Below are 55,077 nucleotides of genomic sequence, written 5' to 3' on the forward strand. Positions count from 1 at the left end.
GGGCGGCAGCGGCGGCACGCCCGGAAGCCGTGCGTCTGGGCGGCCGCCGCCGTGGGGAAGAAGCGGACGTTCTTCCGCTTGGGGGTGACGGCGGGGCAGCTCGGCCGGCAGTAGATGCCGGTCGTCTCGACGGCGAAGAAGACCTCGCCGTCGAAACGGGCGTCGCGGCTGCTGACCGCCTCGTACCTGGTCTCCTCGTCCATCACACCGTCCAGTGTGCGCCCCGCCGGGTGCCGTCACTCGCGGATTTCGGACGTGGACCAGGGCGGTCCGGCTACCGGACCCGGCCGCGCTTGGCGTCCATCGCGGCCCGGCCCTCGGCCCCCTTCCGCTTCCAGTCGCGCCGGATCTCGGCCCGGACGCGGGCGTCGGTCTTGGCGACGATGCGCTGGTTCTCGCGCTGGAGCTTGCGGTAGCTGTCGAAGCGGCGTTCGGGCAGCGTGCCGTCCTCGATGGCCTCCCGCACGGCGCAACCGGGTTCAGCCTCGTGGGCGCAGTCGTGGAACCGGCAGTCCCGGGCCAGCTCCTCGATCTCCGAGAAGACCTGGCCGACACCGGTCCCCGCGTCCCAGAGGCCGACCCCGCGCAGTCCGGGGGTGTCGATGAGGACCCCGCCGGAGGGCAGCACGAGCAGGTTGCGGGTGGTGGTGGTGTGCCGGCCCTTGCCGTCCACGTCACGGGCGGCCTGGACCTCCATCACGTCCTGGCCGAGCAGCGTGTTGGCGAGGGTGGACTTGCCGGCGCCGGACACCCCGAGCAGCACGCTCGTACCGCCGGAGACGATCGCCGAGAACACGTCGACGCCCTCGCCGGTGGCGGAGCTGACCGGGAGTACCTGCACACCGGGCGCGACGCGCTCGATGTCCTGGACGAGGTGGGCGAGGGTGGCCGGGTCCGGGACCAGGTCGGCCTTGGTGAGGACGACCACCGGTTCGGCGCTCCGCTCGCCCGCCCCGGCGGCGTCGCCGAGCAGCGCGTCGCCGGCGGAGCTGGACATCGCGAGGGCCAGGAACCGCTCGACGCGGCCCAGGTCCAGTTCCACGGCCAGCGAGACGCAGATGACGATGTGATCGACGTTGGTGGCGAGCACCTGGCCCTCGGAGCGCTTGGACGAGGTGGAGCGTACGAAGGCGGTGCGCCGCGGCAGCAGCGTACGGACGAACCGCGGGTCGCCGTCGGCGTCGACGGCCGCCCAGTCGCCGGTGCAGACGATCCGCATCGGGTCGCGCGGCACGACGAAGGCGGTGTCCGCCCAGATGGTGCCCTCGGGCGTGACGATGTCGCAGCGCCCGCGGTCCACCCGCACCACGCGCCCGGGCACCAGTCCCTGGGCGGCGTAGGGGGCGAACTCGGCGGCCCAGTCGTCGTCCCAGCCGTATGCGGCGAGCGGGTGCGAAGCGGTGGAGAGAGAGGAGGAGAAGGAGGAGAACGGGAGAGACAAGGGAAACCCTTCACAGGGTGGCCCGGCGGTGCGCGCGAGGGCGCGAAGGGGTCAGCCGGTGGCCACGGAGGTGACAGAGAGGAACTTCGACTCGTGGGCAGCGCCCACCACAACGACCGTCGTCAATGTCCTCACCTCCGCATGCGTCCAGGTCCGGTACCGGCGGCAGATCCGCCGTCCGTCTCGTCGTAGACCATATCCCCCGGCGGTCCGGCCGCTCAACGGATTATCTCGCGCGGGCCCGGTTGTGACAGTCATCCCCCGATCGGGTGATACGCATGGAGTTCGACCGGTCGCGGACGGTTAGGGTGCCGCACATGACCTCCCCCCAGACAGCCACCGGCACGTTCACCCAGGCCCAGTTGGGCTCCCTCATCCTGATCGGCTGGAGCGGCGAGTACCGGCAGAGCGGGCGCGACGCCGCCTTCCTGCTCGCCTACTCGCTGGGCGACGGATCGGACGGCCCGGCGGCCGGCGAGCACGCCATGCGGCTCGCCTTGCAGCGCAGCGGACTCACCGTCGGCGGTGACGCGGTGCGGGCCGACGAGACGCCGGGGCTCCCCGTGAAGCTCCTCGTCCAGGCCGGCCAGGCCGTGCTGACGCTGCCCCACCTCACCGCGCAGTACCCGGTGCCGCCCGAGTGGCTGGCGGCGGCGACCGAACAGAGCGAGGTGCACGTGATGTTCGCGACCCGCCCGTGGCCGCAGGGCGCGCCCGGCCTCCCGGTCGGCGAGGCGGAGCTGCGCGCGTTCGCCGGTGACCCGGACGTCATCGCGACCTCCGCGCACTGCGTGCTCCCTGTGCGCAGCCTCGGCTGACCCGGCGCCACGGAAGAGGCCCACCACCCGGCGAGGGTGGTGGGCCTCCGTCAGTCCTACGCGCCCACGCCGCACAGGACGGACGGCGCGGGCGCGGTACGCGATCAGTTGTTGGCGACGCCGTTCCCGGAGAGGACCGGGATGTCGTCCACCAGGTGGGACAGGGGCTCGTCGCCCTTGGCCTGGGTGGAGTTGTCGGCGCACTGCTGGTTCTGCGGCGAGGACAGGACGTTGATGTCCTGGGCCGTGACCGGCACGAGCAGGCCGACCAGCGAGCCCGCGTTCACCTTGACCGGGGCACCCACGCACAGGTCGTTCAGCGAGCCCTGGATGAGCTGCGCCTGCGGGCTGCCGTCACCCCGGGTCGTGCTGTTCCCGTACGCGCTGGCGGCGCCGTTGCCGTTGACCGAGGTGGTGCCCCCGTCGTTGCCGATCGCCATGGCCGAGGGGGCGGCGGCGGCCGACAGGCCGACCAGGGACACGGCCACTGCCGCGCCGGCCATCATCTTCTTCATCACGCTTCACCTTTCGGAGCGTTCCGCTCTGGAACGTACTGATCAACCCCGCGCGGACGCTTCGGTTCCGCTGATCCACCCAAATGGGTTCGATCCCGCATGAGTTCGACGCCCCGGCGTCAACCCCGGGTGCCCGCCTCGCCCGAGGTGCGCGCCGGGGGCACGAGTCCGCCCGCCCGGGCCGGGCGGAGGTCCGGGGCCGGTTCGGCCCGGGCGGCCCGCCACTCGGCGAGGAGGCGGTCGTAGATCGGGGTGGCGCTGTCGGGATGCCGGCTGTGGTGCTGGTCCATGGGGTGGCCCTACCCGTTGCGGCGGGGAACGGCCGCCCGCACTACGGCAAGCGGCCCAGCGAGCCGCCCTTTCGGGCGACCGCCGGGCCGCGTGTGCTGCGCCGCCGGTCCGGTCAGTTGTTGCCGGCGCCGTTGCCCGAGAGGATCGGGATGTCGTCCAGGATGTGCGACAGGGCCTCGTCACCCTTGGCCTGGGTGGAGTTCTCGGTGCACTGCTGGTTCTGCGGCGAGGACAGGACGTTGATGTCCTGGAGCGTGATCGGCACGACGCCGATCAGCGAACCGAGGTTGGCCTTGGCCGGCAGGGCGATGCAGGGCTTGTTGAGCGAGCCCTGGATGAGCGCGAACTGCGGGCTCCAGTCACCGTGGGTGGCGGAGTTGCCGTACGCCTGCATGGCACCGTTGCCGTTGACGGTGGTGGTGCCCTGGTCGTTGCCGATGGCCATGGCCGACGGGGCGACCGCGGCGGAGACGCCGACGATCGATGCGGCGACGGCCGCGGAGGCCATCATCTTCTTGATCATGAAACTGCCCTTCTGGTTTTCTCTGGTTGCCCGCCGGTGCCGAGCGCACTGATCAACTCGGCGCGGCGGGAATGGTTGTGGCACATCACCCGAAAGGTGCGGGTCAGTTCGAGAGCGGTAGGCCACCGAGGAGCGGGGCCGCGCCCTGGACCGCGCCGGTGGCCTGGCCGGCCACCTTGCCGACGGTGCCATCCTCGTGCAGGCGTTCGGCGGCGCCGCTGACGGTGCCGACCACCGGGTCGACCGCCTGCGGGGCGGCCGCCACGACCTGGTTGACGCCGCCGTCGAGGCTGAAGCTGGGGGCCGTGGTCGTGGGGACGGCGAAGGCGGGGGCGGCCGTGCCGAGTGCGACCACGGAACCGGCGACGAGTGCGGCGGACTTCGCGTACTTCACTTTCGGGTTCCCTTCTCAGCGGCGGCCGTTCCGGTCGCGTCCCCGCGCCGCACGGGCCTTCCCTGGCCGTGTCCTCCGCCGCTCTTTTCCTGGCTAACGAACCGGACACGGCGGGGAAACTGGGCGGCCCGGTATTTCTCGCGGCTGCGGCGCGCGAAAGAATGCGGGCGCGGGCGGGTCCCGGGCACGGGAAAAGCCCCGGCCCGCAGGGAGCGCGGGGCGGGGCTTTTCGAGCCGAGTGAATTCGGCGAGCCTGGATCAGTCGTTGATGCAGGCGTTACCGAAGGCCGGGTTCAGCAGGCCGACGACGTTGATGGTGTTGCCGCAGACGTTGACCGGGATGTGCACCGGAACCTGGATGGTGTTGCCGGAGACGACACCCGGGGAGTTGACGGCCGCACCCTCGGCGCCCGAGTCGGCGAAGGCCGGGGCGGCGGCACCCATGGCCATGAGCGTACCGGCGGCGACGGCGACGATCTTCGTGTACTTCACGTGAAACCCTTTCTTGTGCGGAGTCCGGAGCGGCCACGGCTTTCGTGCCGCACGAGCGCGGACCTGATCGCTCGTAACTCCGCCGCTTTCATTCGTAACGATTTCGGGCGGTAGGCGACACTGCTCAGCGAGGAGATTGCTCCAATACCGCCCGAATGATGCAGTTCCGGTCAGCCGCCCGCGCTCCCGCCCGCATGGTGCAGCGGCGCGGCAGCGGGCCCGGACCGCTCGGAGGAGGAACGCCGACGGCCCGGGCCCGGGAGGGAGCCGGATCAGCGGTTGCCGGCGCCGTTGCCCGAGAGGACCGGGATCCCGTCCAGGATGTGCGACAGCGGCTCGTCACCCTTGGCCTGGGTGGAGTTCTCGGTGCACTGCTGGTTCTGCGGGCTGGACAGGACGTTGACGTCCTGGACCGTAATCGGGACGAGGCCGATGAGCGAACCGAGGTTCGCCTTGACCGGCAGGCCGACGCAGGGCTTGTTCAGCGAGCCCTGGACCAGGTCGAACTGCGGGCTGCCGTCGCCGCGCGTCTCGGCGTTGCCGAACACCTGCGAGGCGCCGTTGCCGTTGACCGAGGTCGTGCCACCGTCGTTGCCGATGGCCATCGCCTGCGCGGCGCCGAGCCCGAGGATGGAGGCGGCGACGGCACCCGTAGCCAGGACCTTCTTGATCACGATGAACCCTTCTCGTACTGGATGCCCCGTAGCCGGAGCGCCCTGAACAACTGCCGGGCCGACGTTTGGTTATCGCCATTCACTCGAATGCCCGGAAGACACGGACGTCCGTACGAAAGCGATCGAGTCATACTGTCGGAAATCGAGAGAGGAAACGTTCACTCGCCGCCTCGCTGTGCGCTCACAGGAAATTCACCGGATTCACGTTTCCCGCGCACGCGGACGTCGTTATGGGTGTCGTCAAGCCGCTCTGCCCGGAGGGCCCTCCCGTACACAGTCGGGTCCGACGGCTGCTGCACCGCCTGATGAACGAAATGCGGGTCGTGCGCCCGCGAGAAATGTCCCAAGGAAGGGCACCAATGCGAAAAGCCTTGAGTAAGAGCATGCTCGTCATGGCGGCGGCGTCAGGCATCCTGACCGCCTCCGGCGGCTATGCCTTCGCCGATGCGTCGGCCGACGGCGCCGCCGTCGGCTCGCCCGGCGTCGCCTCGGGCAACGCCGTGCAGATCCCGGTGCACGTCCCCGTCAACCTCTGCGGCAACACGGTCAACGTGATCGGCGCGCTGAACCCCGCCTTCGGCAACGAGTGCGAGAACGAGGGCGGCGACGCGGAGGCCGGTGACACCCAGGGCGCGAGCGCCGAAGGCGTGGCCGCCGGCTCCCCCGGCGTGCTCTCGGGCAACCTGATCCAGGCGCCGGTCGACGTCCCGGTGAACGTCTGCGGCAACACGGTCAACGTGATCGGCCTGCTCAACCCGGCCGCCGGCAACGAGTGCGAGAACGGCGACGACGAGGGCAACCCGCCCACCGAGGAGCCGCCGACGGAGAACCCGCCGCACAAGCCGCCGCACCACCACAAGCCCCCGCACCACAAGCCGCCGACGGGTCACCACGACCACGACTGCGACTGCGGCCACGAGCACAACCCGCCGAAGCCGCACCACCCGCCGAAGCCCCCGAAGCCCCCGGTGCACCACCACGACGACGACTGCCCGCCGAGCCACCACCACAACCCGCCGGCCCCGCCCACGCACAACCCGCCCACGCACAACCCGCCGACCCACACCGGTTGGCACCACACGCCTCCGAAGCACCACAAGCCGCCGCAGATGGCGCACACCGGTGCCAACGAGAACCTGGGCATCGCCGGTGGCGCCAGCGCCGCGCTGGTGCTCGGCGGCGGCCTGCTGATGCGCCGCGCCCGCGCCGCGAAGAAGTGAGCTGACGCTTCCCCGAGCACGAAGAGGTCCGGCCCGACAGCCCTGAGCTGTCCGGCCGGACCTTTTGTGTTCGGCGCCCCCTGCGGCGTACGGGGGTCAGATCGGTGAACCGCCCGTGCGCGGCTGCCACGGGCGTCGCCTCAGGGTCCGAGTGCCGACAGGGCATCCGACGTCAGGCATCTGACGTCGGCGTCCACACGGGTGTGGAGGCGGCGCAGAGAGTGGCCGGCCGGGGCGGCGGAAGTTCCGTCAGCAGTGAGGCCGGCAGCGTGGAGGACGCGCGGCACACCCGCGTCCCTTCCCCGCTCTTCCTCCCCGGCGGCCAGCGCCTCGTTCATCGCGGACTCGAACTCCGGTTTCCCCCAGGCCGATTCGGACGATCATTGCGGACGACGGAAACGGCACGGGTATCGGAACCTCGTACCTCAGTTCTGCACTCGCAAGGTAACCCTTCGGCCGGGCACCGGCGGTGACGGTGTCATTCGGCGAACGTCTCCCTCACCGGGCCCCTGCCACCACTCCCCGGCAAGGGAATTGGCATGAAGGTGACACGAGGTGCGCCACACCCCGGACGGAAGGGACAACCGGCCGCCGGTGAGAGTCGCGGAAGGCGTGGCAGCAACCTGACATCCCACGGGATTTCCGGGTGCGCCCTCCCTACACTCGCGCAGAAGGCTCTCCCCCCACCGGCAATCCGCAGAAGGATTCCCCTGTTCGGAGGGCCCATACGAGAAGATTGGCAGTCTGGCGCACATGACCACTGAAGTCACCGACGAGCCCCGCCGCACGGCGGTGCTGTCCACTCCGCCGCCGTCCCGGTGGATCCGCTGGACGGCCCACGCCGTCCCCCTGATCGCCCTGCCGTCCTCGCTGTGGCGTCTGGCCATGACTGTTGGGGTGCCGGTCGGTTACAGCGACGCGGTCCTGCGCGACGACTACGGTCTGCCCGGCAGCGGCTATCTCGTCCTGCCCCTGATCACGCTCTTGCAGGAGCTGGCGGCGCTGCTCACGCTCGGTCTGGTCAGCGACTGGGGCCTGGTCGCTCCGCGTTGGCTGCCGTTCATCGGAGGCCGGTCCGTCCGTACCTGGGCGGCCGTCGTACCCGCCGCTACCGGTGCGGTGCTCATGACGGTGGTGACCATCAGTCAGTACCTGGTGTGGGACGAGGTCGACAGCGGCAGCCTCGACGCCACCCATCGCGCCCTGATGGGCTGGTGCTACGCGCCGCTGCTGCTCTGGGGCCCGCTGCTCGGTGTCGTCACCGTCTCGTACTACCTGCGGCGAAAGCGCCGGCGATGAACACGGCGGTGCTCGTCCTCCTGGCCGCGCTCTCCCCCACGGTGCTGCTCACCGGGCTCGCCTCCGGTGCCCGGCGGCTGCCGGGCACCGAGACCGGCAGGGCCGCGCCGCCCTCACCGTCCGGTCGGGAAGCTGCCAGTCGCCACGACCGGAAACGCGGTGCGGTCCCGGCCACGGGGCCGCTGCTCCAGGAAGGCCGGGCGGTGGCTACCGGCCGGCCGGGCCACCGGGGCCGGGCGCCGATGCCGGCGGGAGCAGGCCCAGTTCCGCGGCCCGGACACCGGCCTGGAAGCGGGAGCCGGCACCGAGCAGCGCCATGATCTCCGCGACATGGCGCCGGTAGGTGCGGACCGAGACGTTCAGTTCGCGGGCGGCGACCTCGTCGGTGACCCCGGCCCTCAGGGCACCCAGGATCTGCCGTGCGAGCGCGGCCCGGTCGCCGTCGCCGAAGACGATGCGCTCGTTGGCCGGCACGGCGTAGCTCCAGACGCCGGCGAAGAGGGTGTGCAGGGTGTGCAACACCTCGGGGGCCCGGATCAGCGAGGCCCGGCGGCCCACGGCCGACTCGGCCACCACGAGTCCGGCGACTCCGTCGACGAGCAGGGCCTGCAAGGGAGGCACGCGCGCCACCCGGATCGCCACCGGCCGCTCGCGGCCGAGCTGTTCCCGTACGAAGTCCTCGTCCAGCAGCGCGGGACTGGCGAGCAGCCGCACGGCGACCGATTCGTCCGCGCTGTAGATCAGTTGCCGCTCCGACCTGAGCGGCCGCGCGGGCTGTTCGCCGGAGAGCGGCGTGCGGGCGTGCATGATGTCGATGCTGTGGACCGCCCCGCCGATCAGCTCCTCGGCCGCGTCGAGCACGGCCCCGTACCCGCCTTCCACCGCGGTGATCCTGCGTTCGCGCAAGCTGCGGTCCACCGTGGACTCGATGAGTTCCCTGACCTCGAGCAGGGCGTGCTCCAGCTCGTCCTCTGGCCTTCCCGACACGTACCCCACCGTCCCCGTTGACTTGACTCCTCGCGCCGTCCCGGCCACGACCGCGCCGGGGACAACGCTCGGTCTACTCCGGGAGCAGACCCAGCTCGACGGCGCGGGCTCCCGCCTGGAAGCGGGAACTGGCGTTCAGTCCGCGCATGATCTCCGCGACATGACGCCGATAGGTGCGCAGCGAGACGTTCAGGTCGCGCGCCGCCGTGTCGTCGGTGTGACCGGCTCTCAGGCGCTCCAGGATGCTGCGGGTCAGCGCGCTGCGCAGCCGCGGGCTGAGGCCGAGGTGGTCGACGAGCCTCCGGCCGCGCGCCCAGGCTCCGGCGAACAGCAGTTCCAGGGCGCGCACAGCCGCGACGTCGTGGACGACCGTGGCCTGCTGCCCGCCGCCACGGGCGGCTCCCCGTACCAGCGCGGCGACGCCGTCGACCACGACGATCTCGCGCAACTCGCTCTCGGAGACCCTGGCTTCGAGGGGCCGGCCGGGGGGCACACACAGCCCTGCGAAGGAGGCGTCGGCGACCTCGGCGGATCCGAGCAGCCGGACGGCGGCCACCGGCGGCTGTGCGGTGAGCAGTCGCAGAACGGAATCCGTGAACTCGCCGGGGCCGGCGAGCGCGACGCCGACCGAGTACCGGGCACCCCCGACGATCCGTTCCAGGGCCTCGCCGAGCGCGGCGATGCCGGTGGGCGGCGCGGCCGGCTCGGCGGGACGGCGCCGGTACAGGGACACCGTGGACTCGATCAGCTCGCGAGCCTGGAGCAGCGCCTCCCCCAGGTGGGCGGCATGGCCTTCAGCCATCGCACGCTCGGATGTGCCCGGTGGCTCGATCTGCACGCCCGTCACATGCGCCCCCTCGGCTGCCGGCGAGCCGCCTCCCCCACGCGGGCCGCCCTCATCACGTTCGGAATGATTCGCCGTGTACGCGAAATATCGCTCACCAAAAACAGTTCAATCGAAAACTCTTCTTCATACACAGGCTCAAGAAAGCTTCTTCAGACACTAGTTCGCTGGCTTGGAAGCAGTCAACAAGAGGCCGCCCGTCGGCCCGGGGCTCGCGGAGCGTCGGGCTCCATCCCATGTGCGGTCAGGGCGCGCGGTCGCGGGCCCGCCCTGCGAGGCGGATCCGACATGGCTGGACAGCGCGGAACTGGCGCGGGCACACCCATTCACATCAGCCAGAGCAGCGGCCCCATAAGCGTCTTGCCGTTCCGCAGTACGTCGTTTACCGGCCACTCGATTTCAGGTGGGGGCTAGGGCGAGTTCCCTCGTCAGAAAGCCCTGTCCCGGATGCGGCAGCACCGAGCACGGTCCGCCCGCCGTCCCCCTGCCGCATCAGCGTCTCCCACACCCCCGGCCTCGCGATGCTCGCCGGCGCGCCGAGAGCCGAGACGAGCCGTCCGGGCCGGACCGGTACCTTCCGGTACGTGCCCGTCGGGAGGGACGCGGCCCGGAGGCCCGGCAGCCCGCTGCGTCAGACCGTCACGCGTTCGAAGACCGCCGCGAGGCCCTGGCCGCCGCCGATGCACATGGTCTCCAGGCCGTAGCGGGCCTCGCGGCGGTGCAGCTCGCGGGTGAGCGTGGCGAGGATGCGGGCACCGGTCGCCCCGACGGGGTGGCCGAGCGAGACGCCGGAGCCGTTCACGTTGATCCGCTCCTCGTGGTCCTTCTCGCCGAGGCCCATCTCCCGTGTGCAGGCCAGGACCTGCGCGGCGAACGCCTCGTTCAGCTCGATCAGGTCGAGGTCGGCGAGGGTGAGCCCGGCGCGGCCGAGCGCGGCCCGCGTCGCGGGGACGGGCCCGAGGCCCATGGTCGCGGCGGGCACCCCGGCGCGGGCGAAGGAGACCAGCCGGACGAGCGGGGTGAGGCCGAGGCGTTCGGCGGTGGCGGCGCTCGTCACCAGGCAGGCGGCCGCCGCGTCGTTCTGGCCGCTGGCGTTGCCTGCGGTGACGGTGGCGTCCGGGTCGGACTTCAGCATGACGGGGCGGAGCGCGGCGAGCTGCTCGGCGGTGGTGTCGGGGCGGGGGTGCTCGTCGGCGCAGACCACCGTCTCGCCCTTCCTGGTCCTGACGGTGACGGGGACCGTCTCCTTCTCGTACCGGCCCTCGGCGGCGGCCAGCCCCGCCCGTCGCTGGGAGCGCAGGGCCAGCGCGTCCTGGTCCTCGCGGCTGATCCCGTAAGCGCGGCGCAGGTTCTCGGCCGTCTCGATCATGCCGCCGGGGACCGGGTGGTGGACGCCGCCCGCGGTGACCCGGCCCCGGGCGAGCGCGTCGTGAAGCTGGAGGCCGGGGCCCTTGATGCCCCAGCGCCCGTCGTGCGTGTAGTACGGGGCGCCGCTCATCACGTCGACGCCGCCCGCGATGACGACCTCGCTGAACCCGGCCCGGATCTGCATCGCCGCGTCCAGGACCGCCTGGAGCCCGGAACCGCAGCGGCGGTCGGTCTGGAGGCCGGTCACCGACTGCGGGAGCCCGGCGTCCAGGGCGGCGACCCGGCCGATCGCGGGGGCCTCCGCCGACGGGTACGCGTGACCGAGGACCACCTCGTCCACCCGGTCGGGGTCGATGCCGGTCCGGGCGACGACCTCGGCGATCACGCGGGCCGCGAGGGCGGCCGGTTTCTCCCCGGCGAACACTCCGCCGAAGCGGCCGATGGGGGTGCGCAGGGGTTCGCAGATCACGACATCGAGGGCGTCGGGCACGGCGGGGCCTTTCCGGGAGACGGAGTGCGAGGGTCTGGCACGACCCTCGCACCCGGCGGCGTGACCGGTCCAATACCCAGTTCCCCCGGAACCGAGACGCCCGGCGTCTCAATCGGCCGCCCCCAGGGCCTGTCCGACCCTGATCCGCCGGACAGGCCCTGACCGTCTCAGGCGCGGGCCTGCGTGGCGAGCATCAGGCGTAGGGCACGGGTCACGGCGTTGTCCGTGCCGAAGTCCACGCCTGCGGGCACCTCCACCAGGTCGCCGTGGGCGAGGACCAGGACGCCGCAGGAGCCGGGACGGCGTCAGCCTGCTCGCCTTCCTCGGCGCGGGCCGCACGGGCCGAGTCAGCCGCCGGGGGTGGGCAGCGCCCGCTCCGCCACGTCCAGCACCGCGCGCAGGGCGGCCGACGGATTGTCCGTCCGCCAGGCCAGCGCCGGCTGCCTTCGGATCGGCGGGCCGGCCAGCGGGCGGTAGACCAGACCGCTGAGCCGGATGTGCTGGACGGAGGTGACGGTCAGCGTCACCCCGACGCCCGCCGCGACCAGCGCCAGGATGGTGTACGAGTCCGGCGCCTCCTGCACCACGCGCGGGGTGAACCCGGCCGCCTCGCACGCCTCGGTCATCGCGTCCCGCACGGTGGATCCGGTGTTGGCGGGGAACGCGACGAACGGCTCCCCGGCCAGCGCGTCCAGCGGGATCTCCGGGCGCCCGGCGAGCGGGTGGTCGAGGGGCAGCGCGCACACCAGCTCCTCCTCGTCGATCACCCGGCAGCTCACACCCGGCCGCGTCACCGGGAGCCGGACGAAGCCCAGGTCGAGCGAGCCGTCCGCGACCCGGGCGAGGGCCACGTCGGCGTAGGTCTGGCCGGTCATGACCAGCTCGATGCCCGGGTGGGCGGCCCGCACCGCCCGGGTCAGCAGCGGCAGCGTCTCGTGGCTGGACGCGCCGGCGAAACCGATGCGGACCCTGCCGTAGGCGCCCTGTCCGGCCGCCCTCGCGGCCCGTACCGCCGTGTCCAGGTCGTCCAGCACGGTCCGCACCGGCTGGAGGAAGGACTCCCCCGCGCTGGTGAGCCGCACCGAGCGGGTGTTGCGTTCGAAGAGCTGGACGCCGAGTTCCTTCTCCAGGCGGCGGATCTGCTGGCTCAGCGGCGGCTGCGCCATCCGGAGCCGCTTGGCGGCGCGGCCGAAGTGCAGTTCCTCCGCCACGGCGAGGAACGCGGCGAGGTGGCGCAGCTCCATGCCGTCCCCTCCCCCGGGTCCGCCCGCATCATTGATTGCTCCGGCGTCTCGGTCCGAGCCTAATTCGGTATTGGACGGCGATCAAAGCCGCTGAAAGCGTCGGCAGCGCGGGCACCCGGCCCGCCCCAGTGAGAGGACCGTGACCCGTATGCGTATCAGGATCGTCGGCGCCGGAGCCATGGGCCGTGGCATCGCCCAGTGGGCGGCCTCGGCCGGACACACCGTCGAGCTGTGCGACGTACGCGCCGAGGCGGTGGCGGACGCCGTCGCCTTCGTACGCTCCATGCTGGACCGCGCCGTGGCCAAGGGGCGGATGGCGGCGGCGGACGCGGAGTCGGCGGTGGCACGGCTGGTGCCGCTGGACGACCCGTGGGCGCCGGGCCCCGGTGTGGACCTGGTGATTGAGGCCGTGCGCGAGGACCTGGCGACGAAGACCGAGGTGTTCGGCCGGCTGGAACAGGCGCTGCCCGCCTCCGCCGTGTTCGCCACCAACACCTCCTCGCTGTCGGTGACCCGGATCGCCGCCGCGCTGAAGGACCCGACGCGCCTGGCCGGGCTGCACTTCTTCAACCCGGTGCCGCTGATGCGGATCGTGGAGGTGGTGCCCGGCGCGGCGACCCGGCCGGAGATCCCGCCGCTGCTCACCTCGCTCGTGGAGGGCTGCGGCCACCGCGCGGTGACGGTCGCGGACACCCCGGGCTTCCTGATCAACCACGCCGGGCGCGGCCTGGTGACGGAGGCGCTCGCGCTCCTTGAGGAGGGCGTCGCCGAGCCCGCGGACATCGACCGGATCGCGCGCGACGTGCTGGGGCTGCGGATGGGCCCGTTCGAGCTGATGGACCTCACCGGGCTCGATGTGACGGCCGCCGTCATCGACTCCATCTGGGAGGGCTTCCGTCACGAGGACCGGCTCCGCCCCTCCTTCCTCACCCCGAACCGGGTGGCGGCCGGGCTGCACGGCCGCAAGACCGGCCGCGGCTGGTACGCGTACGGCCCCGAGGCCACCGGACCCGCGCCGGAGCCGCCGGTCGCCGGGAACGCGGACCGCCCGGTGCACGTCGTCGCGCCGGACCCCGCGCGGGAGGCCGAAGCGGCCGCGCTCCGCGAGGCGCTGGCCTCGGCGGGCGCCGCCGTGGAGAGCGGAGACCGGCCGTCGGACGCGGCGGTCGTCCTGGTCCCGGTCTGGGGCACCCCGGTCGCCCCGGCGGTCGCCGCGCACGGGCTGCCCGCCGGGCGCACGTTCGGCGTCGACCCGCTGCCGGCGGCGGGGCGGCGGCGCGTGCTCGCGGTGACCCCGGCGGCGGACGCGGCGGCGGCGCGGGATGCCCGCGCGGTGCTGGCCCGGGCGGCGGACGGCGGGGAGCCGTTCGCGGTGTCGGTGGTCCGGGACACGGCGGGCTCGGTGGCGCAGCGACTGCTGGCCTCCATCGTGTCGGTCGCGGCGTCCATCGCGGAGCGGGCGCTCGCCTCCCCGGCCGACATCGACGTGGCCGTCACGACGGGGCTCGGATACCCGGTGGGCCCGCTGGCGTGGGGCGACCGGGTCGGCGCCGCCCGCATGCTGGAGCTGCACCGGGCGCTGCACGCCTCGACGGGCGACCCGCGCCACCGCCCGACGCGCTGGGTCACGGAGCGCGCGGCGCTGGGGCTTGCGCTGACGGAGCCGGGGACGTCCCCGGCGGACGTGCTCGGGGCCCGGTAGCGCGGCGGCACGACCGATTCGTCCAAGACGGTGCGCGCACGCCCCGCCTACGGTCGGTCCATGACTCCACGACTCGACGCGATCGGCATCACCACCGCCGACCTGCCCGCATCCCTCGCCTTCTACCGCCGGCTGGGGCTCGACATCCCGGCCGGCGCGGAATCCGCGCCCCATGTGGAGGTGACCCTGCCGGGCGGCGGGCGCCTGCTGTGGGACACCGAGGACGTCGTCCGCTCCTTCGACCCCGACTGGGCGCCGCCGTCCGGCGGGGACCGGCTCGGGCTCGCCTTCCTCTGCGCCGGCCCCGCAGAGGTCGACGCGGTCTACGCGGACCTGACCGGCGCCGGCTACCGGGGCCACCTGAAGCCGTGGGACGCGGTGTGGGGGCAGCGCTACGCGGTGGTCCTCGACCCCGACGGCTGCGCGGTCTCGCTGTTCGCCCCGGCCGGCTGAGCGCTGGGCCGGCCGAAGTACGCGGTCAGGGTGGTGCCGGCCAGGTCGCGCATGTCCCGCGCCAGATGGGCCTGGTCGGCGCAGCCCGCCGCGAGCGCCGCGTCGGCGTAGGGCAGCCCGGAGCGCACGAGCGCCAGGGCGCGCTGGAGGCGCAGGACCCGGGCCAGGGTCTTGGGCCCGTAGCCGAACGCGGTCAGGGAGCGGCGGTGCAGCTGGCGGGCGGAGAGACCGGCTCCGCGGGCCGCGTCCGCGACGCTGCGGCCCTCCTCCAGGCGCGCGGCGACCGCGCGCATCACCGGGTCCGGGGGCTCGGTCCGGGCCGCCCGGTCCAGGGCGATCTCCTCCAGCGCGGCGGCCGGGTCGGCCGCCTCGGCGACGCGTTCGGTGAGGCGGCGGACCGGGGCGCCGGGCCACAGGGCGGCGAGCGGGACGCGGAGGTCGCGCAGTTCGTGGGCGGGGACGCCCAGCAGGGCGGGGGCGGTGCCGGGGGCGAAGCGGACGCCTGCCCAGCTGCCGCCGGCACGGGTGGGCGGCGCGGTGTGGGTGTCGGGCCCGGCGACGAGCAGCCGGTCACCGCTCCACAGCAGGTCCATGCACCCGTCGGGCAGCACCGGATGGGCGGCGCCCGGCTCCACGGTCAGGGTCCACACCCGTGCGCCGTCGAGCCGCGACGCGCGCTCTGTGTAGCTGTCGCCCATGCCACTAGTCTCGTCCACGGACACGGCAGCGTACGTATCGGCTACGGGGGCGGTCATGGCGGCACTGATGGAGTTCACCACGGACAACGGGGCGACCGTGACGGTGGAGGTCGACCGTCACGCGCCGGGTGCGCGGCTGGTGTCCCGGGACGGGCAGCACGCTCTGGCCCGGGCCGGGCGCACCTTCGACAGCGCCCTCGAAGGCATCCGGTCGGCGGCCGAGTCGGCGCTGGCCGTGTTCCGGGACGGGCGGCTGCAGCCGGACGGGGTGGAGCTGGAGTTCGGCGTGAAGATCACCTCGGAGGCGGGCGCGGTGATCGCGAAGAGCGCGTTGGAGGGGCACCTCACGGTGAAGCTGTCCTGGTCGCCGGGGTCGCAGAGCACGACCGCGGCCGACTGAGCGCTCACTCGTCGTACGGGTTCGACCGGTCCGCGTCCTTCTCGCGGCCCGGCTTCTGGAGCCGGGACTTCACGTCGTCCGGCGGCAGGAACCGCGACCAGCGCTCGGGGAACTCGGAGGGCATGTACGGGCTGTCGCCCTCGTCGCCTTCGTCCTCGTCGTCCTCGTCGTCCTCGTCGGCCGGCGGGCCGCCGTGCCAGCTCTCCGCCTGGGTGCGGGCCACGAACTCGGCGGCCTGGGCGGCACGCACCCGGTCGTTGGCGGCGCGGGCGGCGGCCGTCGCCACCGAGGGCCAGACCCGGTCGATGGCCGCGTTGACGGCGGCGCCCACCAGCACCGCGAAGGCGGAGACGCCGATCCACAGCAGCACCGCGATGGGGGCGGCCAGCGATCCGTAGATCGTGGGGCCCTCGACCGTACTGGTCAGGTAGATCCGGAGCAGGAAGCTGCCGAGCACCCACATGGCCAGGGCCACCAGGGCGCCCGGCATGTCCTCGATCCACGGCGAACGGACGGGCACGGACACGTGGTAGAGGGTGGTGAGGAAGGCGACCGAGAGCACGATGACCAGCGGCCAGTACAGGACGCTTATGACCTCGGTGCCCCACGGTATGAGCTCCACGACCCGGTCCGGGCCGACCACGAGCAGCGGCAGCACGACCGCGCCGAGCAGGAGCGCCACCACGTACAGCAGGAAGGCGAGCATCCGGGTCTTGACGATGCCGCGCTGGCCGTCGAGCCCGTACATGACGGTGATCGTGTCGATGAAGACGTTGACCGCGCGGGAGCCCGACCACAGGGCGATCGCGAAGCCGATGGAGATGACGTCGGGCCGGGCACCGGTCGTGACGTCGGCCAGCAGCGGCTTGGCGAAGTCGTTGACGCCGCGCTCGGAGAGCATGGTGTGGGCGGCGCTGAGGATGTTGCGCTCGATGGACGCGACCGTGGCGGTGCTGGTCCACTCGTCCACGTAACCGAGCAGGCCGATCAGGCCGAGGAGCAGCGGGGGCAGGGACAGCAGGGTGAAGAACGCGGCCTCGGCCGCGAGTCCCAGGATGCGGTACTCCATGCACGAGTTGACCGTGTCCTTGAGCAGCTGCCAGGCGAGCTGCCGCTTGGAGACGTTGCGGTAGAGCACTCGGGCCCGGTGGAGCCGGCCCGGTGGCCGCTCGGGTGTTTCGTCTGCTGCCTGCACGTCCTTACCGTATCGGCATGGCGACCACCACCCACACCGTGTCCAACCAGCCCCCTCCCCTGCTCGGCTACGACGTCTTCGGCGCGGACCGGGCACTCGGCGAGGCCGTGGAACGCCATCTTCCGCCCGAGGTCCTGGACGAGGCCCGCGACGGCCTCACCGCGCTCGGCCGGTCGGCCGGCTCCGCGCAGGCCGCGTCCTGGGGCACCGAGGCGAACGCGTACCCGCCGAGGCTGCGCACCCACGACCGCTACGGGCACCGCGTCGACGAGGTCGACTTCCACCCGGCCTGGCACCGGCTGCTCGGGCACGCCGTGGGCGCGGGTCTGACCGACGCCTGGGACCGGCCGGGCGGGCATGTCCGCCGGGCGGCGGGCTTCCTGGTGTGGACGCAGGCGGAGGCGGGGCACGGCTGCCCGCTGTCCATGACGCACGCGGCAGTGCCGGCCCTGCGGGCCGAGCCGGAGGTGGCCGCCGCGTGGGAGCCGCTGCTGACCTCGCGGGTGTACGAGGAGGGGCTGCGGCCGGCCGGGACGAAGGCCGGGGCGCTGCTGGGGATGGGCATGACGGAGAAGCAGGGCGGCTCGGACGTGCGGGCGAACACCACGCGCGCCGAGCCGCTGTCCGGCGACGGGGAGTACGTCCTGACCGGGCACAAGTGGTTCTGCTCGGCGCCGATGTCCGACGGCTTCCTGGTCCTGGCGCAGGCGCCGGACGGTCTCACCTGCTTCCTGCTGCCCCGGGTGCTGCCGGACGGCTCCCGCAACCCGTTCGCGATCCAGCGGCTCAAGGACAAGCTGGGCAACCGGTCCAACGCGTCGGCGGAGGTCGAGTTCGACGGGACGTGGGCGCGGAGGATCGGTGCGGAGGGGCAGGGCGTGCGCACGATCATGGGCATGGTGGCGGCGACCCGGCTGGACTGTGTGACCGGTGCGGCGGCGCTGATGCGGCAGGCGGTGGCGCAGGCGGTCCACCACACGACGCACCGGTCCGCGTTCGGTGGCCCGCTCGTGGACAAACCGCTGATGCGCAACGTGCTGGCCGATCTGGCGGTGGAGTCGGAGGCGGCGACCGTGCTCGCGATGCGGCTGGCGGCGGCGTACGACGACGGCGGCGAGAGCGAGGCGGCGTTCCTGCGGATCGCGGTGCCGGCGGCGAAGTACTGGGTGACCAAGCGGTGCACGCCGCTGGTGGGCGAGGCGCTGGAGTGCCTGGGCGGCAACGGCTATGTGGAGGGATTCGGGGATGCCCCGGCTGCTGCGGGAGGCGCCGCTCAACTCCGTCTGGGAGGGCTCGGGGAACATCCAGGCACTGGACGTGCTGCGGGTGCTGCGGCGCGAACCGCTCGCGCTGAACGCGTTCCTCCAGGAGGTCGGGCGGGCCCGGGGCGCCGATCACCGGCTGGACGCGGCGATCCGGGACATGCTGACGGAGCTGGCCGACCTGGCGGGGATCGAGGCGCGGGCGCGCCGGGTCGTGGAGCGGATCGCGCTGGTGCTCCAGGGATCCCTGCTGGTGCGCTGGGCGCCGCCCGAGGTGGCGGACGCCTTCTGCGCTTCACGCCTGGGCGGGGACGGGGGCGCGGCGTTCGGGACCCTTCCGCACACCCTGGATCTCGCGTCGGTCGTGGCCCGGGCCCGGCCGGTGGAGGGCTGACGGGAACAGCGACGGGGGGTGGTGCTGCGCCGACACGGCACCACCCCCCATGCTGTACACACCGCACGTGAGGGCCGGGGCCCCGCGGTGCGGTGTGCCGCCACTCTTGTACGGTCCGGGGGCCCCCGCCAGAGTTGCAGAGGGTTGCAACCATTGTGGGGAGTTGCGGTATCGCGGCCCGGGCGGCGGCAGGATGGGGGCGCGGCCCGCGCACCGGGCCGGCACGGGTGAGGGGGAACCGGCGTGGAGACGACTTCGGCCGACGCGATGCGGCCGGCCGCTCAGGAGAGCGCGCAGGGCAGGCGCCTGGTGCACCGGTCCCGTGAGGCGCGGATGGCGGGCGACCGCATGCCCGCCGCGCCCCGGGCGGAGATCGGCGCCTCCTGGGACCGGGTGCTGCGCAGCGGCCTCGATCCCGAGCAGCCGACGCACAGCAGGCTGCTGGAGGCGGACGAGATCGAGCACCGGCGCCGCAGTTCGGCGCTGGGCGAGGTGATGCCGCTGCTCAGCGACGGGCTGACGAGCATCGCGGACGCCTCGCAGCAGATCATGGTCGTCACCGATGTGGAGGGCCGGGTGCTGTGGCGCGAGGGCAACACGGGGGTGCTGCGCCGGGCCGACGACATCTGCCTCGCGGAGGGCGCGGCGTGGTCCGAGGAGATCACCGGCACCAACGCGATCGGTACGGCGCTCGCGGCGCGCGCCCCGGTGCAGGTGCACTCGGCGGAGCACTTCGTGCGCAGTCTGCACGGCTGGACGTGTGCGGCGGCCCCGGTACGCGATCCCCGGGACGGCCGGCTGATGGGGATCGTGGACATCAGCGGGCCCGCGTCCACGTTCCACCCGACGACGCTGGCCCTGGTGCGTTCGGTGGCCCGGCTCGCGGAGAGCGAGATCCGGGTGCGGCACCTGGAGGCGGTGGACCGGCTGCGGGCGGTGGCCGCCCCGGTGCTGAGCCGGCTCGGCGGCCGTGCGGTGGCGGTGGACGGCCACGGCTGGACTGCGGCGGTGACGGGGATGCCCCCGGTGGACCGGCTGCCGCTGCCGAAGTCGCTGGGGCCGGGCCGGGTGTGGCTGCCGTCGCTGGGGATGTGCAGGGTGGAGCCGCTGCCGGGCGGCTGGCTGGTCCAGGTCGCGGACGGGGCGATGGACAGCCCGCCGCGCCGGGTGGTCCTCGATCTGAGCCGGCCGCGCGCACTCGCGGTGAACGTGGTGAGCCCGGTGGGCACCTGGACCCAGCGGCTCTCCCCGCGCCACGCCGAGCTGCTGTACGCGCTGGCGCTGCACCGCGAGGGGCGTACGGCCTCCGAGCTGGCGCAGGACCTGTTCGGCGACGCGACCAGGACGGTGACGGTCCGGGCGGAGATATCGCGGCTGCGGCGCCATCTGGCCGAGGTGCTGGCGCACCGCCCGTACCGGTTCGGCGAGGGCGTGGAGGTGGAGGTGGTCCACCCGGAGCACCCGGCCGATCTGCTGCCCCGCTCGCAGGCCCCGGTGGTGGCGGCGGCGCGGGGTGCGCGGGAAGGGCGCGGAGGGAAGGCGCCGGAGGCCCCGTGACCAGGGGCCGGGTGGGGCGCGGGGGTCGGGGCATGGTTGTCTGGCAGCCATGAGCGACCCCGTACGTCCTGATCCACCGGCCCGCGAAGAGGTGACCGTCTGGTCCCTGGAGCAGACCTCCCCCGACGATCTGCGGCCGTCCGCCGTTCCGGACGCGGAAGTCCGGATCGTGCGGTCCGAGGTGCCGCTGCCCGAGTTCAGCCGCTTCCTGTACACGGCGGTGGGCGGTGACATCCGGTGGACGGACCGCCTCGGCATGACGTACGCACAGTGGCGGGAGGCCCTGGAGCGGCCCGGCGCGGAGACCTGGGTGGCGTACGCGAACGGCACGCCCGCGGGCTACATCGAGCTGGACCCGCAGGACGACGGTGTGGTCGAGATCATGTACTTCGGGCTGATCCCGGCCTTCCGGGGGCGGCGGATCGGCGGCCATCTGCTGTCGTACGGCACCGCCCGCGCCTGGGACCTGGCCGAGCGGTGGCCGGAGCGGCCGGCGACGAAGCGGGTGTGGCTGCACACCTGCTCCAAGGACGGTCCGCACGCGAGGGACAACTACCTGAGGCGCGGCTTCCGGCTGTTCGACACGCGGACGGAGCTGGAGGAGCCGGTGGACACCCCCGGCCCGTGGCCGGGCTCCGGCCGCTGAGCCGCGTCCGCGCACACTCGCACCTGATTCCGCAGCAAATCCCCTCGCTTGTCCGGTTTTACGCTCCATCCCGGCGCCCGCCACGCACGTGACGGGCGCCACACCGTCTCATCAGGCGGGACCATGCCGTCCACATCATGGATAGTGGTGGACTGCCGCGAGATCCCCATGACACGCTTCCGTCATGTCCGGAACTGGAATTGCCTTGGTGAGTCGACGCCACGTCGACCTCGGCCGCATGTCCAGCGCCATCTGTCCGGCGAGCTGAGAGTCCCAGCACCGCCGAGATCTCCTTGCTTCAGTTCAGCCCTGCGCACCGCCGCGCTTCACGCGAGTGTGCAGTTCAGAGCCGCCCTCCCGCAGTCCCGAAGGACGTACTGTCATGGCCGCAACCCCGGAAAAGCCTGCGCCCGCCGCGCCTCGCCGCAAGGTGGGCCGCCACCGCGGCGAAGGTCAGTGGGCGCTGGGGCACTACACCCCCCTCAACGGCAATGAGCAGTTCAAGAAGGACGACGACAGTCTCAACGTGCGGACACGCATTGAGACGATCTACTCCAAGCGCGGATTCGACTCGATCGACCCCAACGACCTTCGCGGGCGCATGCGTTGGTGGGGGCTCTACACCCAGCGCAAGGCCGGCATCGACGGCGGCAAGACCGCGGTGCTGGAGCCCGAGGAGCTGGAGGACAAGTACTTCATGATGCGGGTCCGCATCGACGGCGGGAAGCTGACCACCGAGCAGCTGCGCGTCATCGGCGAGATCTCGCAGGAGTACGCGCGGGGCAGCGCGGACATCACCGACCGGCAGAACGTCCAGATGCACTGGATCCGGATCGAGGACGTTCCGGCGATCTGGCAGAAGCTGGAAGCCGTCGGGCTCTCCACCACCGAGGCGTGCGGCGACTGCCCCCGGACGATGATCGGCTCCCCGGTGGCGGGCATCGCCGCCGACGAGATCATCGACGGCACCCCGGCGCTGGAGGAGATCCACGCCCGGTACATCGGCAGCCCCGAATTCTCCAACCTGCCCCGCAAGTTCAAGACCGCGATCTCGGGCTCCCCGGTCCAGGACGTCGTCCACGAGATCAACGACATCGCCTTCGTGGGCGTCGAACACCCCGAGCACGGACCGGGCTTCGACCTCTGGGTCGGCGGCGGCCTGTCCACCAACCCCCGGCTCGCCGAGCGCCTCGGCGCCTGGGTGCCGCTGGACGAGGTCGCGGACGTCTGGGCCGGCGTGGTGGGCATCTTCCGGGACTACGGCTACCGCCGGCTGCGCAACCGGGCCCGGCTGAAGTTCCTGGTCGCCGACTGGGGCGTCGCCAAGTTCCGCCAGATCCTGGAGGACGAGTACCTGAAGCGCCCGCTGCTGGACGGGCCCGCCCCGGCGGAACCGAGCAGCCGGTGGCGCGACCACATCGGCGTCCACCAGCAGCAGGACGGCCGCTTCTACGTCGGCTTCGCCCCCCGGGTCGGCCGGGTCGACGGCTCGACGCTCTCCAAGATCGCGGAGCTGGCCGAGGAGCACGGCTCCGGCCGGGTCCGGACCACCGTCGAGCAGAAGATGATCATCCTCGACGTCGAGCAGGACCGGGTCGAGTCCCTGTCCGCCGGTCTTGAGTCGCTCGGCTTCCAAGTGCAGCCCTCGACCTTCCGGCGCGGCACGATGGCCTGCACCGGCATCGAGTACTGCAAGCTGGCGATCGTCGAGACGAAGGCGCGCGGCGCCTCGCTCATCGAGGAACTGGAGCGCAGGCTCCCGGACTTCGACGAGCCCCTGACCATCAACATCAACGGCTGCCCCAACGCCTGCGCCCGCATCCAGACCGCGGACATCGGCCTCAAGGGCCAGCTCGTCCTGGACGAGAACGGCGAGCAGGTGGAGGGCTATCAGGTCCACCTGGGCGGCGCCCTCGGCCTGGACGCCGGCTTCGGCCGCAAGGTGCGCGGACTGAAGGTCACCTCCGCCGAACTGCCCGACTACGTGGAGCGCGTGCTCGGCAGGTTCCAGGAGGAGCGCGAGACCGGCGAGCGCTTCGCGACCTGGGCGGCCCGCGCCAGTGCGGAGTCGCTGTCATGAGCGAGCGCGCCGCCCCGTTCCACTGCCCGTACTGCGGGGACGAGGATCTGCGCCCGCACGAGGCCGGGCACGGGGCGTGGGAATGCGTCTCCTGCAATCGGGCGTTCCAGCTGAAGTTCCTGGGCCTGCTGAGCCGGGGACTGAAGGCCAACGACGTTGGAGGGGACGGAATATGACGGCCACTCAGAACATTGACACGCTCACCGATGAGGAGCTGCGGGAGCTCGCCGAGCGGGCCGGACGCGAGCTGGAGGACGCCTCCGCGCTCGACATCCTGAAGTGGGCCGCCGACACCTTCGGCCCCCGGTTCTGCGTCACCTCCTCGATGGAGGACGCGGTCGTCGCCCACCTCGCCTCCCGGGTGATGCCCGGCGTCGACGTGGTGTTCCTCGACACCGGCTACCACTTCGAGGAGACCATCGGCACCCGGGACGCGGTCGACGCCGTGATGGACGTCAACGTCATCACGCTGACGCCACGCCAGACGGTCGCCGAGCAGGACGCCGAGTACGGGCCGAAGCTGCACGACCGCGACCCCGACCTCTGCTGCAGGCTGCGCAAGGTCAAGCCCCTGGAAGAGGGCCTGACCGCCTACGCGGCCTGGGCGACCGGGCTGCGCCGCGACGAGTCCCCGACCCGGGCGAACACCCCGGTGGTCGGCTGGGACGAGAAGCGCCGGAAGGTGAAGGTCTCGCCGATCGCCCGCTGGACCCAGGACGACGTGGACGCCTACGTCGCCGAGCACGGGGTGCTCACCAACCCGCTGCTGATGGACGGCTACGCCTCCGTGGGCTGCGCGCCCTGCACCCGCCGGGTGCTGGAGGGCGAGGACGCGCGGGCCGGCCGCTGGGCCGGGCGCGGCAAGACCGAGTGCGGGCTGCACGGCTGATGACGACTGATCAGGAGACTTCGATGAGCGTGACGGAGACGGGGGCCACCGTCTGGCTGACCGGTCTGCCGAGCGCCGGCAAGACCACCATCGCCTACGAACTCGCCGGGCGGCTGCGCGCCGAGGGCCACCGCGTGGAGGTGCTCGACGGCGACGAGATCCGCGAGTTCCTCTCGGCGGGCCTCGGCTTCTCGCGCGAGGACCGGCACACCAACGTGCAGCGCATCGGCTTCGTCGCCGAACTGCTGGCGGCCAACGGCGTCAAGGTGCTGGTCCCGGTCATCGCCCCGTACGCGGACAGCAGGGACGCCGTCCGCAAGCGGCACCAGGCCGAGGGCACCGCGTATCTGGAGGTGCACGTCGCCACTCCGGTCGAGGTGTGCTCGGAGCGCGACGTGAAGGGTCTTTACGCCAAGCAGGCGGCGGGCGAGATCAGCGGGCTCACCGGGGTGGACGACCCCTACGAGGCGCCCGAGTCACCCGATCTGCGGATCGAGTCGCACCGCCAGACCGTGCAGGAGTCCGCGGCGGAGCTGTACGCGCTGCTGAGCGAGAGGGGTGCGGCGTGACGACCGTCGCGACTGTGCAAGAGGGCACCGACCATCCGTACGCGCTGAGCCACCTGGACTCGCTGGAGTCCGAGGCGGTGCACATCTTCCGCGAGGTGGCGGGCGAGTTCGAGCGCCCGGTCATCCTGTTCTCGGGCGGCAAGGACTCGATCCTGATGCTGCACCTGGCGCTCAAGGCGTTCGCGCCGGCGCCGGTGCCGTTCGCCCTGCTGCACGTGGACACCGGACACAACTTCCCCGAGGTACTGGCGTACCGCGACCGCGTGGTCGCCGAGCACGGGCTGCGGCTGCACATCGCCTCCGTGCAGGAGTACATCGACGCCGGCAAGCTCCGCGAGCGCCCCGACGGCACCCGCAACCCGCTCCAGACCGTGCCGCTGACCGAGGCCATCCAGCAGCACCGCTTCGACGCGGTGTTCGGCGGCGGGCGGCGCGACGAGGAGAAGGCGCGCGCCAAGGAGCGGGTCTTCTCGCTGCGCGACGAGTTCTCCCAGTGGGACCCGCGCCGCCAGCGCCCCGAGCTGTGGCAGCTGTACAACGGCCGGCACGCGCCCGGCGAGCACGTCCGGGTCTTCCCGATCTCCAACTGGACCGAGCTGGACGTCTGGCAGTACATCCAGCGCGAGGGCATCGAGCTCCCGTCGATCTACTTCGCCCACGAGCGCGAGGTGTTCAACCGCTCCGGCATGTGGCTGACCGCGGGCGACTGGGGCGGGCCCAAGGAGCACGAGGAGACCGAGACCCGCCAGGTGCGCTACCGCACGGTCGGCGACATGTCCTGCACCGGCGCCGTCGACTCCGACGCCACCACGCTGGACGCCGTGATCACCGAGATCGCCGCCTCCCGGCTCACCGAACGGGGTGCCACCCGCGCCGACGACAAGATGTCCGAGGCCGCGATGGAAGACCGCAAGCGCGAGGGATATTTTTAAATGACCGCCATTGCCGAGCAGTTGAGCGCCACCACCCTGCTGCGCTTCGCCACCGCCGGGTCCGTCGACGACGGCAAGTCCACCCTCGTGGGACGCCTGCTGCACGACTCCAAGTCGGTCCTCACCGACCAACTGGAGGCCGTCGAGCACGCCTCGCGCAACCGGGGCCAGGAGGCGCCGGACCTGGCGCTGCTCACCGACGGGCTGCGCGCCGAGCGCGAGCAGGGCATCACCATCGACGTCGCCTACCGCTACTTCGCGACGCCCCGGCGCCGGTTCATCCTCGCGGACACCCCCGGCCATGTGCAGTACACCCGGAACATGGTCACCGGCGCCTCCACGGCCGAGCTGGCCGTGGTCCTGGTCGACGCCCGCAACGGGGTGGTCGAGCAGACCCGCCGGCACGCCGCCGTCGCCGCCCTGCTGCGCGTCCCGCACGTCGTCCTGGCCGTCAACAAGATGGACCTGGTGGACTACGCGGAGCCGGTGTTCGCCGCGATAGCCGAGGAGTTCACCGGGTACGCGGCCTCCCTCGGGGTCCCCGAGATCACCGCGATCCCGATCTCCGCGCTGGCCGGCGACAACGTCGTGGAGCCGTCCGCGCACATGGACTGGTACGGCGGCCCGACGGTCCTGGAGCACCTGGAGACGGTCCCGGTCAGCCACGACCTGACCGGCTGCCACGCCCGCTTCCCGGTCCAGTACGTGATCCGGCCGCAGACCGCGGAACACCCCGACTACCGGGGCTACGCGGGCCAGATCGCCGCCGGGGCGTTCCGGGTCGGCGAGTCCGTGACCGTGCTGCCGTCGGGCCGTACCTCGACGGTCGAGGGCATCGACCTGCTCGGGGAGCCGGTGGACATCGCCTGGGCTCCGCAGTCGGTGACCCTGCGCCTGACGGACGACATCGACGTCTCGCGCGGCGACCTCATCGCCCCGGTGGGCGACGCGCCGCCCGTCACCCAGGACGTCGAGGCGACCGTGTGCCACGTCGCCGACCAGGCGCTCACCGTGGGGCAGCGGGTGCTGCTCAAGCACACCACCCGCACCGTCAAGGCGATCGTCAAGGACATCCCCTCGCGGCTGACGCTCGACGACCTCTCGCAGCACCCGGCGCCAGGCAAGCTCGTCGCCAACGACATCGGCCGGGTCGTCGTCCGGACCGCCGAGCCGCTCGCGCTCGACGCGTACGCCGACTCGCGCCGCACCGGTTCGTTCCTGCTGATCGACCCGGCGGACGGCACCACCCTCTCGGCGGGCATGGCGGGCGCCTCGTTCGCCTCCGCCGAGGAGCCGCCGGCCGCGGACGACGACGCGGAGTGGGACTTCTGATGGGCATCGACGTCTTCTCGACCTTCGCGAAGGAGGGCGGCCGCGTCGGCAGCGGCGCCCTGGGCAGCGGCCAGGGCGGAGTCGGGCGATGTGCGCGATGACGTACGCGCACTGCCTGCGCGCCCGGCAGCACCAACCGCTCCGCACGCACCGCCAGTTCAGACGAAGACCTGCCGACTTCCCGGCCGCGTCGCCCTGATTCCGGGGACGTGAGCACCGGGCCAACGAGAGGAATGCCTCCCGTGCCTGCCACCCGTACCACCCTCCGCCGCAGCCTCGCCGCTGCCGCCGCCCTGCCGCTGCTCGCCGTGGCCCTCACCGCCTGCGGCTACGGCTCCGACGCGAAGGACGACGACGCCAGGACGGCGAACACGTCCTCGGGCGGCAAGAAGCTCTCGGCGGACACCGTGAAGATCGGGTACTTCCCGAACCTCACGCACGCCACCGCTCTGGTCGGCATCCAGGAAGGCATCATCGCCAAGGAGCTCGGGGGCACGACGGTCAAGCCGTCGACCTTCAATGCGGGCCCGTCCGAGATCGAGGCACTGAACGCGGGCTCCATCGACATCGGCTTCATCGGCCCCTCCCCCTCCATCAACGGCTTCGCCAAGTCCAAGGGCAAGAGCCTGCGCATCATCGGCGGAGCGGCGTCCGGCGGGGTGAAGCTGGTCGTCAATCCGAAGAAGATCAAGACCCTGGACGACCTCAAGGGCAAGAAGATCGCGACCCCGCAGCTCGGCAACACCCAGGACGTGGCGTTCCTCAACTGGGTCTCCGAGAAGGGCTGGAAGGTCGATGCCAAGAGCGGCAAGGGCGATGTCTCCGTCGTCCGCACCGACAACAAGGTGACCCCGGACGCCTACAGGTCCGGTTCCATCGACGGCGCGTGGGCGCCCGAGCCGACCGCGTCCAAGCTGGTCGCGCAGGGGGCCAAGGTCCTGCTCGACGAGCGGAAGCTCTGGCCGGACGACAAGTTCGTGATCACGAACATCATCGTGTCGCAGAAGTTCCTCGCCGAGCACCCGGACGTGGTCGAGGCCGTGCTGCGCGGCTCGGTCAACACCAACGCCTGGATCAAGGCCAACCCCGACAAGGCGAAGGCGTCCGCGAACGCGGCACTCAAGACGCTGTCCGGCAAGGAGCTTCCGGCCGAGGTCATCGACCCGGCCTGGGCGTCGATCGAGTTCATCGACGACCCGCTGGCGGCCACGCTCGACACGGAGGCCAAGCACGCCGTGAAGGCGGGCCTGCTGGACGAGACCGATCTGACCGGCATCTACGACCTCAAGCCGCTCAACAAGGTCCTCAAGGCCGCGGGCAAGCCCGAGGTCGACGACGCCGGCCTCGGCGTCAAGTAACCGACCGTTCCAGGATCTCCCAGGAGGTGACGACCATGGCGACGACCACGCTCACCAAGGCCGAGGACCGTACGGCGGTCGGGCACGCGGCCCGGATCGACCACGTCTCGAAGTCCTTCGGCGGGCCTCAGGGGCAGCAGCTCGTCCTGGACGACATCACGCTCGATGTCGCTCCGGGCGAGTTCGTCACCCTCCTGGGAGCTTCCGGGTGCGGTAAATCCACTCTGCTCAACCTGGTGGCGGGGCTCGACCGCCCGTCCTCGGGGTCCATCGAGACCCCCGGCGGGCGGCCGGCCCTGATGTTCCAGGAGCACGCCCTCTTCCCGTGGCTGACCGCGGGCAAGAACATCGAACTGGCGCTGCGGCTGCGCGGCGTGCCTCGCGCGGACCGCCGCCCGGAGGCCGAGCGGCTGCTCGAACTCGTCCGCCTGGGCGGGGCGTACGGCAAGCGGGTGCACGAGCTGTCCGGCGGCATGCGCCAGCGCGTGGCGATGGCCCGCGCACTCGCCCAGGACAGCCAGCTCCTGCTGATGGACGAGCCGTTCGCCGCGCTCGACGCCATCACCCGCGATGTGCTGCACGACGAGCTGACCCGGATCTGGCGCGAGACCAACGTCTCCGTCCTCTTCGTCACGCACAACGTCCGCGAGGCCGTCCGCCTCGCGGAGCGCGTGGTGCTGCTCTCGTCCCGGCCCGGCCGGATCGCCCGCGAGTGGACGGTCGACATCGAGCAGCCGCGCCGTATCGAGGACACCGCCGTCGCGGAACTGTCCGTGGAGATCACCGAACAACTGCGTGGGGAGATCCGCCGCCATGGCCAGCACTGAGACCACCGCCGAGGACGCCGGCGGGGCCCGGGCGCCGAAGGACGACGCCCAGGATCTGGCCGGTCTGGAGGCAGGGCTCGACGCGCTCGACGCGGTACGGGTGAGCCGCACTCCGGTCCGCCAGGTGCTGGTGCAGAAGGTGCTTCCCCCGGTCGTGGCGGTGGCGCTCGTCCTCATCGTCTGGCAGATCCTGATCTGGGCGAAGGTCACCGACGACTACAAGCTGCCGTCGCCGGCCCTGGTGTGGGACGAGGTGTCGAACGCCTGGGCCCAGGGCACCCTGCTCGGCTACATCTGGACCAGCGTCTCGCGCGGTCTGCTCGGCTTCCTGCTCGCCCTGGTCATCGGCACCCCGCTGGGGCTGCTGGTGTCCCGTGTGAAGGTGGTACGCGCGGCGATCGGTCCGGTGCTCTCCGGTCTCCAGTCGCTGCCGTCGGTCGCGTGGGTGCCGCCGGCGGTCATCTGGCTGGGCCTGGACGACCGGATGATGTACGCGGTGATCCTGCTGGGCGCAGTGCCCTCGATCGCCAACGGGCTCGTCGCCGGGGTCGACCAGATCCCGCCGCTGCATCTGCGGGCCGGCAAGACGCTCGGCGCGACGGGGCTGCGCGGCACCTGGCACATCGTGCTGCCGGCTTCGCTGCCGGGCTACCTGGCGGGGCTGAAGCAGGGCTGGGCGTTCTCCTGGCGCTCCCTGATGGCCGCCGAGATCATCGCCTCCTCGCCCGATCTGGGAGTGGGTCTCGGGCAGTTGCTCGAACAGGGCCGGGAGACCAGCAGCATGTCCATGGTCTTCCTCGCCATCTTCCTGATCCTGATCGTCGGCATCGCCATCGACCTGCTCATCTTCAGTCCGCTGGAGCGGTGGGTGCTGCGCAGCCGCGGTCTCCTCGTCAAGAACTGAGCGCTCATGTCCTCTCCGGTCCTCCTCGTCGTCGCCCACGGCAGCCGCGATCCGCGGCACGCCGCGACCGTGCACGCCCTGACGGCGCGGGTACGGGCGCTGCGCCCCGGGCTGCGCGTGGAGACGGGGTTCCTGGACTTCAACGCGCCCTCGGTGCCGAGGCTCCTGGAGCGGCTGGCCGCCGAGGGTGCGCCCGAGGTGGTGGCGCTGCCGCTGCTGCTCACCCGGGCGTTCCACGCCAAGTCGGACATCCCGGCGGTGCTGCGCGAGGCCCGCGCGGCGCTGCCCCGGCTGCGGGTCCGGCAGGCCGAGGTGCTCGGCCCGTCGCCGCTGCTGAACGCCGCGCTGGAACAGCGGCTGTACGAGGCCGGGGTGCGCCCCGGCGACCGTGGCTCGACCGGGCTCGTCCTGGCCTCGGCGGGCTCATCAGACCCGGAGGCGATCGCAGTGATCGCTGAAATCGCGCGGGAGCTGCGGCACACCGGTTGGTGTTCCGTGCGGCCTGCGTTCGCCTCCGCTGTCATTGCCGGGGGCCTCCCCCGTCCCGGGGACGCGGTACGCGCCCTGCGGGCCGAGGGCGCGAGCCGGGTGGCGGTCGCCCCGTACGTGATCGCGCCCGGCCGCCTCCCGGACCGCATCGCGGCGGGGGCGGCCGTGGCCGGCGCGGACGTGCTGGCCAGGGTGCTCGGCCCCGCCCCGGAGCTGGCCCGGCTGCTGCTGGACCGGTACGACGAGGCGAACGCGGCGGCGGCGCGGCCGGTCGCGGTCAGCGCCTGAGCCGGGTGGCGCTCCGGCCGGGCCCGCTCAGCCGACGTCGATGCCGCCGGTCCGGGTGCGCTTGAGCTCGAAGAAGTCGGCGTGGCCGGCCAGCACCCGGAAGCTGTCGAACAGCCGGGCCGCCTCCTCCCCGCGCGGGATCGCCCGCAGCACCGGCCCGAACCACACCGTGCCGTCGACGTGGAGGGTGGGCGTACCGACGTAGCCGCCCGCCTCCGGGTCCTGGCCGGCCTCGTGGCTGCGCCGCACGGCCTCGTCGTACGCCTCGCCTCGCGCGGCATCGGCGAGGTGCGCGGGCAGGCCCAGCTCGGCGAGGGCCTCGGCGACGACCTGGTCGAAGTCCTCGTTCTTCTGCTGGTGGATGCGGCTGCCGAGGGCGGTGTAGAGGTCGCGCAGGATCTCCTCGCCGCGCTCCTCGGCCGCGGCGGCGGCGACCCGGACGGGGCCGATCGACCGGTCGACCAGGTCGCGGTACCAGTCGGGGAGTTCGTTGCCCTCGTTGTGCAGGTAGAGGCTCATGACGTGGAAGCGCAGCTCGATGTCGCGGTGCTGCTCCACCTCCAGCATCCAGCGGGAGGTGATCCAGGCGAACGGGCAGGCCGGGTCGAAGTAGAAGTCGACGACCGGCCTGCCCGGTTCCGGGGCGGGGTGAGTGGTCATGGGGGCGAGCCTAGCCAGCCGGTGGCGCACTTCCCCGGGCCATTCGGCCCCCGCCCGCCTGGGCCATTCTCAGCCCGCGCTCCACTGCGGGTCGCGTCCGCTCAGCGCCAGGGCGCGGGCGAGTCCGGTGGCTCCGGGGACGTCCACCTCCTCGGTGAACCCCTCGTACTGGCGGTAGAGCGCGGCCGTCTTCTCGACGGTGGCGAGGACGTAGGCGGCGGCCTCCTCGGAGATCCGGAACTCCTGGCCGGTGGCGCGGGCCACGTCCCAGCCGTGCAGCACGATCTCCTCGACGAGCATCGCCGCGGTGTCGGCGGCCGGGGAGGCGGAGTCGCCCTCGCCGATGGTGCCCTCCCAGGCGGACGGGTCGGACCAGGCGGCGACGGCCCGGTCGAGCTGGGCCGCGTACCGCTCGGCCCAGTCGGCGTCGGCGGTGAAGTCGCGGGCGATCAGCTCCTCGGGGAGCTCGGTGCGGCGGGCGCGGTGTTCCATGCCGTGCGAGGTGTAGAGGACCCAGTGGTTGACGAGGGTGCGCAGGTCCCACTCCGCGCAGGGGGTGGCGGTGGCCTCCAGCTGGGGTGCGGTGACGCCCCGGGCCACGCGGGCGGCCTCGGCGGCGCATTCGGTCATGTGGGCGTGCTCGGTCTTCATGCGCCCCAGCCTAGGAAGGCGCGCGCGGCCGGTCTTGAAGAAAGGCGACAGGTGCCGGGCGCGAAGGGTGTACGGGCCACGGATAGGCTTTCCGGTGCGCGGATGAGCGCTCGCGCCCGTACGAAGGAGCAGCCGCACGTGACCACCACCGCACCCCTGTCCCCCTCCGTCGCCACGGCCCCGGTCCCGGTGATCCGGGCCGACGAGGTCTCGCTCGTACGCGACGGCAACGTTTTGCTCGACGCGGTCTCGCTCACCGTGCGCGGCGGGGAGCACTGGGCGCTGCTCGGCGCGAACGGGGCGGGCAAGAGCACCCTGCTCGGCCTGCTCGGGGCGGTGACGCATCCGACGCGGGGTTCGGTCGAGGTGCTGGGCCGCACGCTGGGGCGGGTGGACCTGCGGGAGCTGCGGACGCTGCTCGGCCATGTCAATCCGCGCCATGCGCTGCGTTCCCCGCTGACGGTGAGCGAGGTGGTGCTGACCGGGCTGACGAACTCGGTCGAGCCGGTGCCGCGCTGGTCGCCGGGGCCGGGGCAGCGGGAGCGGGCGGAGCGGCTGCTGAAGATGCTGGGCATGGGCGGCAAGACGGGCTCGCGCTGGCCGGCCCTGTCGCAGGGTGAGCGCGGGCGGACGCTGATCGCCCGGGCGCTGATGCCGCAGCCCCGGCTGCTGCTGCTCGACGAGCCGGCGACGGGGCTCGATCTGGCCGCCCGGGAACAGCTGCTGGACAGCCTGGACGCGTTGCGCGAGGAGCATCCGGAGCTGGCGACCGTGCTGGTCACCCATCATCTGGAGGAGCTGCCCGCCTCCACGACGCACGCGATGCTGCTGCGCGGCGGGCGGTGCCTGGCCTCGGGTGCGGCGGATGAGGTGCTGACCACGGACCTGGTCAGCGAGTGCTTCGGCCACCCGGTCCGCATCAGCCGGACGGACGGCCGGTGGGCGGCCCGGGCACAGCGGGCGCCGCGGGGCTGACCGGGGGGCTGGGAGCCGCAGTAGCCGGGCGCGGGCTCAGGAGCCGGGCGCGGCCTCGAAGGGCGTGGCCTGGTGGTAGTAGAGCAGCCAGCCGGCCTCGGTGCGGCGCCAGAGCGAACTGCGGTGGGCGCGCCTGCCCTTGGCCTCGGTGTCGAAGGTGAGGTGGACGAGCTCGTCGGCGAGGTGGATGCCGCGCATGCGTGAGGCGGTGCCTGGTCCCGGGGCGAGGCCCGAGACGAGCAGGTCGATGATCGTGTCCCGGTCCCAGTGGCGGCCGGTGCTGTCCACCTCTCGGTAGTCGGGGTGGAGCACCTGGCCGAGAAGGTCGGCGGAGGCCCGGACCAGGGGGTCGAGCAGCCGGAGCTCGCCCTCGATGGCCGCGGCCACGCCCGGCGCCGGCTCGGTCATGCCCGTCTCCCGCCCGTCTCGGTCGTCATGGGCCAAGCGTAGAACGGGCAGCACGCACCGCGCGGCCGCCGCGCCCCGTGGGGGAGAGCGCGGTGGCCGCCGGTGGGTGGCGCTGCTACTCGACGATCTTCAGCAGCTTGTTGGCCGTGCCGGTGGTGGCGTTGCCGATCGCGTCCGGGGTCGCCCCGTCGGTCAGGGCCGTGGCGACCTCGTCCGGGGTGGCGTCCGGGTGCCCGGCCAGGTAGACGGCGGCGGCGCCGACGACGTGCGGGGTCGCCATCGACGTACCGGAGATGGTGTGGGAGCCGGTGTCGCTGTCGTTCCAGGACGAGGTGATGTCGGAGCCCGGGGCGTAGAGGTCCACGACCGAGCCGTAGTTGGAGAACGAGGACTGCTCGTCGTCCACGGTGGACGAGGCGACGGTGATGGCCTCGGGGACGCGGGACGGGGAGCCCTCGCCGGCGTCGCTGGACTCGTTTCCGGCGGCGACCGCGAAGGTGACACCGGAGGCGATGGCCTTCTGGACGGCCGCGTCGAGTGCTTCGTCGGCGCCGCCGCCCAGGCTCATGTTGGCGACGGACGGGCCCTGGTGGTGCTCGGTGACCCAGTCGATGCCGGCGACGACCTGCTCGGTGGTGCCGGAGCCGGTGTCGTCCAGGACGCGGACGGCGACGATCTTCGCCTTCTTGGCGACGCCGTAGGTCGCCCCGGCTATGGTGCCGGCGACGTGGGTGCCGTGGCCGTTGCCGTCGTCGGCGCTGTCGTCGTTGTCGACGGCGTCGAAGCCGGAGGCGGCGCGCCCGCCGAACTCCTCGTGGGTGGTGCGGACCCCGGTGTCGATGACGTACGCGGTGACGCCCTCTCCCGCGCCGTCCGGGTAGGTGTACGCGTTGTCGCCGGCGGTCTCCGTCTGGTCGATGCGGTCCAGGCCCCAGGACGGCGGGTTGTCCTGGGTGGCGTCGATGTGGAACTTCTTGTTCTGGACGACCTTGGAGACGGCCGGGTCGGCGGCGAGCCGCTTGGCCTCGGTCTCCGAGAGGCCGCCGGCGGAGAAGCCGTTGATGGCGGAGCTGTAGTCGCGCTTCAGTTTCCCGCCGTACTCCTCGGCGAGCTCCGCCTTGTCCGCCTTCTGGTCCAGCATCACGATGTAGCTGCCGGCGACCGCGGTCGCCGCGTCGGCGCCGTAGACCTTGCCCATGGGCGGAGCGGGTGTCGCTCCGGCGAAGGGGGTGCCCAGCAGGGTGACGCCGGCGGCGGCCGCGACCGCGGTGATGGAGGCGGTCAGCTTGAACCGTCGTGCGCGCTTGTGCATGGCCATGAAGAGGGGTCTCCTCGTCATTCTTTGTGGGGGGTTGACCTCCGGCCGGAAGATCTCCGGGGGTTGGCTCGAAACCCTGACCGATTGACGCGCACAGATCAAGACCTCGCTACAGCTCCGACGCACTCGCCAACTTTTCGTCACAGGAAGGTCGCAGGAGCCCCCCGATACGCCGATCACCTTTACGTGTAAGGGGCTTCGATCCTCCTTCTCGGGGGCACGCCCCGTCCCCAGGGCGGAGAGGGGCCGGGTCCGGCTCGCCGGAGAGCATGACGCCCTCGCTTTATGCCGCCCCTACCTTCGAATCGGGAGGCGGCGGCGATGGGCCGGTGCCGGTCACGAGGGGGCAGGCCCGTCATGGGGAATGTGGATGCGGCGCGGACACGGGGGCCGAAGGTGCGGGGCGTCGCGGCCCGGGCGGGCGGCTGGAGCGCCCGGCACCGCTGGGCGGCGGTGACGGTCTGGGTGCTGTTCGTCGTCCTGGCCATGGGGCTCGGCTCCGCGGCCGGCCGGGTCGACGTCAAGGAGAGCGAGCAGATGTCCGGCGAGGTGGGCCGGGCCATGAAGATCATCGAGGACGCGGGGCTCAAGGACCCGGCCGGTGAGACCGTGCTCATCCAGTCGGAGGGCGAGGGCGGGGCGGTGGCCACGTCGGCCGGGTTCCGGGCGGCCGTCGAGGACGTCATCGAGGCCGTGCAGGACACCGGTGAGGTCACCGCCGTCACCTCGCCGTACACCACCAGGACCATCTCGGCCGACGGGCACAGCGCGCTCGTGCAGTTCGAGATGCGGGGCGACCCCGATACGGCGAGCGAGCGCGTCGCACCCGTGCTGAAGGCCGTCGAGAAGGTGGACGGCGCGCACGACGGGCTGCTGATCGAGGAGATCGGCGGCGCCAGCATGGGCAAGACCTTCGACGACGCCTTCGGGAGCGACTTCCAGCGGGCCGAGCTCTCCGCCGTGCCGGTCGCGCTCGGCATCCTGCTCATCGCCTTCGGCGCGCTGGTCGCGGCGCTGCTCCCGGTCGCCCTGGCCCTCACCGCGATCATGGCGACCATGGGCCTGATGGGGGTGGTGAGCCACTTCCAGCCGATGAGCGACACCGCCAACTCGGTGATGCTGCTGGTGGGTCTGGCCGTGGGCGTCGACTACTGCCTGTTCTATCTGCGCCGGGAGCGCGAGGAGCGGGCCAAGGGGCGGGACGCCCGGACCGCGCTGATGATCGCCGCCGCGACCAGCGGCCGCGCCATCGTCGTCTCCGGCGTGACGGTCTGCGTCGCGATGGCGGGCATGCTTTTCACCGGCATCGCGGAGTTCGAGGCGATGGGCCTGGCCTCGCTGATGGTCGTCGCCGTCGCCATGGTCGGCTCGGTCACCGTGCTGCCCGCGCTCCTCTCGCTGCTCGGCGAGCGGGTCGAGAAGGGGCGGGTGCCGTTCCTGAACCGCCTGAAGCGCTCGAAGCGGGGCGGCGCCGACGGCGAGAGCCGTATCTGGCGCGCGGTGCTCACCGCCGTGCTGCGCCGCCCGTGGACCGCGCTCGTGGTCGCCGCCGGAGCGCTCGCCGCGATCGCGCTGCCCGCGCTCGGCATGCACACCCAGAACCTCACCCTGGACCAGGAGTTCGGCGACTCGCTGCCGATCGTGCGGACCTACGACCGGCTGAACGAGGCGTTCCCCGGGGGCGCCGACCCGGCCCGCGTCGTGGTGAAGGCCGACGACATCGGCGCGGCTCCGGTGCGCGAGGCGCTGGAGGCGTTCCGCAGGCAGGCCGTCTCCTCGGGCGCCTCGAAGGGCCCGGTGGACATCGTGACGCACGACGCGGAGAACGTCGCGGTCATCGACGTACCGCTGGTCGGCGGTTCGGACCAGGCCGAGGCCGAGAAGAGCCTGGGCCTGCTGCGGGACACCGTGCGTCCGGCGACGCTCGGCAGGGTCGACGGGGTGGAGGCGCCGGTCACCGGGCAGGTCGCCGGGTCGAAGGACTTCAACGACCAGATCGTCGGCTCAGTCGTGCCGGTCTTCGCCTTCGTGGTCGTCTTCGCCTTCCTGCTGATGCTGCTCTGCTTCCGCTCGCTGACCGTGGCCGTCACCTCGATCATCCTCAACCTGCTCTCGGTAGGCGCCGCCTACGGCATCCTGACGGCGGTCTTCCAGCACGGCTGGGGCGCCTCGCTGGTCGGCGCGGAGGGCGTCGGCGCGATCATCTCCTGGCTGCCGCTGTTCCTCTTCGTGATCCTCTTCGGACTCTCGATGGACTACCACGTGTTCGTGGTCTCCCGTATCCGTGAGGCCCGCCTCCAGGGTCGTAACACCCGGGACGCCATCGCCCACGGCGTGGTCACCACGGCCGGGGTCGTCACGAGCGCGGCCGTCATCATGGTCGCCGTGTTCGCGATCTTCGGGACGCTCTCGATGCAGTCCATGAAGCAGATGGGTGTCGGCCTGGCGGCGGCCGTGCTGATCGACGCGACGATCATCCGCGGGGTGCTGCTCCCGGCCGTGATGGCCCTGCTCGGCGACCGCAACTGGTACTTCCCGACGTGGCTGCGGTGGCTGCCGGACATGACGCACGACGAGTCGTACGACGACGGGCCGGCCCTGACCGCACCGGCGCGCGGCGGCGAGGAGCCGGAGCGGGTCGGCGTCTGACCTCGCCGTACGTGGGCCCTCCTCCCGGACCGCCGGGAGGAGGGCCCACGCCGTTCAGCGCTGGTAGCGGGCCAGGACCCGGTTGCCGTCGGTCACCAGACGCTTCTTCAGCTCGGCCGCGTCGATCGCCCCGCTGTAGTACTCCTGGAGCGCGGGCGTCGCCACCTTGTCCTTCCACTCGGGGTAGCCGCGCACCGACTGGGCCGGGGCCGACCGCAGCGACCCGGCGAGCGCGGCGCCGGTCGCCCAGCCCCGGTCCGCGGTGTGCAGGGAGGGGTCGGCCAGCGCCTCGGTCCCGGTGGGCAGCATCCAGTCCCCCTTGGCCAGGCGCACCATATTGGCGGGCTTGAGCAGGAAGTCGATGAACTCCACGGCCTCCTTCTTGTGCGGGCTGTCCTCGGCGACGGACAGGGTCTGCGGGCTGACCCCCTGCGCCAGTCCGTCCCGGCCCGCCGGCGCCGGCAGCACGGTCCACTCGAAGCCTTTGGGGGCCTGCTCGACGACCTGCTGGCGGTACGAGAACCCGAGCGGCACCATCGCGTACTTGCCGCCGAAGAAGCCGGGCAGGGTGTCGCCGCCGCCCATGCCGAGCGCGGTGCGGGCGGCGCTGTGGTCGGTGTTGACCTGGTCGTGGATGGTGCCCGGGACGACCTGGTCGCCCTCCCCCATCGCGATGGTCACCTTGCCGTCGGCGCCCCGGTGGAAGAGCCGGCCGCCCGCCGAGAGGCCGAGGTTGAGGGTGACGGAGACGGGCTCCTTGAGCGGCCAGGCGACCCCGTAGCGGCCCTCGCCGGTCAGTTCCCCGGTCACCTGGCGGAACTCCGCCCAGCTCCACGGCTTCTCGGGGGTGGGGATGCGGACTCCCGATTCCTTGAGGATCTTGGTGTTGGCGATCAGGACGCGGGGTTCCTGGAGGAACGGGACGCCGTACACCCCGCCGTCGAAGGTGGCCGTCTCCCAGCTGTTGCGCGGGATGCCGTCGGTCAGCGCGTCCGGGAGGAGGGGGCGGAGGTCGGCGAGGTAGCCGCCGTACGCGAAGTCGGCGAGGTCGTCGGACGCGTCGTGGATGATGTCGGGCGCCTCGCCGCCCTCGAAGGAGGTGAGGAGCTGGTCGTGGACGCTGTCCCAGCTGCCCTGGACGTACTCGACCCGGATGTCGGGGTGGGCCGCGTTCCACTCCTTCACCAGCCGCTTGTTGATGTCGACGGACTCCTTCTGCCAGGCCAGCGACTGGAAGCGGAGGGTGATCTTCCCGTCCGCCTCGCCGTCACCGTTGGCGCCGCAGCCGGTGAGCAGCAGGGCGAGCGCGGTGGCCGTCGCGGCCGCCGTACGTACCAGCGCGCGCATCAGTTCTTCACCGCCCCGGCCAGCATGCCGCCGGTGATTCGCCGCTGGATCACGGCGAACAGCACGAGCGAGGGGAGGGTGGCGAGGAACGCGGCGGCGGCGAGCGGTCCGAGGTCGGCGGCGCCCTCGGCGCCGAGGAAGTGCGTCAGTACGACCGGCAACGTCTGCTTCTCCGGGGTCTTGAGGAGGACGAGCGCGAAGAAGAACTCGTTCCACGCGGTGATGAACGCGAAGAGCGCCGTGGCGACGATCCCCGGGGCCAGCAGCGGGGCGGTGACCGAGACCAGCGTCCGCAGCCGCCCGGCCCCGTCGACCGCCGCCGCCTCCTCCAGCTCGCGCGGCACGGCCCGTACGTACCCGACGAGCATCCACAGCGCGAAGGGCAGCGCCCACACCACGTAGACCAGGATCAGGCCCCAGAGGGTGTTGATCAGGTGCAGGTTCTTCAGGACCAGGAAGAGCGGAATGATCAGCAGGACGAAGGGGAACGCCTGGCTGACCACCACCCAGCCGGTGGCGGCCGTGGCAAGGCGGGTGCGGTGGCGGGCCATCACATAGGCCATCGGGGTCGCGATCAGGACGGCGATCAGCCCGGCCGAGAGCGCGGCGATCAGCGAGTTGGCGGTGGCCCGCAGCAGCGGCTGCTCGTCGAACGCCTGCCGGAAGTTGTCCAGCGTCGGGTGGCGCGGGATCCAGGTCGGGTGCAGGGAGCCCAGCTCAGGGGCGGGCTTGAAGGCGGTGGAGATCAGCCACAGGAACGGGAACGCCAGGAAGACCAGGTAGCACAGCAGCGCCACGTACTGCCCCGCGCGCACGGACCGTTTGGTACGCATGCTCATCGGTCGTCGCCTCCCCTGAGCCGCCCGGCGAGGTACACGGCGAGGATCACGGAGATCACCGCGACCATCACACAGCCCATCGCGGCGGCGTAGCCGAACTGCCCGTACCGGAAAGCCTCCTCGTACGCGAAGAGCATCGGCAGCCGGGTCCGGCCGCCCGGGCCGCCGTTGGTCAGGACGTAGACCAGCGCGAAGGAGTTGAAGTTCCAGATGAAATTGAGCGCGGTGATGGAGAGGGCGACCGGCCTGATGGCGGGCCAGGTCACCGTCCGGAACCGGCGCCAGGCACCCGCCCCGTCCAGCGCGGCGGCCTCGTGGAGTTCGTGCGGGGTGTTCTGGAGCCCGGCCAGCAGGGCGACCGTGGTCTGCGGCATCCCGGACCAGACGCCGACGACGATCACGGCGGGCAGCGCGGTCGCGAGCCCGGTCAGCCAGTCCCGGCCGTCCCCGAGGCCCAGATCCCGGATGGTCTCGTTGAGGATGCCGGCGTCCGGGTTGTAGACGAGCCGCCACATGATGCCGACGACGACCTCGGGCATCGCCCACGGGATGATCGCCAGCGCCCGGGCCAGCCAGCGCATCCGCAGGTTCTCGTTGAGCAGCAGCGCGAGGCCCAGGGCGAGCACGAACTGCGGGACGGTGACGCCGACCGCCCACACCAGGCCGATCCGGAACGACTCCCAGAACAGCCCGTCGTGCAGCAGGTCCTGGAAGTTCAGCGTGCCGGTCCACTGCGTGGCGCGGGTGCGGCCGGACTGGGCGTCGGTGAAGGCCAGCGCGATGCCGTAGAGCAGCGGGCCGACGCTGAGGACGAGGATCGGGATGAGGGCGGGGAGCACCAGGAACCAGGTACCGGCGCCCCGGTCGAGCCGCCCGTCGGCGCGCTTGCCGGTGCGTCGGCCGGACGGCCCGTCGCGCCCGGACCGTACGGTTACACTCGCCAATGTCATGCTTACGCCCCCTTTGCGTCGTTCGATCGGCTTCTTGCCGTTCTGGCCGCTCAGGTGGCCTCCGTCATCGTGCTGACGGGCCGCCGGTTCGTCAAGGCGAGCTGCACGGATGCGAAAATCGGACCATGAACGAGATGGAAGCGCGCGAGGTGCTGGCCGCCGCCGGGTTCCCCGGGGGCGCGGAGCTGCTGGCGCTCGGTGAGAACGCGGTGTTCGCGGCCGGCGCCCTCGTGGTCAAGGTCGGCCGGGACGCCGAGCGCCACCCCGAGCTGCGGGAACGGGCCGAGCGCGAGGTGGCCGTCGCCCGGTGGCTCGCAGCGTCCGGTGTCCCCGCCGTGCGGGCGACCGAGGACGGGGCCCGGCTGGTAGGGGGTCACCCGGTGACCGTGTGGCACCGGCTGCCCGAGGCGGTGCGGCCCGCCGAGCCGCGCGATCTGGCCCCGCTGCTGACCGCCGTCCACGCGCTGCCCGTGCCGGAGGGCTTCGCGCTGCCGCGCCGGGAGCTGCTGGGCGGTGTCGAACGGTGGCTGCTGCTGGCGGGCGACGCGATCGATCCGGCCGACGCGGCGTATCTGCGCGAGCGGCGCGACGGGTTCGCGGCGGCGGCCGCGGCGCTGGTCCCGCACCTTCCGCCGGGACCGATCCACGGGGACGCGCTGGCGCGCAACGTCCATGTCGGAGCGGACGGCCCGGTCCTGGTGGACCTGGAGACCTTCTCCTCGGACCTGCGCGAGCACGATCTGGTGGTCCTCGCACTGTCCCGCGACCGGTACGGACTGGCGGCCGACGCGTATGACGCGTTCACCGAGGCGTACGGGTGGGATGTGCGGGAGTGGGACGGGTGCGGGGTGCTGCGGGGGGCGCGGGAGACGGCGAGCTGTGCGTGGGTGGCCCAGCACGCGCCCTCGAACGATGCCGCTCTCGCGGAGTTCCGGCGCCGGGTGGCGTCGCTGCGGGACGGCGACCCCTCGGTGCGGTGGTATCCGTTCTGAGCCGGTGAGGTGCCCCGGCGCGCCGGTCCAGCGTGTGTCCTCAATCGCCGGACGGGCTTGGATTGCGGCCCGGATCGCCGCCGCGGGCAGAACACGGGTGGCGGCAGAATCAAGCCCGTCCGGCGATTGAGGACAAGCCATCGGGCGGGCACACGGGCTGGCTCCGCCGTGAGGACCGCCAACTCAAGCCCGTCCGGCGATTGAGGACACACGCGGACGGGCGGGACGCCCGCGGTCAGGCCGTCGTGCGCACCGGCTCCCTGACCGGCCACTGGCCGTCCACCACCGCGTCCGGGGTGCCCTTGCGGCGGAGGAAGTCCTGGAAGTCCGCCGCCCACTGTGCGTGCCAGGTGATCTGGCGGGCGTGCAGGGCGTCCGCCGGGAGTTCGGCGACGACCCGGTGGCGGGCGGCTATCGCGTAGGCCACCCGGACCGCGGCCAGGGCGTCCGCCGCCGCGTCGTGGGCGCCGCCGTGGATCACGCCGTACTCGACGCAGACCGCCTCCAGGTTGCGCTTGCCCTTGCGGTAGCGGTCGACGGCGCGGTCGATGGTGTACGGGTCGATGACGGGGCCGACGGGCGCGCCGCCCAGCCGGTCGGCGAGCGGGGGCAGTCCGTGGCGGTGCAACTCGGCCGTGAGCAGCGTCAGGTCGAAGGCGGCGTTGTACGCGACGACCGGGACGCCCCGGCGCCAGTAGCCGACCAGCGTGTCGGCGATCTCGTCGGCCACCTCGCGGGCGGGCCGGCCCTCCGCCGCCGCACGCTCGCTGCTGATGCCGTGGATCGCGGACGCCTGGGCGGGGATGCGGATGCCCGGGTCGGCCAGCCAGGTGTGCCGGGCCACCGGCTCACCGTCCCGGTCGTCCACCGCGATGACCGCGCCCGTCACGATCCGGGCCTCCAGCGGGTCCGTCCCCGTCGTCTCCAGATCGAAGCCGACCAGCGCGTGCCGGTGCCAGCTCATCCCGTACCTCCTTCATGGTGCTCCCCCGGATGACGACCACCCTCGCACGGGCCACTGACAACGCCGTCAGGAGACCGGCCGGGAGTCCGTCCACACCGACTCGAACTCCTCGCGGTAGGTCTCGAACAGCCCGTGCTCGTACCCCTGCCCCGCCCGGACCACCGCACGCCCGCCGCCGCGCAGCACCAGCACCGGTGCCTCCATGCCGCGCGCCCGGCGCAGATAGGTCTGGACGACCCCGACCGCGTCGGCCCCGTCGCCGTCCACCAGGTAGGCCGTGAAGCGCGGGGTCTCGTCGAAGACGTGGATCTGGAAGGCGTCCGGGTCGCGGAGCTTCGCGCGCACCCGGCGCGTGTGCAGGATGTTCATCTCGACGGACCGGCTCAGCTCGCCCTTCTTCAGGCCGAGCTCCCGCTCGCGCCGCTTGACCGCGCTGCTGGCCGGGTTGATGAAGAGCAGCCGGATCCGGCAGCCCGACTCGGCGAGCCGGATGAGCCGGCGTCCGGAGAAGTTCTGCACCAGCAGGTTGAGCCCGATGCCGATCGCGTCGAGCCGGCGGGCGTCGCCGAACAGGTCCTCGGCGGGCAGCTGGCGCTGGAGGCGCACCCGGTCGGAGTGGACGGAGACCACGTCCGCGTACCGGTCGCCGACCAGCTCCTCGACGGCGTCGACCGGGAGCCGGTCGGCGGAGGGCACGCCCGCGCCGCTGCCCAGCATCTCCAGGAGCCGGGCGGAGGCCCGCTCGGCCTGCGCGAGCACCGCCTCGTTGAGCGCGCGGTTGCGGGAGACGACGTTGCGGGCGACCTCCAGCTCGTCGAGCGCCAGTTCGACGTCGCGGCGGTCGTCGAAGTACGGCTCGAAACAGGGCCAGTGCTGGACCATCAGCTCGCGGAGCTGGGGCAGCGTGAGGAAGCTGAGCACGTTGTCGTCGGCCGGGTCGAGCAGATACCCCTTGCGGCGGGAGACCTCGCGCACGGCGACCGCGCGCTGCACCCACTCCTGGCCGGCGGGCCCGGCGGCGGCCACCACCCAGTCCTCGCCGTGAACGGGCTCGTAGATCGGCCGGAGCACCGCCGCGACGACGGCGCGCAGCCGCTGTTCGACCAGATTCAGCCAGATATAGGCGCGCCCGGCGCGCTGGGCGCGCGTGCGTACCTCGCTCCAGGCGTCGGCGCCCCAGTCCAGCTCCGCACCGATCTCCAGGGGCTGCGCCAGCGATACCGCCCCGGGCGGGACCTCGGCCACGTCCCCCTCGTGACCCGCGTCACCCGGGGGCAGCTCGAACCCTCCCGAGCTCACCCACGCACCGCCTTCCACTCCCCCACCAACGATCAAGGAAGGGTACTCCGGGAGCGGGAGCCGATGCAGCCCGATGCCCAGGGTCCTTTACCAACTCCCCATGGAATCGCACCTGTTCCGGTCTGCGGGTGGGACGGGAGTGAGCGGATTCATAGGGATTAAACACCCCAGCGGGGGCCGCGAACCGGACACCTCGGGCGAAGGGCCGGCCGGAGGCCGGTTCCGGGCGACACGGAGAGGCACGAGGTTGACCGACGCGCCGACGTCCTAGGTAAGGGGGGTTCTTTCGGGGAAGATCTGGCCAAGGGCCGCCTTGGCGGGCCCGTTTTTCCCCCAGGCGACCGCGGCAGAACTGGAAGAGTCGAATCCATGCAGGTGTGGCCGGGACAGGCGTACCCGCTCGGTGCCACGTACGACGGCGCCGGGACCAATTTCGCGGTCTTCTCGGAGGCCGCCCACCGAATCGAGTTGTGCCTGCTGCACGACGACGGTTCCGAGACGGCGGTGGAGCTGAGAGAGACCGACGCGTTCGTCCGGCACGCGTATCTGCCCGGGGTGATGCCCGGTCAGCGCTACGGCTTCCGCGTGCACGGCCCGTACGAACCGGAGCGCGGCATCCGGTGCAATTCCGCCAAGCTGCTCCTGGACCCGTACGCCCGCGCGGTGTCCGGGCGGATCAAGTGGGGGGAGGCAGTGTACGGCTACCCGTTCGGGAAGCCCGACGCGCGCAACGATCTCGACTCCGCCCCGCACACCATGACGTCGGTCGTGGTGAACCCGTACTTCGACTGGGGCGACGACCGGCGCCCCCGTACGGACTACCACCGCACGGTGATCTACGAGGCCCATGTGAAGGGCCTGACCATGCTCCATCCGGGGCTGCCGAAGGAGCTGCGCGGCACGTACGCCGGGCTGGCGCATCCGGAGATCATCGCCCATCTGACCGAGCTCGGCGTCACGGCGATCGAGCTGATGCCGGTGCACCAGTTCGTCCAGGACCACCGGCTGGCGGACGCGGGGCTCGCCAACTACTGGGGTTACAACACGATCGGATTCTTCGCCCCGCACAACGCGTACGCCTCCTGGGGCGACCGGGGCGAGCAGGTCCTGGAGTTCAAGCAAGCCGTGCGGGCCCTGCACCAGGCGGGCATCGAGGTCATCCTCGACGTGGTCTACAACCACACCGCCGAGGGCAACCACCTCGGGCCCACGCTGTCGTTCCGGGGGCTCGACAACGCCTCGTACTACCGGCTGACCGACGACCAGCGGTACTACATGGACACCACGGGCACCGGGAACTCGCTGCTCATGCGGTCCCCGCACGTGCTCCAGATGATCATGGACTCGCTGCGGTACTGGGTGACCGAGATGCACGTGGACGGCTTCCGCTTCGACCTGGCGGCCACGCTGGCCCGGCAGTTCCACGAGGTGGACCGGCTGTCGTCGTTCTTCGACCTGGTGCAGCAGGACCCGGTGGTCAGCCAGGTGAAGCTGATCGCCGAGCCGTGGGACGTCGGCGAGGGCGGCTACCAGGTGGGGAACTTCCCGCCGCTGTGGACCGAGTGGAACGGCAAGTACCGGGACACGGTCCGCGACCTGTGGCGGGGCGAGCCCCGGACGCTCGCCGAGTTCGCCGGACGGCTGACCGGATCGTCGGACCTGTACCAGGACGACGGCCGCCGCCCGCTCGCCTCGATCAACTTCACCACCTGCCACGACGGCTTCACGCTGCACGACCTGGTCTCGTACAACGACAAGCACAACGAGGCCAACGGCGAGGGCAACCGGGACGGCGAGAGCCACAACCGCTCGTGGAACTGCGGCGCCGAGGGCGAGACGGACCGGACCGAGGTGCTGGAGCTGCGCGAGCGTCAGATGCGCAACTTCATCGCCACGCTGATGCTGTCGCAGGGCGTGCCGATGCTCAGTCACGGCGACGAGTTCGGGCGTACCCAGCAGGGCAACAACAACGCCTACTGCCAGGACAACGAGCTGTCGTGGGTGCACTGGCCCGAGCCGGCCGCCGCGGTGGGCGAGGACGGCGAGGACGAGGACGAGGGGCCGGACGACGGGGCGCGGGACATGAGCCTGCTGGAGTTCACCCGGGCGATGGTGTGGCTCCGCCGCGACCACCCGGTCTTCCGTCGCCGCAGGTTCTTCCACGGCCGCCCGGTGGAGGGCACGCACGACGAGCTGTCCGACATCGCCTGGTTCACGCCCGAGGGCAAGGAGATGACCCAGCGGGACTGGCAGGCCGCCCACGCGAAGGCCCTGACGGTCTTCCTGAACGGACACGCCATCTCGGAGCCGGGACCGCGCGGGGAGCGGATCTCCGACGACTCGTTCCTGCTGATGTTCAACGCGAGCGCCGAGACCCTGGAATTCGCGGTGCCCGTCAATCACGGCCGGCAGTGGCACGCCGTCGTGGACACCGCGCGCCCGGCCGGGGTGCTGCCCGGGGCCGGGCCGAAGGTCGCGGCGGGCGATCGGGTGACGCTGGTGGGCCGGAGCATGGTGGTGCTGCAACGGCCGGCCTGACCGGTCGCACGGGCCCGCCCGTGTCACCCCGTCGTGGCCTTGTGCCAAGCGGGGTGACACAGGCGGGCCCGATGTGGGTACGAAGCTCTTCATGACGCCTACCGCCACGTACCGTCTCCAGCTCCAGCCGGAGTTCCCGTTCCGCGCCGCCGAGGACGCCGTGCCGTACCTCGCCTCGCTCGGCGTCTCGCATCTGCATCTCTCCCCGGTCCTGGAAGCGGTCCCGGGCTCCCGGCACGGCTACGACGTCACCGACCACGGCCGGGTCCGGGACGAGCTGGGCGGCGAGGCGGGCCTGCGGCGGCTTGCGGGCACCGCGCGGGAGCACGGGCTCGGCCTGGTCCTGGACATCGTGCCCAACCACATGGCGGCCGACCCCGTCCACAACCACGCCCTGCGCGAGGTGCTGCGCGAGGGCCCGGAGTCCCCGTACGCCCGCTGGTTCGACATCGACTGGGCGGCCGGGGACGGGCGGATGCTGCTGCCGGTGCTGGGCGGGCGGATCGGCGACGAGATGGAGCGGATGCGGGTCGACGGCGAGGTGCTGCGCTACGGCGAGCAGGAGTTCCCGCTCCGTGAAGGCACCGCCCGCCTCCCGCTCCCGGAGCTGCTGGACGCCCAGCACTACCGGCTCGGCTGGTGGCGGCTGGCCCGTACCGAGCTGAACTACCGGCGGTTCTTCACCATCTCGGACCTGATCGGGGTGCGGGTGGAGGACCCGGACGTCTTCGCCGCCACCCACGGCAAGATCCTCGAACTGGTCCGGGACGGGGTGGTCGAGGGTCTGCGGATCGACCACCCGGACGGTCTCGCCGACCCGGCCGGCTATCTGGAACGGCTCTCCGAGGAGAGCGGCGGGGTGTGGACGGTGGTGGAGAAGATCCTCACCGGCTCCGAGCGGCTGCCGGCCGGCTGGGCCGTCGCCGGGACCACGGGCTACGACGCGCTGTACCGGATCGACGGGCTCTTCACCGACCCCCGGGGCGCCGCCGAGCTGCTGGGCCACTACCGCGAGGCGGCCTCCCCGGCCGGCGACCGGGGAGGCTACTGGACGGCGACCGTGCGCCGGGCCGCGTACCGCGTCGTCACCCATGAACTGGCGGCGGAGACGGAGCTGCTCACCCGCCTCGCCTCGCGGATCTGCGCCGGGGACCCCGGGCTGCGCGACCACGCCCCCTGGGCCCTGCGCACCGCCATCCGCGAGCTGCTGGTCCGCGTCCCGGTCTACCGCCCCTACGTGACGGCGGGCGGCCCCTGCTCCGACGCCGCCGAGGCGACGCTCGACGCGACGGCGGTGAGCGACGCCAAGGCCGTGTTCGCGGTACGGGAGGAGGCGTCCGCCGTCGACGTGGTGCGGGACCTGGCGCTCGGGCGACTCGGTGGCGGCGGGGACCGGGCGGCGTTCTGCGCCCGGTTCGCGCAGACCGCTTCCGCGTTGCGGGCCAAGGCGGTCGAGGACACGGCGTACTACCGGTACCTGCCGTTGATCTCGGCCAACGAGGTGGGCGGCGACCCGGGGCACCCGGCGGTCGAGCCGGAGGACTTCCACGCCTTCTGCACCCGGCTCGCCCGCGACTGGCCCGCCACCGGGACGGCGCTGACGACGCACGACACGAAGCGCAGCGCCGATGTGCGGGCGGGCATCGCGGTGCTGTCGCAGTGCCCCGGGCGGTGGGCGGGACTGGTCGCGGGGCTCGGGCGGTCCGCCCAGGCCGCGCCCGATCCGCAGCTGGCCTGGCAGGCGTGGCAGACGGCGGTCGGCTGCGCCGGGATTCCGGCGGATGAGCGGGCGGCGCGGCTGGAACCGGCGCTGCTGAAGGCGGTGCGCGAGTCGGGCCTGTTCACGAGCTGGACGGAGCCCGATCCGGTGTACGAGCGGATGGCATCGGACTTCGTGGCCGCCGGTCCGGCCGCGGACACCGGCCCGGTGCGGTCCCTCGTGGAGGAGTTCGCCGCCCCGCTCGCCGCGCACGTGCGGGCGCACTCGCTGGGCGCGGCGCTGGTGCACCTGACGATGCCGGGGGTGCCGGATCTCTACCAGGGCACCGAGCGCGCCTATCTCGCCCTCGTCGACCCGGACAACCGGCGGCCGTTCCGGGAGCCGTCGCCGGACGCGCCCGCCGACGAGAAGGCCGGGCTGACGAAGGTGGCGCTGCGGCTGCGGCGGGAGCGGCCCGCGGTGTTCGGCGAGTCGGGCACGTACGCCCCGCTGCGCGCCTCGGGCCCGGCGGCCTCGCACTGCGTGGCCTTCTGCCGCTCGGGCGAGGTCGTGACGGCGGTGACCCGGCTGTCGCTGCGGCTCGCGGAGGCGGGCGGCTGGCGGGACACGCGGCTGGCCCTGCCGGACGAGGGCGTGTGGCGGGACCTCCTCGCACCGGGCCGCGCGTTCACGGGCGGCACGGCGGAGGTGGCGGAACTGTTCGCGGACCGGCCGGTGGCGTTGCTCGTACGGGGGTGAGGGCTCGCCCCGGCTCAGCCCCGGCTCAGCCCGGCCGGACGAGGAGGGAGCGCGGGCCCCGGGTCAGCAGGCCCGTGGCGGCCGGGCGGAAGCCCTCCGCCCAGCGGAGCCGGGGCATCGCGTCGAGCAGGGCGCGCAGACCCTGTTCGGCCTCCAGGCGGCTGAGCGCCACGGCCGGGCAGCCCGCCGGGCCGGTCAGCGTGCGGTCCTGGTCCGGGCGGAACGGGTCGAAGGTGTCCGGGGCCGCGAACCGTCCGGGGTCGCGCGCGGCGGCCCCGACGAGGCAGGCGACGGGCGCCCGTGCGGGGAGGGTGCCGCCGCTGAGGGCGACCTCGGCGACCGTGCGGCGCAGGACGACCTGCACCGGCGGGTCGCGGCGCAGCGACTCCGTCCAGGCCCGGCCGGTGAGCGCGGGTTCGATACGCAGGGCGGCCAGCAGGTCGGGGTCGTCCAGCAGGTTGGCGAGGAGCGAGGCGAGCACGGTCCGGCGCAGGGCGGTGTCCCGGGCGCAGGGCCCGTCCCCGGCCGGCGCGGCGGGCAGCCAGCGGCAGAACTCCTCGACCAGGTCGGCCCGGGAGGAGCGGGCGATGCGCCGGGCCAGCACATGGGCGGTGCGCTCCACGCGCTCGGCGAGCCCGTCGGGGACCGTGCCGGTCACGACGGCGTACGGGTCGGTGGGCAGACAGCGCGGGCTGCCGTGGCACAGACCGAGCGGCGCGGGCCCGCCCCTGGGCGCCCCGTCCTGCGGGAAGCCGGCGAACCGGGGGTCGGTGAGGGCGACGGCCACATCGTCGTACCGGCTGACCAGCCAGGCGCCGAGGGGCGCGTCGTAGCTGAGCGGGTACTGCTCGCGCAGCATCCGGTAGAAGCGGTACGGGTCCCGGGCCGCGCCGCGCGCGAGGAGGCTGGGCCCGGTGCGGGGCCGGCCGGCCCTGCGGGCCTTGGCGGAACGGGTGGCGTGGGCGCGTGGTTCGGGCGAGGTGGTCGGGGCCGGTATGTCTCGGGGCGCGTCTGCCTGCATGGCGGTTCCCCCGGGGCGAGTCGGTACGCCGGTGGACGGCGCGGTCCCTCTCAGGGCATCACCTGAACGGTCGTGTCGCAGTCGGCGCGCGGCCGTCCGGGTGACGTCGCGGGACCGGCCGACCGGGGTGGCGGGCCGGGCGCGCGCTCCCGGCGCCGCTCAGTGGAGCCAGTCGAAGACGGGCCGCCGGCCCTCGCGACGCCGTACGAATCCGCGCAGGCCGGCCAGGAGGGTGATGCATGTCCAGCCGACGGCACCCATGACCAGCAAGCCGAGGGTGGCGTCCGAGTGGACGTCGGAAGCGGCGGCCATCGGGACGACGCCCTTCGGGTCGCTGATGACCTCGATCCGGTCGCCCACCGCCCAGTCCGGGTCGTCCCCGTCGTAGTTCAGGGTCTCCTTGAGCTCGCCCAGAGGACCCTCCAGGGTGAAGCGGTGGTGGGAGCCGCCGCTCAGGGTGGCGCTGTCGGCGGTGATGCGGACGGTCTCGCGTACACCGCGGCCGTCGAGCACCGCCTCGGGCGCGTACTGGACCGAGCCGACGAGCACCACCAGCGCCGGAAGCGCGGAGAGCACGGCGAGCCACCAGGCGCAGTGCAGGACGCGCAGGACGGCCAGGAAGCCGAAGCAGCCGATGAGGCCGGTGGAGATGGGGACGGCGACCAGGCCGAGGGCGAGGTAGGAGATGCCCGTGTTGACCGCGGCGATGACCCAGCCGAGGACCACCACGGCGAGGGTGAACAGAAAGTACGGGCCCCGGCTCACGTTCGAACGCGCCGGCTTCCTCATGTCCACGGCAGTCATGGGGGCAGCATAGACAACCGGCCCGCCAGGATCAGCGGTCGGTCCGTGGTCCGGGCGGCCGGGACGCGGCCAGGAGTTCGGTGAACGCGGCGGCCGCGCCGGTCAGCGGGACGCGGGAGAAGACGGCCAGCTCGCGCCGCCAGGCCGGGTCCACGGTGAGCACCGCGCAGTCCTCGCCGACCGCACCCCGTACGACGTGGGCGGGGGCGGTGGCGACGCCGGCCCCGGCCGCCGCCATGCGTACCGCCGTCGAGGTGTGCTCGGTGCGCACCGCCGTACGGGGGGTGAAGCCGGCGCGGGCGCAGGCGCGGTCGAGGAACGGGGTGCCGTCCACGAGCGGTTCCATGGCGCAGCGGACCCAGAAGCGGTCGGCGAGTTCCTGGAGGCGGACCGAGGACCGTCCGGCGAGGGGGTCGTCGAAGGGGACGACGAGGACGATGTCCTCCGCGCCGACGGGGACGACCGGGCCGCTCCAGCGGGCGGGCGGCGGGCCCACGGCCAGGTCGGCGGTGCCCCGTTCGATCTGGTCCTCCAGGGCCTCGGTGGTGGCGTACTCGTGCAGCACGAGGGCGACGCCGGGGTGGGCGGCGCGCCAGCGGGCGAAGACGTCGGGGAGGATGCCGACGGCGATGGCGTGGACGGTGGCGACGTGGAGTTCGCCGCCCCGCGCGCCGGCGGCGGCGCGCGCGGCGCGGCGGGCCTGGGCGGCGCTGCGCACGGAGCGTTCGGCGTGCGGCAGGAAGGCGCGGCCCATCGCGGTGAGCCGCACCCCGCGCGGCAGCCGTTCGAGCAGGGGCCCGCCGACGGCCCGTTCCAGGGCCTTGATCTGGTGGGAGAGCGCGGGCTGGGTGACGTGGAGCTGTTCGGCCGCCCGGGTGAAGGACGCCTCCTCGGCCACGGTGACGAAGTACTCCATCTGCCGCAGGCTCATCGTGTTCTCCTGACATGAGCTCCGTGCATGGAAGCCACACAAACATTGCCTTGGACTCATGGCAAGGACCGGGCGGAGGGTGGGAGCCATGACACAGGATCAGCGGGTGGGGGAAGCGGACGTCGTCGTGATCGGCGGCGGGACCGGCGGGTATGCGACGGCGCTGCGGGCGGCCGGGCTCGGGCTGACCGTGGTGCTCGCGGAGCGCGACAAGGTGGGCGGGACCTGTCTGCACCGGGGCTGCATTCCGAGCAAGGCGATGCTGCACGCGGCCGAACTCGTGGACGGCATCGCGGAGGCGCGTGAGCGGTGGGGCGTGAAGGCGCTGCTGGAGTCCGTGGACTGGCCGGCGCTGGTGGCCACCCGTGACGACATCGTGGCCCGCAACCACCGTGGCGTGCAGGACCACTTGGCGCACGCGGGTGTCGCAGTGGTGGCGGGCAGCGCCGAGTTGACCGGGGCGCGCACGGTGCGGATCGAGGGGTACGGGGAGGTGGCCGCCCGGCGCGGCATCGTACTGGCGACGGGCTCACGGCCCCGGACGCTGCCGGGCCTGGCGGCGGACGGGCGGCGGGTGGTGACCAGTGACGACGCGCTGTTCGCGCCCGGTCTCCCGGAATCGGTGCTGGTCCTGGGCGGCGGCGCGATCGGTGTCGAGTACGCCTCGCTGCACCGGTCGATGGGGGCGCGGGTGACCCTGGTGGAGGCGGCGGACCGGCTCGTTCCGCTGGAGGACGCGGAGGTGTCGCGCCATCTGACCCGGGGGCTGAAGAAGCGGGGGATCGACGTGCGGACCGGGACGCGGCTGCTGGGCGCCGTGCTCCTCGACGACGGCGTACGGGCCACGCTCCGCACCCCGCGCGGGGAGACCCCGACCGTCGAGGCCCAGCGGCTGCTGGTGGCGGTGGGCCGGGTCCCGGTGACGGACGGACTCGGGCTCGCCGCCGCCGGACTGGCCACCGACGAACGGGGGTACGTGGCACCGGCGGACTGGTCGCGGCTGGAGACCCCGGTGCCGGGCATCCACGTGGTCGGCGATCTGCTGCCGCCGCCGTCCCCCGGGCTGGCCCACGCCTCGTTCGCGGAGGGGCTGTCGGTCGCGGAGACCCTGGCGGGGCGGCGTACGGCGGCGGTGGACTACGACGCGGTGCCCCGGGTCACGTACTCGGCACCGCAGACCGCGGCGGTCGGGCTGTCCGAGGCGGCGGCGCGCGACGCGGGGCACGACGTGGTGGTCAACACGATGCCGCTGACCGCGGTCGCCAAGGGCATGGTGCACGGGCAGGGCGGCGTGGTGAAGGTGGTCGCGGAGCGGGACGGGCGGGTGCTCGGCGTGCACCTGGTCGGGCCGCACGTCTCGGAGATGATCGCCGAGTGCCAACTCGTCGTCGGCTGGGACGCGGAACCCTTCGACGTGGCCCGGCACATCCACCCGCACCCCACGCTCTCCGAGGCGATCGGCGAGTCCTTCCTGACCCTGGCGGACCGGGGGCTGCACCAGCGGGTGTAACGACCTCGCCCGCCTTACCCGGGCGGCCGGAGCGTCGGTGCGGAGAGGCGGAACATCATGCGGCCGAAGCTCACCTGGTCCCCCTCGCGCACCGGGACCGTGCCGGTGACGCGCTGCCCGTTGACGCAGGTGCCGTTGGTCGAGCCGAGGTCCCGCAGCAGCCAGCGGTCGCCGTGCGCGGTCAGCTCCGCGTGCGTCCGGGAGACGGTCTCGTGGCTGAGCCGCAGTCCGTTGCCCGGGTCGCGGCCGATGCGCAGGGGGTGCGGGCTGGGGGCGGGCAGCAGCAGCTTGGGCAGCCGCTCCGCCCGCCACGCCCGGCGGACCCGCTCGGGGAAGCCGGAAACCCCGCCGACGACACGCAACAGCCGGCGCGACCAACGGCCTTCGCGCTCCAGGTCCTTGGTGAGGGCTTCCAGCTCCTCGGGGCGGCCGGTCGTCAGCGCCACCTCCATGCGGTGCATGAAGGTGTCCTGGGAGAGCTTGCCCTGGGCGGCGCCCTCCCTGAGCACACCGAGAACACGGTCGCGCTGCGCGTCGGACAGGCGCGCGGTGGGCGTGTGGAACTCGAACGGCGACGTCACGGCTCGATTGTCGGCCCGACCGCCCCGGGGTGTCCAGAAGAACCCCGCTTTCCGGCACCTCTGACCTGCACCGGATAACCAGGGGCGGCCCGCGGGGAACGTTGCTAGGGTCGGCCGCTGCCGTCCGGAGACCGCCGTGACGCGCCCCTTCGTCTTTGGAGCTCAGTGCCCGACGCACCGCTTGATCTGACCATCCGTCCGCTGACCGGCCCCGAGGAGCTGAAGCTCTTCCTCGAACTCCCCTACGTCCTCGACCACGAGCTGGCCGACGACCTCGCCACGGGCCGCCGCCGCCCGGAATGGATGTGGGTGGCGCTGCGCGGTGACCGCGTGGTGGCGCGCATCGCCTGGTGGAGCAGGGACGGCGCGGCGCCGCTGCTGCTCGACTTCTTCGACCTGGACGACACGCTGCCCCTGGCCGAGCGCGAGGAGGCCGGGCTGCGGCTGGTCGAGACGGCGACCGCCGCCGTCGTCCCCGCCGGTGCGCCGCGCCCCGAGTACGGGCGGTTCGTGCCGCCCGACTGGCGCGAGGACCCGGCCGTCCGCGAGGCCGTCGAGGCCCGCATCCGGGTCATGGAGCGCACCGGGGCCCGGATGCTCGTGGAGCGCCTGCGCCTGGAGTGGCGCGCCGGGACCGCGGTGCCCGCCGCGAACGGCCGGCTGCGGTTCCGGCCGGTGACCGGGCGCGAGGACCTGCTCGCGCTGATGACGCCGGTGATGGAGGGCACCCTCGACGCGCACGGACAGCAGGACCTGGCGTCCGGCCTGACGCCGCGCCAGGCCGCCGAGAAGCATTACGACGAGGAGCTGGCCGGGTACGCGACGCCCCGGGAGTGGTGGCGCGTCGCCGAGCTCCCGGACGGCGAGCCCGTCGGCTTCGTCACCCCGGCCCGTAACGACTACAACCCGATCATCGCGTACATCGGTGTGCTGCCCGCCCACCGCGGCCGCGGCCACATCGACGACATCCTCGCCGAGGGAACGCGGATACTGGCCGCGCAGGACGGTGTGGAGCGCATCCGGGCGGCGACCGACCTCGGCAACGTGCCGATGGCGAAGGCGTTCGCCCGCCTGGGCTACGTCAATTTCGAGCGCGCCTTCGACATGGTGTGGGACGGCTGACGGGCGCCTCGCCTCCGTAGCACCATGGGCCGGGGCGACCGGGCCCGGGAGCGAGGGAGTGCTGCATGTTGTTCGAGGTTTGGGCACCCGATGCGGGGTCGGCCGCGCTGCGGCTGGCGGGCGAACTGCGGCCCATGGAGCCCGATCCGGACCGGCACGGCTGGTGGACCGCCGAGGCGGAGGCCGCGGACGGCGACCGCTACGGCTTCGCCCTGGACGGCGGTCCGGTGCGCCCCGACCCCCGCTCGCGCCGCCAGCCGGACGGCCCCGACGGCGAGTCGGCGGTGGTCGACCACGACGCGTACACCTGGCGCTCCGAGTGGGCGGGGCGCGGGCTGCCGGGCGCGGTCCTGTACGAGCTGCACATCGGCACCTTCACCGCCGACGGCACGTTCGACGCGGCGGCAGCCCGGCTCGGCCATCTCGCGGAGCTGGGTGTCACCCATGTGTCGCTGATGCCGGTCTGCCCGTTCCCCGGGGTGCAC

Annotated in this window: 54 protein-coding genes and 1 pseudogene (2 of these 55 only partly in view); 28 read left to right on the forward strand and 27 right to left on the reverse strand. The window is 72.7% G+C overall.

Annotated elements, in window-relative coordinates; all coding sequences use genetic code 11:
* Positions 1-203 carry the 5' end (the start) of a DNA-3-methyladenine glycosylase 2 family protein gene (locus ACLQ2N_RS06470; RefSeq protein ID WP_425810220.1) on the reverse strand. It extends 1,225 nt beyond the left edge of the window, so the window shows 203 of its 1,428 coding nt (coding positions 1-203); the start codon lies at positions 201-203; the stop codon falls past the left edge of the window.
* 71 nt (positions 204-274) lie between these two features.
* A complete protein-coding gene (rsgA, locus tag ACLQ2N_RS06475) occupies positions 275-1,441 on the reverse strand; it encodes a ribosome small subunit-dependent GTPase A (protein ID WP_425809953.1) in 1,167 nt (388 codons plus the stop codon).
* Between the two features lie 317 nt (positions 1,442-1,758).
* Between rsgA and ACLQ2N_RS06480 the strand changes: the two genes are divergently transcribed.
* Positions 1,759-2,259 (forward strand): DUF5949 family protein, encoded by a 501-nt coding sequence (locus tag ACLQ2N_RS06480; protein WP_425809955.1) that lies wholly within the window; start codon positions 1,759-1,761, stop codon positions 2,257-2,259.
* A 104-nt stretch (positions 2,260-2,363) separates the two neighbouring features.
* Here ACLQ2N_RS06480 and ACLQ2N_RS06485 read toward each other — a convergent pair whose 3' ends face one another.
* From ACLQ2N_RS06485 to ACLQ2N_RS06510, 6 genes are all read right to left on the reverse strand, one after another.
* Complete coding sequence (locus tag ACLQ2N_RS06485; protein WP_425809957.1) at positions 2,364-2,774, reverse strand: rodlin; 411 nt, start codon at positions 2,772-2,774, stop codon at positions 2,364-2,366.
* A gap of 119 nt (positions 2,775-2,893) precedes the next feature.
* On the reverse strand, positions 2,894-3,064 hold the full coding sequence (locus tag ACLQ2N_RS06490; RefSeq protein ID WP_425809958.1) for a hypothetical protein: 171 nt from the start codon (positions 3,062-3,064) through the stop codon (positions 2,894-2,896).
* Positions 3,065-3,177: 113 nt separating this feature from the next.
* Positions 3,178-3,588: a rodlin gene (locus ACLQ2N_RS06495; protein ID WP_164402126.1), complete on the reverse strand. Its 411-nt coding sequence runs from the start codon at positions 3,586-3,588 to the stop codon at positions 3,178-3,180.
* Between the two features lie 103 nt (positions 3,589-3,691).
* The gene (locus ACLQ2N_RS06500; protein WP_425809961.1) at positions 3,692-3,982 is read right to left on the reverse strand and encodes a hypothetical protein; all 291 of its coding nucleotides are present in this window, start codon (positions 3,980-3,982) and stop codon (positions 3,692-3,694) included.
* 258 nt (positions 3,983-4,240) lie between these two features.
* Positions 4,241-4,474: a chaplin gene (locus ACLQ2N_RS06505; RefSeq protein WP_425809963.1), complete on the reverse strand. Its 234-nt coding sequence runs from the start codon at positions 4,472-4,474 to the stop codon at positions 4,241-4,243.
* Positions 4,475-4,746: 272 nt separating this feature from the next.
* On the reverse strand, positions 4,747-5,148 hold the full coding sequence (locus ACLQ2N_RS06510; protein WP_425809965.1) for a rodlin: 402 nt from the start codon (positions 5,146-5,148) through the stop codon (positions 4,747-4,749).
* Between the two features lie 383 nt (positions 5,149-5,531).
* On the opposite strand from ACLQ2N_RS06510, the gene ACLQ2N_RS06515 reads away from it, so the two are divergent.
* Positions 5,532-6,368 (forward strand): chaplin, encoded by an 837-nt coding sequence (locus tag ACLQ2N_RS06515; protein WP_425810222.1) that lies wholly within the window; start codon positions 5,532-5,534, stop codon positions 6,366-6,368.
* 753 nt (positions 6,369-7,121) lie between these two features.
* On the forward strand, positions 7,122-7,667 hold the full coding sequence (locus ACLQ2N_RS06520) for a hypothetical protein (protein ID WP_425809967.1): 546 nt from the start codon (positions 7,122-7,124) through the stop codon (positions 7,665-7,667).
* Between the two features lie 207 nt (positions 7,668-7,874).
* Here ACLQ2N_RS06520 and ACLQ2N_RS06525 read toward each other — a convergent pair whose 3' ends face one another.
* From ACLQ2N_RS06525 to ACLQ2N_RS06540, 4 genes are all read right to left on the reverse strand, one after another.
* A complete protein-coding gene (locus tag ACLQ2N_RS06525; protein ID WP_425809969.1) occupies positions 7,875-8,654 on the reverse strand; it encodes a LuxR family transcriptional regulator in 780 nt (259 codons plus the stop codon).
* Between the two features lie 73 nt (positions 8,655-8,727).
* The gene (locus ACLQ2N_RS06530) at positions 8,728-9,456 is read right to left on the reverse strand and encodes a DNA-binding response regulator (RefSeq protein WP_425809970.1); all 729 of its coding nucleotides are present in this window, start codon (positions 9,454-9,456) and stop codon (positions 8,728-8,730) included.
* Between the two features lie 673 nt (positions 9,457-10,129).
* Complete coding sequence (locus ACLQ2N_RS06535; protein ID WP_425809972.1) at positions 10,130-11,356, reverse strand: acetyl-CoA C-acetyltransferase; 1,227 nt, start codon at positions 11,354-11,356, stop codon at positions 10,130-10,132.
* A gap of 347 nt (positions 11,357-11,703) precedes the next feature.
* Entirely contained in the window at positions 11,704-12,600 is an 897-nt protein-coding gene (locus ACLQ2N_RS06540) for a LysR family transcriptional regulator (RefSeq protein WP_425809974.1), read from the reverse strand.
* A 148-nt stretch (positions 12,601-12,748) separates the two neighbouring features.
* Between ACLQ2N_RS06540 and ACLQ2N_RS06545 the strand changes: the two genes are divergently transcribed.
* The gene (locus ACLQ2N_RS06545) at positions 12,749-14,302 is read left to right on the forward strand and encodes a 3-hydroxyacyl-CoA dehydrogenase (protein ID WP_425809976.1); all 1,554 of its coding nucleotides are present in this window, start codon (positions 12,749-12,751) and stop codon (positions 14,300-14,302) included.
* 60 nt (positions 14,303-14,362) lie between these two features.
* A complete protein-coding gene (locus ACLQ2N_RS06550; protein ID WP_425809978.1) occupies positions 14,363-14,755 on the forward strand; it encodes a VOC family protein in 393 nt (130 codons plus the stop codon).
* Here the strand turns inward: ACLQ2N_RS06550 and ACLQ2N_RS06555 are convergent.
* On the reverse strand, positions 14,695-15,453 hold the full coding sequence (locus ACLQ2N_RS06555) for a helix-turn-helix domain-containing protein (RefSeq protein WP_425810224.1): 759 nt from the start codon (positions 15,451-15,453) through the stop codon (positions 14,695-14,697). The two genes, ACLQ2N_RS06550 and ACLQ2N_RS06555, sit on opposite strands and share 61 nt — an antisense overlap.
* A 55-nt stretch (positions 15,454-15,508) precedes the next feature.
* Between ACLQ2N_RS06555 and ACLQ2N_RS06560 the strand changes: the two genes are divergently transcribed.
* Entirely contained in the window at positions 15,509-15,853 is a 345-nt protein-coding gene (locus ACLQ2N_RS06560; RefSeq protein WP_425809980.1) for a CU044_2847 family protein, read from the forward strand.
* A gap of 4 nt (positions 15,854-15,857) precedes the next feature.
* Here the strand turns inward: ACLQ2N_RS06560 and ACLQ2N_RS06565 are convergent, their stop codons facing one another.
* The gene (locus tag ACLQ2N_RS06565) at positions 15,858-16,991 is read right to left on the reverse strand and encodes a YihY/virulence factor BrkB family protein (RefSeq protein WP_425810226.1); all 1,134 of its coding nucleotides are present in this window, start codon (positions 16,989-16,991) and stop codon (positions 15,858-15,860) included.
* Positions 16,992-17,065: 74 nt separating this feature from the next.
* On the opposite strand from ACLQ2N_RS06565, the pseudogene ACLQ2N_RS06570 reads away from it, so the two are divergent.
* From ACLQ2N_RS06570 to ACLQ2N_RS06635, 14 genes and pseudogenes are all read left to right on the forward strand, one after another.
* A pseudogene (locus ACLQ2N_RS06570) lies at positions 17,066-18,704 on the forward strand (acyl-CoA dehydrogenase family protein).
* A gap of 267 nt (positions 18,705-18,971) precedes the next feature.
* Complete coding sequence (locus ACLQ2N_RS06575) at positions 18,972-20,261, forward strand: GAF domain-containing protein (RefSeq protein ID WP_425810228.1); 1,290 nt, start codon at positions 18,972-18,974, stop codon at positions 20,259-20,261.
* 49 nt (positions 20,262-20,310) lie between these two features.
* Positions 20,311-20,907, forward strand: a complete 597-nt coding sequence (locus ACLQ2N_RS06580) for a GNAT family N-acetyltransferase (RefSeq protein WP_425809981.1) — start codon at positions 20,311-20,313, stop codon at positions 20,905-20,907.
* Positions 20,908-21,091: 184 nt separating this feature from the next.
* Positions 21,092-21,175, forward strand: a complete 84-nt coding sequence (locus tag ACLQ2N_RS06585) for a putative leader peptide (protein ID WP_309486338.1) — start codon at positions 21,092-21,094, stop codon at positions 21,173-21,175.
* A gap of 114 nt (positions 21,176-21,289) precedes the next feature.
* Positions 21,290-22,987 carry a nitrite/sulfite reductase gene (locus ACLQ2N_RS06590; protein ID WP_425809983.1) on the forward strand — a complete coding sequence of 566 codons (1,698 nt, stop codon included), beginning with the start codon at positions 21,290-21,292 and terminating at the stop codon, positions 22,985-22,987.
* On the forward strand, positions 22,984-23,163 hold the full coding sequence (locus ACLQ2N_RS06595) for a hypothetical protein (protein WP_425809985.1): 180 nt from the start codon (positions 22,984-22,986) through the stop codon (positions 23,161-23,163). The genes ACLQ2N_RS06590 and ACLQ2N_RS06595 overlap by 4 nt, the downstream gene beginning before the upstream one ends.
* Positions 23,160-23,876, forward strand: coding sequence for a phosphoadenylyl-sulfate reductase (locus ACLQ2N_RS06600; protein ID WP_425809987.1), 717 nt, complete (start codon positions 23,160-23,162; stop codon positions 23,874-23,876). The genes ACLQ2N_RS06595 and ACLQ2N_RS06600 overlap by 4 nt, the downstream gene beginning before the upstream one ends.
* Positions 23,877-23,899: 23 nt before the next feature.
* Positions 23,900-24,445, forward strand: a complete 546-nt coding sequence (gene cysC / locus ACLQ2N_RS06605; protein WP_018100635.1) for an adenylyl-sulfate kinase — start codon at positions 23,900-23,902, stop codon at positions 24,443-24,445.
* On the forward strand, positions 24,442-25,377 hold the full coding sequence (gene cysD / locus ACLQ2N_RS06610) for a sulfate adenylyltransferase subunit CysD (RefSeq protein WP_425809989.1): 936 nt from the start codon (positions 24,442-24,444) through the stop codon (positions 25,375-25,377). Before cysC ends, cysD begins: the two co-directional genes overlap by 4 nt.
* Positions 25,378-26,709, forward strand: a complete 1,332-nt coding sequence (locus ACLQ2N_RS06615) for a sulfate adenylyltransferase subunit 1 (protein WP_425809991.1) — start codon at positions 25,378-25,380, stop codon at positions 26,707-26,709.
* Between the two features lie 242 nt (positions 26,710-26,951).
* Positions 26,952-28,067 (forward strand): aliphatic sulfonate ABC transporter substrate-binding protein, encoded by a 1,116-nt coding sequence (locus tag ACLQ2N_RS06620; protein WP_425809993.1) that lies wholly within the window; start codon positions 26,952-26,954, stop codon positions 28,065-28,067.
* A 35-nt stretch (positions 28,068-28,102) separates the two neighbouring features.
* On the forward strand, positions 28,103-28,894 hold the full coding sequence (locus ACLQ2N_RS06625) for an ABC transporter ATP-binding protein (protein WP_018100640.1): 792 nt from the start codon (positions 28,103-28,105) through the stop codon (positions 28,892-28,894).
* Positions 28,881-29,798, forward strand: a complete 918-nt coding sequence (locus ACLQ2N_RS06630) for an ABC transporter permease (protein ID WP_425809996.1) — start codon at positions 28,881-28,883, stop codon at positions 29,796-29,798. The genes ACLQ2N_RS06625 and ACLQ2N_RS06630 overlap by 14 nt, the downstream gene beginning before the upstream one ends.
* Positions 29,799-29,804: 6 nt before the next feature.
* The gene (locus tag ACLQ2N_RS06635; RefSeq protein WP_425809998.1) at positions 29,805-30,575 is read left to right on the forward strand and encodes a sirohydrochlorin chelatase; all 771 of its coding nucleotides are present in this window, start codon (positions 29,805-29,807) and stop codon (positions 30,573-30,575) included.
* A gap of 27 nt (positions 30,576-30,602) precedes the next feature.
* Here the strand turns inward: ACLQ2N_RS06635 and ACLQ2N_RS06640 are convergent, their stop codons facing one another.
* Both ACLQ2N_RS06640 and ACLQ2N_RS06645 read right to left on the reverse strand, forming a co-directional pair.
* Positions 30,603-31,235 (reverse strand): DsbA family protein, encoded by a 633-nt coding sequence (locus tag ACLQ2N_RS06640; protein WP_425810000.1) that lies wholly within the window; start codon positions 31,233-31,235, stop codon positions 30,603-30,605.
* A gap of 69 nt (positions 31,236-31,304) precedes the next feature.
* Positions 31,305-31,886: a TIGR03086 family metal-binding protein gene (locus ACLQ2N_RS06645; protein WP_425810002.1), complete on the reverse strand. Its 582-nt coding sequence runs from the start codon at positions 31,884-31,886 to the stop codon at positions 31,305-31,307.
* 138 nt (positions 31,887-32,024) lie between these two features.
* On the opposite strand from ACLQ2N_RS06645, the gene ACLQ2N_RS06650 reads away from it, so the two are divergent.
* Positions 32,025-32,861, forward strand: coding sequence for an ABC transporter ATP-binding protein (locus ACLQ2N_RS06650; protein WP_425810004.1), 837 nt, complete (start codon positions 32,025-32,027; stop codon positions 32,859-32,861).
* A gap of 36 nt (positions 32,862-32,897) precedes the next feature.
* Here ACLQ2N_RS06650 and ACLQ2N_RS06655 read toward each other — a convergent pair whose 3' ends face one another.
* Positions 32,898-33,269, reverse strand: a complete 372-nt coding sequence (locus tag ACLQ2N_RS06655; protein WP_425810005.1) for a DUF4440 domain-containing protein — start codon at positions 33,267-33,269, stop codon at positions 32,898-32,900.
* Between the two features lie 115 nt (positions 33,270-33,384).
* A complete protein-coding gene (locus ACLQ2N_RS06660; protein WP_425810007.1) occupies positions 33,385-34,587 on the reverse strand; it encodes a S8 family serine peptidase in 1,203 nt (400 codons plus the stop codon).
* Positions 34,588-34,944: 357 nt separating this feature from the next.
* Here ACLQ2N_RS06660 and ACLQ2N_RS06665 point away from each other — a divergent pair, with 357 nt between their 5' ends.
* Positions 34,945-37,236, forward strand: coding sequence for an MMPL family transporter (locus tag ACLQ2N_RS06665; protein ID WP_425810009.1), 2,292 nt, complete (start codon positions 34,945-34,947; stop codon positions 37,234-37,236).
* Between the two features lie 54 nt (positions 37,237-37,290).
* On the opposite strand, the gene ACLQ2N_RS06670 is transcribed toward ACLQ2N_RS06665, so the two are convergent.
* Genes ACLQ2N_RS06670 through ACLQ2N_RS06680 form a run of 3 tightly spaced genes read right to left on the reverse strand, consistent with a single transcriptional unit; the run spans position 37,291 to position 40,372 of the window.
* Positions 37,291-38,583, reverse strand: coding sequence for an ABC transporter substrate-binding protein (locus tag ACLQ2N_RS06670; protein WP_425810011.1), 1,293 nt, complete (start codon positions 38,581-38,583; stop codon positions 37,291-37,293).
* Positions 38,583-39,422, reverse strand: coding sequence for a carbohydrate ABC transporter permease (locus tag ACLQ2N_RS06675; protein ID WP_425810013.1), 840 nt, complete (start codon positions 39,420-39,422; stop codon positions 38,583-38,585). The genes ACLQ2N_RS06670 and ACLQ2N_RS06675 overlap by 1 nt, the downstream gene beginning before the upstream one ends.
* Positions 39,419-40,372, reverse strand: coding sequence for a carbohydrate ABC transporter permease (locus tag ACLQ2N_RS06680; protein ID WP_425810015.1), 954 nt, complete (start codon positions 40,370-40,372; stop codon positions 39,419-39,421). The genes ACLQ2N_RS06675 and ACLQ2N_RS06680 overlap by 4 nt, the downstream gene beginning before the upstream one ends.
* A 125-nt stretch (positions 40,373-40,497) precedes the next feature.
* Here ACLQ2N_RS06680 and ACLQ2N_RS06685 point away from each other — a divergent pair, with 125 nt between their 5' ends.
* Entirely contained in the window at positions 40,498-41,364 is an 867-nt protein-coding gene (locus ACLQ2N_RS06685) for a phosphotransferase enzyme family protein (protein WP_425810017.1), read from the forward strand.
* Positions 41,365-41,599: 235 nt separating this feature from the next.
* Here ACLQ2N_RS06685 and ACLQ2N_RS06690 read toward each other — a convergent pair whose 3' ends face one another.
* Both ACLQ2N_RS06690 and ACLQ2N_RS06695 read right to left on the reverse strand, forming a co-directional pair.
* Positions 41,600-42,328 carry a 3'-5' exonuclease gene (locus ACLQ2N_RS06690; RefSeq protein ID WP_425810019.1) on the reverse strand — a complete coding sequence of 243 codons (729 nt, stop codon included), beginning with the start codon at positions 42,326-42,328 and terminating at the stop codon, positions 41,600-41,602.
* Between the two features lie 66 nt (positions 42,329-42,394).
* Complete coding sequence (locus ACLQ2N_RS06695) at positions 42,395-43,627, reverse strand: SAV2148 family HEPN domain-containing protein (protein ID WP_425810021.1); 1,233 nt, start codon at positions 43,625-43,627, stop codon at positions 42,395-42,397.
* A gap of 369 nt (positions 43,628-43,996) precedes the next feature.
* Here ACLQ2N_RS06695 and glgX point away from each other — a divergent pair, with 369 nt between their 5' ends.
* The gene (gene glgX, locus ACLQ2N_RS06700) at positions 43,997-46,165 is read left to right on the forward strand and encodes a glycogen debranching protein GlgX (RefSeq protein WP_425810023.1); all 2,169 of its coding nucleotides are present in this window, start codon (positions 43,997-43,999) and stop codon (positions 46,163-46,165) included.
* Between the two features lie 91 nt (positions 46,166-46,256).
* The gene (gene treY / locus ACLQ2N_RS06705; RefSeq protein ID WP_425810025.1) at positions 46,257-48,623 is read left to right on the forward strand and encodes a malto-oligosyltrehalose synthase; all 2,367 of its coding nucleotides are present in this window, start codon (positions 46,257-46,259) and stop codon (positions 48,621-48,623) included.
* Positions 48,624-48,648: 25 nt separating this feature from the next.
* Here treY and ACLQ2N_RS06710 read toward each other — a convergent pair whose 3' ends face one another.
* The 3 genes from ACLQ2N_RS06710 to ACLQ2N_RS06720 all read right to left on the reverse strand — a co-directional run bounded on the left by ACLQ2N_RS06710 (position 48,649) and on the right by ACLQ2N_RS06720 (position 51,379).
* Positions 48,649-49,644: a cytochrome P450 gene (locus ACLQ2N_RS06710; RefSeq protein ID WP_425810027.1), complete on the reverse strand. Its 996-nt coding sequence runs from the start codon at positions 49,642-49,644 to the stop codon at positions 48,649-48,651.
* A 159-nt stretch (positions 49,645-49,803) separates the two neighbouring features.
* Positions 49,804-50,448: a hypothetical protein gene (locus ACLQ2N_RS06715; RefSeq protein WP_425810029.1), complete on the reverse strand. Its 645-nt coding sequence runs from the start codon at positions 50,446-50,448 to the stop codon at positions 49,804-49,806.
* A gap of 31 nt (positions 50,449-50,479) precedes the next feature.
* A complete protein-coding gene (locus tag ACLQ2N_RS06720) occupies positions 50,480-51,379 on the reverse strand; it encodes a LysR family transcriptional regulator (RefSeq protein ID WP_425810031.1) in 900 nt (299 codons plus the stop codon).
* Positions 51,380-51,467: 88 nt separating this feature from the next.
* Here ACLQ2N_RS06720 and lpdA point away from each other — a divergent pair, with 88 nt between their 5' ends.
* Positions 51,468-52,889, forward strand: coding sequence for a dihydrolipoyl dehydrogenase (gene lpdA, locus ACLQ2N_RS06725; RefSeq protein WP_425810033.1), 1,422 nt, complete (start codon positions 51,468-51,470; stop codon positions 52,887-52,889).
* A gap of 14 nt (positions 52,890-52,903) precedes the next feature.
* Here the strand turns inward: lpdA and ACLQ2N_RS06730 are convergent, their stop codons facing one another.
* Entirely contained in the window at positions 52,904-53,470 is a 567-nt protein-coding gene (locus ACLQ2N_RS06730) for an FHA domain-containing protein (RefSeq protein WP_425810035.1), read from the reverse strand.
* A 165-nt stretch (positions 53,471-53,635) separates the two neighbouring features.
* On the opposite strand from ACLQ2N_RS06730, the gene ACLQ2N_RS06735 reads away from it, so the two are divergent.
* Positions 53,636-54,592, forward strand: a complete 957-nt coding sequence (locus ACLQ2N_RS06735; protein ID WP_425810037.1) for a GNAT family N-acetyltransferase — start codon at positions 53,636-53,638, stop codon at positions 54,590-54,592.
* A gap of 65 nt (positions 54,593-54,657) precedes the next feature.
* Positions 54,658-55,077, forward strand: partial view of a malto-oligosyltrehalose trehalohydrolase gene (treZ, locus tag ACLQ2N_RS06740; RefSeq protein ID WP_425810039.1) — the 5' portion only. The gene runs 1,341 nt beyond the window's last position; only the first 420 of its 1,761 coding nucleotides appear in the window; its start codon is at positions 54,658-54,660; the stop codon falls past the right edge of the window.

The sequence above is a fragment of the Streptomyces sp. DT224 genome (assembly GCF_049844595.1).
Classification (GTDB): domain Bacteria; phylum Actinomycetota; class Actinomycetes; order Streptomycetales; family Streptomycetaceae; genus Streptomyces.

Excerpts from the sequence above, each read along its gene's own strand:
- ACLQ2N_RS06710 (WP_425810027.1), bottom strand. The coding sequence starts at position 49,644 with ATGCAGGCAGACGCGCCCCGAGACATACCGGCCCCGACCACCTCGCCC.
- ACLQ2N_RS06490 (WP_425809958.1), bottom strand. The coding sequence starts at position 3,064 with ATGGACCAGCACCACAGCCGGCATCCCGACAGCGCCACCCCGATCTAC.
- ACLQ2N_RS06715 (WP_425810029.1), bottom strand. The coding sequence starts at position 50,448 with ATGACTGCCGTGGACATGAGGAAGCCGGCGCGTTCGAACGTGAGCCGG.
- ACLQ2N_RS06585 (WP_309486338.1), top strand. The coding sequence starts at position 21,092 with ATGTCCGGAACTGGAATTGCCTTGGTGAGTCGACGCCACGTCGACCTC.
- ACLQ2N_RS06665 (WP_425810009.1), top strand. The coding sequence starts at position 34,945 with ATGGGGAATGTGGATGCGGCGCGGACACGGGGGCCGAAGGTGCGGGGC.
- ACLQ2N_RS06575 (WP_425810228.1), top strand. The coding sequence starts at position 18,972 with ATGCGGCCGGCCGCTCAGGAGAGCGCGCAGGGCAGGCGCCTGGTGCAC.
- ACLQ2N_RS06590 (WP_425809983.1), top strand. The coding sequence starts at position 21,290 with ATGGCCGCAACCCCGGAAAAGCCTGCGCCCGCCGCGCCTCGCCGCAAG.
- ACLQ2N_RS06720 (WP_425810031.1), bottom strand. The coding sequence starts at position 51,379 with ATGAGCCTGCGGCAGATGGAGTACTTCGTCACCGTGGCCGAGGAGGCG.
- ACLQ2N_RS06655 (WP_425810005.1), bottom strand. The coding sequence starts at position 33,269 with ATGACCGAGCCGGCGCCGGGCGTGGCCGCGGCCATCGAGGGCGAGCTC.
- ACLQ2N_RS06660 (WP_425810007.1), bottom strand. The coding sequence starts at position 34,587 with ATGGCCATGCACAAGCGCGCACGACGGTTCAAGCTGACCGCCTCCATC.
- ACLQ2N_RS06520 (WP_425809967.1), top strand. The coding sequence starts at position 7,122 with ATGACCACTGAAGTCACCGACGAGCCCCGCCGCACGGCGGTGCTGTCC.
- lpdA (WP_425810033.1), top strand. The coding sequence starts at position 51,468 with ATGACACAGGATCAGCGGGTGGGGGAAGCGGACGTCGTCGTGATCGGC.
- ACLQ2N_RS06530 (WP_425809970.1), bottom strand. The coding sequence starts at position 9,456 with ATGGCTGAAGGCCATGCCGCCCACCTGGGGGAGGCGCTGCTCCAGGCT.
- ACLQ2N_RS06670 (WP_425810011.1), bottom strand. The coding sequence starts at position 38,583 with ATGCGCGCGCTGGTACGTACGGCGGCCGCGACGGCCACCGCGCTCGCC.
- glgX (WP_425810023.1), top strand. The coding sequence starts at position 43,997 with ATGCAGGTGTGGCCGGGACAGGCGTACCCGCTCGGTGCCACGTACGAC.
- ACLQ2N_RS06560 (WP_425809980.1), top strand. The coding sequence starts at position 15,509 with ATGGCGGCACTGATGGAGTTCACCACGGACAACGGGGCGACCGTGACG.
- treY (WP_425810025.1), top strand. The coding sequence starts at position 46,257 with ATGACGCCTACCGCCACGTACCGTCTCCAGCTCCAGCCGGAGTTCCCG.
- ACLQ2N_RS06495 (WP_164402126.1), bottom strand. The coding sequence starts at position 3,588 with ATGATCAAGAAGATGATGGCCTCCGCGGCCGTCGCCGCATCGATCGTC.
- ACLQ2N_RS06630 (WP_425809996.1), top strand. The coding sequence starts at position 28,881 with ATGGCCAGCACTGAGACCACCGCCGAGGACGCCGGCGGGGCCCGGGCG.
- ACLQ2N_RS06680 (WP_425810015.1), bottom strand. The coding sequence starts at position 40,372 with ATGACATTGGCGAGTGTAACCGTACGGTCCGGGCGCGACGGGCCGTCC.
- ACLQ2N_RS06555 (WP_425810224.1), bottom strand. The coding sequence starts at position 15,453 with ATGGGCGACAGCTACACAGAGCGCGCGTCGCGGCTCGACGGCGCACGG.
- ACLQ2N_RS06545 (WP_425809976.1), top strand. The coding sequence starts at position 12,749 with ATGCGTATCAGGATCGTCGGCGCCGGAGCCATGGGCCGTGGCATCGCC.
- ACLQ2N_RS06690 (WP_425810019.1), bottom strand. The coding sequence starts at position 42,328 with ATGAGCTGGCACCGGCACGCGCTGGTCGGCTTCGATCTGGAGACGACG.
- ACLQ2N_RS06515 (WP_425810222.1), top strand. The coding sequence starts at position 5,532 with ATGCTCGTCATGGCGGCGGCGTCAGGCATCCTGACCGCCTCCGGCGGC.
- ACLQ2N_RS06480 (WP_425809955.1), top strand. The coding sequence starts at position 1,759 with ATGACCTCCCCCCAGACAGCCACCGGCACGTTCACCCAGGCCCAGTTG.
- ACLQ2N_RS06615 (WP_425809991.1), top strand. The coding sequence starts at position 25,378 with ATGACCGCCATTGCCGAGCAGTTGAGCGCCACCACCCTGCTGCGCTTC.
- ACLQ2N_RS06600 (WP_425809987.1), top strand. The coding sequence starts at position 23,160 with ATGACGGCCACTCAGAACATTGACACGCTCACCGATGAGGAGCTGCGG.
- ACLQ2N_RS06640 (WP_425810000.1), bottom strand. The coding sequence starts at position 31,235 with ATGACCACTCACCCCGCCCCGGAACCGGGCAGGCCGGTCGTCGACTTC.
- cysC (WP_018100635.1), top strand. The coding sequence starts at position 23,900 with ATGAGCGTGACGGAGACGGGGGCCACCGTCTGGCTGACCGGTCTGCCG.
- ACLQ2N_RS06675 (WP_425810013.1), bottom strand. The coding sequence starts at position 39,422 with ATGAGCATGCGTACCAAACGGTCCGTGCGCGCGGGGCAGTACGTGGCG.
- ACLQ2N_RS06540 (WP_425809974.1), bottom strand. The coding sequence starts at position 12,600 with ATGGAGCTGCGCCACCTCGCCGCGTTCCTCGCCGTGGCGGAGGAACTG.
- ACLQ2N_RS06645 (WP_425810002.1), bottom strand. The coding sequence starts at position 31,886 with ATGAAGACCGAGCACGCCCACATGACCGAATGCGCCGCCGAGGCCGCC.
- ACLQ2N_RS06550 (WP_425809978.1), top strand. The coding sequence starts at position 14,363 with ATGACTCCACGACTCGACGCGATCGGCATCACCACCGCCGACCTGCCC.
- ACLQ2N_RS06635 (WP_425809998.1), top strand. The coding sequence starts at position 29,805 with ATGTCCTCTCCGGTCCTCCTCGTCGTCGCCCACGGCAGCCGCGATCCG.
- ACLQ2N_RS06595 (WP_425809985.1), top strand. The coding sequence starts at position 22,984 with ATGAGCGAGCGCGCCGCCCCGTTCCACTGCCCGTACTGCGGGGACGAG.
- ACLQ2N_RS06685 (WP_425810017.1), top strand. The coding sequence starts at position 40,498 with ATGAACGAGATGGAAGCGCGCGAGGTGCTGGCCGCCGCCGGGTTCCCC.
- ACLQ2N_RS06485 (WP_425809957.1), bottom strand. The coding sequence starts at position 2,774 with ATGAAGAAGATGATGGCCGGCGCGGCAGTGGCCGTGTCCCTGGTCGGC.
- ACLQ2N_RS06625 (WP_018100640.1), top strand. The coding sequence starts at position 28,103 with ATGGCGACGACCACGCTCACCAAGGCCGAGGACCGTACGGCGGTCGGG.
- ACLQ2N_RS06580 (WP_425809981.1), top strand. The coding sequence starts at position 20,311 with ATGAGCGACCCCGTACGTCCTGATCCACCGGCCCGCGAAGAGGTGACC.